This is a genomic window from Burkholderia sp. Bp8992, assembly GCF_003853705.1.
Taxonomy (GTDB): Bacteria; Pseudomonadota; Gammaproteobacteria; order Burkholderiales; family Burkholderiaceae; genus Burkholderia.
In genome coordinates this window covers 1-54,721 of record NZ_QTQI01000025.1, presented here as the reverse complement: position 1 = coordinate 54,721, position 54,721 = coordinate 1, and the positions used below count along the sequence as shown (strand labels likewise).

The window sequence follows — 54,721 nt, the reverse complement described above, 5'->3', positions numbered from 1 at the left end:
GGGATGTAGCGGTCCATCAGCGGCGCCCACAGGAACTTCCACGTATACGGGAACTGGATCAGCGCGAACAGGCCGATTTCCTTCAGGTTCACGCCCTCGGAGCGCAGCCATGCCTGCACGAGGTAGACGAGCGTGAACAGGGGCAGCCCCGACGTGAAGCCGAGGAACACGCAGATCAGCATGTGCGTGTTCAGATAGGCTCGCCAGCCGGGGTGCTCCTCGTGAGCGGTGAGTGCGGGCGCCTCGTGTGGCGTTTTCGACATGGGCTGGAACTGGGTAGCGTTGACTGATTGCGGCGGCAGCGCAGGCGGCGCGGGTAGCACAGGAGCGCGGCCGCACGTGCGTGCGGGCCGTCGGCGTCCGTCAACGGCCCGCCGGCTCAGCTGCGCTTGACGCGATAGACAGCAAGACTACCACGCCAGTTCGCTCCCCATCGAATCGGCTGGCCTTCGTGCAGCACGACGCGGTCGAGGATCGTCACGCCCACTTCGGGCGCCAGCGCCTCGAAATCCTCGATCGTCAGCACCCGCACGTTCGGTGTGTTGTGCCACTGGTACGGCAGCGACTTCGATACCGGCATCCGGCCGTTCAGCACCGACAGCCGGTGCGCCCAGTAGCCGAAGTTCGGGAACGACACGATGCATTCACGCCCGACCCGCGCCGTTTCGCGCAGAATCGCGGCCGTCTGGTGGATCGTCTGCAGCGTTTGCGACAGGATCGCGATGTCGAAGCTGTGGTCCTCGAACAGGCGCAGGCCGTCTTCCAGGTTCTGCTGGATCACGTTGATGCCGTTCTTCGCGCTCGCGAGCACGCCCGCGTCGTTCAGTTCGATCCCGTAGCCGGTGACGTCCAGTTCCTCCATCAGCAGCGCGAGCAGCGAGCCGTCGCCGCAGCCGAGGTCGAGCACGGTCGAGCGTGGTTCGACCCAGCGCGCGATCGTGCGGAAGTCCGCGCGCGCGGACAGGGAATTCAGCGCTTGCTGGTTCATGCGCCCACCTCGTTGGCGATTCGTTCGTAATACGCGCGGATCAGGTTGTGATAGCGCGCGTCGTCGAGCAGGAATGCGTCGTGACCGTGCGGTGCGTCGATTTCCGCGTAGCTGACCGTGCGCTTGTTGTCGAGCAGCGCTTTCACGATTTCGCGCGAGCGTGCGGGCGCGAAGCGCCAGTCGGTCGAGAAGCTCGCGATCAGGTACTTCGCCTGCGTGTGTGCGAGCGCGGCCGTCAGGTTGCCGTCGAACGCCTTCGCCGGGTCGAAGTAGTCGAGTGCGCGCGTGATCAGCAGGTACGTGTTCGCGTCGAAGTAGTCGGCGAACTTGTCGCCCTGGTAGCGCAGGTACGACTCGACCTCGAATTCGACGTCGAAGCTGAAGTTGTATGCGTCGAGCGCGCCGTCGGCGCGGCGCAGCGCGCGGCCGAATTTCTCGGCCATGTCGTCGTCGGACAGGTAGGTGATGTGGCCGATCATCCGCGCGACACGCAGGCCGCGCTTCGGCTTCACGCCGTGCGCGTAGTAGTCGCCGCCGTGGAAGTCGGGATCGGACAGGATCGCCGAGCGCGCGACCTCGTTGAACGCGATGTTCTGCGCGGACAGCTTCGGCGTCGATGCGATGTCGATGCAGTGCGCGACGCGCTCCGGATACATCAGGCTCCACGCGAGCGCCTGCATGCCGCCGAGGCTGCCGCCCATCACCGCGGCGAAGCGCTCGATGCCGAACGCGTCGGCCACGCGCGCCTGCGCATGCACCCAGTCCTCGACGGTCACCACCGGAAAGCTTGCGCCGTACGGCTTGCCGGTCGACGGATCGATGCTCATCGGGCCGGTCGAGCCGAAACACGAGCCGAGGTTGTTCACGCCGATCACGAAGAAGCGGTTGGTGTCGAGCGGCTTGCCCGGGCCGACCATGTTGTCCCACCAGCCGGTGCTGCGCGGATCGTCCGCGTAGACGCCGGCGACGTGGTGCGACGCGTTGAGCGCGTGGCAGACGAGCACCGCGTTCGAGCGCGCGGCGTTGAGTTCGCCGTACGTCTCGACGACGAGCTGATAGTTGCCGAGCACGCTGCCGCTTTGCAAGCGCAGCGGTTCGGCGAAGTGCATGGTCTGTGGAGCGACGATGCCGATCGATTCCATTCGTTCCGCCTTATGACTGGGCAGCTAAATGGTGTCGGCGAAGCGCGGAGTCGGAGATGCGCGGCTGACGACCTCTTTAGCCGCATTTGTAGTGAACCGCCGGGACACGGACAACTTCTACGCCCCGGCCGGTTCGCGCGCCCGCAATCGAGTCAGCAAATCGGCGCGCTTCCGACCTGCCACCCGAGGGGCGGCAAGTCGGCAAAGTATAGCGGAAATTGCGGGACGCGGATTCCGGCGGGCATGGCGTGGCGTGCCGCCAGCGTCGCATCACTGCAGGATCAGCCGCAGGTGCGCATCGGCCTGCTCGCTCGGCGGCTTCTGGAATCCGCCCTTCGCGAAGCGGTGCCAGCGGCCGATCACGTAGCTGACGAGCAGGCTCGCGCGGGCGGCGGGATCGTAGTCGGCCGGCAGCACGAACGGCGTCGCGCCGTCCTGCGGCGCATTCGCCTCGGTGCGCGCGACGCGCAGGCATTGCTTGACGGTCGACTCGATGCGGTCGAGCAACTGGTTCACGCGCTCGGTCAGCCGCTCGTCCTCGCCGACCAGCGCCTCGCCGGTCAGCACGCGCGTCATCCCCGGGTTCTTCGCAGCGAAATTGAGCATCGTCAGCGCGATCGTGCGCGCCTGCAGCACGCCGTTCGGCTCTTTCGCGACGATCTGGTTGACGAGACCGAACAGCGCCTGCTCGATGAACTCGATCAGCCCTTCGTACATCTTCGCCTTGCTGGTGAAGTGCCGGTACAGCGCGGCTTCCGAAACCTCGAGCCGGGCCGCGAGCGCGGCCGTCGTGATTTTCTCGGGCTTCGGTGCCTCGAGCATCGCCGCGAGCGTCTGCAGGATCATGACGCGGCGCTCGCCCGGCTTCGGGCGCGGGCGGGAGGGTGTGGCCTGGCTTTCCGTTACGGCTTGGTCCTGCGGGTAAGTCGGCTGCATTTTTGTCGCCCCGATCGTGTGCCCAGTCGCAGCGATTTTAACGAACGAATGCGCTGGTCGACATAGTGGGGACGTCCGGTAACCGGCAGATGGCCCGGCAGGTGGCCGGTGATCCATACCGTGCCGATGCCCAGACGCTTGTAGCGCTTCAGGTGGCCGCGCGTATCCTCGACGAGGATCGCGTCGGCGAGCCGCGCGTGCGCGGCGCGCAGCGTCCGGCGCAGCATCGTGTGGTCGGGCTTCGCGCGCCACGTGCGCCGGTCGCGCATGTGCTCGATCGCGATCACGCGCTCGAACAGCCGCTCGATGCGCAGCTCGCGCAGCACCGCGCGCGCGTAGTTCTCCGGCGCGTTGGTCAGGATCAGCTTGCGGCCCGGTAGCGCGGCGACGATGCGCGCGAGGCCGCGCTCGGCGCGGATCATCGCAGGCAGGTCGGAAAACGTGTGGACCACGCGCAGGAAGTCGTGCGGGTCGATCGGATGGTGGCGCGCGAGGCCGAGCAGCGCGGCGCCGTAGCGCTCGGTGTAGCCGGTGCGCAGGCGGTCGGCTTCGGCGCGCTCGACCTGCAGCGTGTCGATGATGTACTGCGTCATCGCACGGTTGATCTCGGGAAAGATCGCATGCGACGCGTGGTGCAGCGTGTTGTCGAGATCGAACAGCCAGACGGGCGCGCCGGCGCGCGGCCGGCTGCGGGAAATGCGCCGGCGTCGCAATGACGCCGGCAGATCGGGAGAGGAGGGCGGGCGGCGCGCGCTCAATGCGAGCGGATCATGGTGCCGAACGGCTGCTCGGTCAGGATTTCCAGCAGCACCGAATGCTCGATCCGGCCGTCGACGATGTGCACCGACTTCACGCCGCTCTTTGCCGCGTCGAGCGCCGACGAGATCTTCGGCAGCATGCCGCCGGAGATCGTGCCGTCCTCGAACAGCGCGTCGATCTCGCGCGCGGACAGATCGGTCAGCAGGTTGCCGTCCTTGTCCATCACGCCGGGGATGTTGGTCATCATCAGCAGCTTCTCGGCGTTCAGCACGGTCGCGAGCTTGCCCGCGACGAGGTCTGCGTTGATGTTGTACGAGAGGCCGTCTTCGCCGAAGCCGATCGGCGAGATCACCGGGATGAACGCGTCGTCCTGCAGTGCCTTCACGACCGCCGGGTTGATCGCCTCGACTTCGCCGACCTGGCCGATGTCGATGTACTGGCCCGGGTTGTCGCGATCCGGCATCAGCAGCTTGCGTGCGTGGATCAGGCCGCCGTCCTTGCCCGTCAGGCCCACCGCGTGGCCGCCGAAGTGGTTGATCAGCATCACGATGTCCTGCTGCACTTCGCCGCCCAGCACCCACTCGACGACTTCCATCGTCTCTTCGTCGGTGACGCGCATGCCCTGGATGAAGGTGCCGGCCTTGCCGATCTTCTTCAGCGCGTGATCGATCTGCGGACCGCCGCCGTGGACGATCACCGGGTTGATGCCGACCAGTTTCAGCAGGATCACGTCGCGCGCGAAGCCCTGCTTGAGCCGCTCTTCCGTCATCGCGTTGCCGCCGTATTTGATGACCACGGTCTTGCCGTGGTAACGGCGGATGTACGGCAGCGCCTCGGCGAGGATTTCTGCTTTCAGCGTGGGGGCGATCTGCGAGAGGTCGATGGGCTCGGACATGGCGGCGGCTCTGGCTGGGAACGGTTGAAACACGGCGAATTGTACAGGAGTGGCGCAGCGCAGCATCGGGTTTTTGGACGCGCCGGAATACCGGCGGCGCGAACCCGGCACCGCGCGCGGCGGCCCGCCGGCTATGGCGCGGCGCGATTCCGGCGGCGGCGCGCGGGTGTCGCCGGCGGGTCGGCGCGCGTGCGTTTGCGATGGACCTCGGCCGGGCGGCCGGCGTGCAAAATCCGTTCGCCGCGCTATGCTTGTCGCGTGGGGCGACTTCCCGCCCGTTTCCGCGATTGCGCCATGACCGATCCCGCCGCCGACGCCCGTTCCGCCCCGCGCCGCGCGCGCTGCCCGCACTGCGGGCGCGGCTTCGACTGCGGCGCGCAGACGCAGCCGTTCGACTGCTGGTGCGCGTCGATGCCGGCGCTGCCCGGCGGCGCCCAGCCGGCGGCCGGCGCGCGCTGCCGCTGCCCCGAGTGCCTCGCCGACGAGATCGCGCAGCGCATGGCCGGCGCGACCGGCTGACGGCACCGGCAACGCGCACCGATCCGGCCCCGCTAGAGGCGCCGGCCGCTAAACGGGTAAACTGCTCGGATGCAACGAATCACCACCACCGGGCGCGTCAACCTCAGTCACCTGTTCTGGCTTCGCAATCTCGCGATCATCGGCCAGCTCGTGACGATCGGCGTCGTGCAGACCTATTTCGGCGTGCATCTGCCGCTGCCGGCGATGCTGATGGTCATCGCGCTCGAAATCGTTTTCAACGCGCTGACCTGGGTGCGCGTGCTGCGTGCGCGGCCCGAGACCAATTTCGAGCTGCTCGGCCAGCTGTGGGTCGACCTCGGCGCGCTGTCGGCGCTGCTGTTCCTGTCGGGCGGCACGACCAACCCGTTCGTGTCGCTGTACCTGCCGTCGCTCGCGATCGCGGCGGCCGTGCTGCCGTGGCACCTGATGATCTGGCTCGCGGCGTTCGCGGTCGCGTGCTACGCGGCGCTCGGCTTCGATTCGGTGCCGCTCAACATGGACAATCCGGCGAACCTGTTCGACTACTACCGTACCGGCATGTGGGCGAACTTCATGGTGAGCGTCGGGCTGATCGCATGGTTCGTCGCGCGCATGTCGAATGCGCTGCGCCAGCGCGATGCGGCGCTCGGCGAGGCGCAGCAGCACCTGCTGCGCGACGAGCGGGCCGTTGCGCTCGGCGTGCAGGCCGCCACCGTCGCGCACGAGATGGGCACGCCGCTGTCGACGATCGCGATGCTCGCCGAAGAGCTGCGCGACGCGGCGCGCGCCGATCCGGGGCTCGCGCGCTACGAAGCCGACCTGAAGGTGCTCGAGGAGCAGATGACGCTCTGCACGTCGGCGCTCGCGCGCCTGCGCAGCCGCGCGAGCGCGCCGGCGAGCCGCCAGCCGGTGGACGACTGGCTCGACACGTTCGTCGAGCACTGGCGGCTGCGGCATCCGCATGTGCAGTTCGAGCTGCTCGGCGCGCGTCCCGCGGGCGTCGCGCTCGACGATACGGTCGCGGCCGGCCAGATCCTGACGATCCTGCTCGACAATGCCGCGCGCGCGAGCCCGCAGCGCGTGACGCTGGCCGCGAAGGTCGCGCATGGCGGCGCGGCCGACGAGATCGAATTCGAGGTATGCGACGACGGGCCCGGCATTCCGGCCTCGCTGCGCGAGTCGCTCGGCGCGATGCCGGTCGACAGCACGCAGGGCGGGCACGGGGTCGGCCTGTATCTCGCCTTCAGTGCGGCCGCGCGGCTCGGCGGCGAGATCGAACTGTCCGATGTCGTGCCGCGTGCGGCGGGCGGCAACGGGCGGGCCGGCGGTGCGGCGAATGGCCACGCCGCTGCCGTATCGGGACCGCGCGCGGCCCAGCGCACGGGTGAACGTGCAGCCGACCGGCCGGCCGGCTCGCCGGACAGCCGCCCGGCCGCTGCGACCGCCGCGCGCGGCACGCGGGCCGTGCTGCGCCTGCCGGTCGTGCGCGTCGCGGCGCCGGCCGCCTCAACCAACACGTAGACGGAGAAACCACATGAGCGAGAACAATTTCCTGGTGATCGACGACAACGAGGTGTTCGCGGGCACGCTCGCGCGCGGCCTCGAGCGCCGCGGTTACGCGGTCCAGCAGGCGCACGACAAGGAGGCGGCGCTGCGGCTCGCCGCCGGCGGCAAGTTCCAGTTCATCACCGTCGACCTGCATCTCGGCGAGGATTCGGGCCTGAGCCTGATCGCGCCGCTGTGCGACCTGCAGCCCGACGCGCGGATTCTGGTGCTGACCGGCTACGCGAGCATCGCGACGGCCGTGCAGGCCGTGAAGGAAGGCGCCGACAACTATCTCGCGAAGCCGGCGAACGTCGAGTCGATCCTGGCCGCGCTGCAGACCAACGCGACCGAAGTGCAGGCCGACGAGGCGCTCGAGAATCCGGTCGTGCTGTCGGTCGACCGGCTCGAATGGGAGCACATCCAGCGCGTGCTGGCCGAGAACAACAACAACATCTCGGCGACCGCCCGCGCGCTGAACATGCACCGCCGCACGCTGCAGCGCAAGCTCGCGAAGAAGCCGGTGCGGCAGTAAGCGGCGCACCAGCGAAAACGGGCGGCCCCCGCCGAAGGGGCCGCCCGTTTCGCATCCCGCGCCGCGCGCGTTACAGCACGTAGCGCGACAGGTCTTCGTCCTGCGACACTTCGCCGAGTGCGCGGTCGACATACTTCGCGTCGATCGTCACGCGCTCGCCGGCGTGGTTGCCGGCCGAGAACGACACTTCCTCGAGCAGCTTCTCGATCACCGTGTACAGGCGGCGCGCGCCGATGTTCTCGGTCTTCTCGTTGACCGCGAACGCGATCTCCGCAAGCCGGCGGATGCCGTCTTCGGCGAATTCGAGCTGCACGTCTTCGGTCGCGAGCAGCGCCTGGTACTGCTTGACGAGGCTCGCGTCGGTCGCGACGAGGATCGCTTCGAAATCGTTCACCGACAGCGAGTCGAGCTCGACGCGGATCGGGAAGCGGCCCTGCAGTTCGGGAATCAGGTCGCTCGGCTTCGCGAGGTGGAACGCGCCGCTCGCGATGAACAGGATGTGATCGGTCTTCACCATCCCGTACTTCGTGTTGACCGTCGTGCCTTCGACGAGCGGCAGCAGGTCGCGCTGCACGCCCTGGCGCGACACTTCGCCGCCGCTGCCTTCGTTGTTGCGCGACGTGATCTTGTCGATCTCGTCGAGGAACACGATGCCGTTCTGCTCGACGTTCTGCACGGCCTTCGTCTTCACTTCCTCTTCGTTCAGCATCTTCGCCGCTTCCTCGTCGGTCAGCAGCTTCAGTGCTTCCTTGATCTTCACCTTGCGGCGCTGCTTCTTGCCGCTGCCGAGGTTCGAGAACATCGAGCGGATCTGCTCGGTCATCTCTTCCATCCCCGGCGGCGCCATGATGTCCATGCCGGCCGACGGCTGCTCGAGGTCGAGCTCGACTTCCTTGTCGTCGAGCTGGCCTTCGCGCAGACGCTTGCGGAAGGTCTGGCGCGTCGCGTTGTTGTCGTCGTTCGCGTGCTCGGCATTGCCGCCGAAGCCCACCGCGCGCGGCTGCGGCAGCAGGATGTCGAGGATGCGGTCTTCCGCCTGGTCGGTTGCCTTGCTGCGCACCTTGCGCATCTCGGTTTCGCGGGTCTGCTTGACCGAGATCTCGATCAGGTCGCGCACGATGCTGTCGACGTCGCGGCCGACGTAGCCGACTTCGGTGAACTTGGTCGCCTCGATCTTGATGAACGGCGCATCGGCGAGCTTCGCGAGGCGGCGCGCGATTTCGGTCTTGCCGACGCCCGTCGGCCCGATCATCAGGATGTTCTTCGGCGTGATTTCCTGGCGCAGCGGGTCGGCGACCTGCTGACGGCGCCAGCGGTTGCGCAGCGCGACGGCGACGGCCTTCTTCGCCTTCGCCTGGCCGATGATGTGCTTGTCGAGTTCCGAGACGATCTCGGCAGGGGTCATGGTGCTCATGGGGTGTCCTTACTCGATCGTTTCGATGATGCGGTTGTGGTTCGTGTAGATGCACATGTCACCGGCGATCCCGAGCGACTTCTCGACGATCTCGCGTGGCGACAGCTCGGTGTTCTCGACGAGCGCGCGGGCCGCGGCCTGCGCGTACGCGCCGCCGGAGCCGATCGCGCAGATGCCGCCTTCGGGGTCGAGCACGTCGCCGTTGCCGGTGATCACGAGCGTGGTGGTGGCATCGGCCGTGATCAGCATCGCCTCGAGGCGGCGCAGCATCCGGTCGGTGCGCCAGTCCTTCGCGAGCTCGACGGCCGCACGGGTCAGGTTGCCCTGGTGCTTCTCGAGCTTCGCCTCGAAGCGGTCGAGCAGCGAGAACGCATCGGCGGTGCCGCCCGCGAATCCGACCAGAACCTGGTTGTTGTAGATCCGCCGCACTTTCCGCGCGCCACCCTTCATGACGATGTTGCCGAGGGTTACCTGGCCGTCGCCGCCGAGCGCGACCTTGTCGCCGCGCCGGACCGAAACGATGGTCGTGCCGTGAAATTGCTCCATCTGCGTTCCTTGAGAAAAACGGGGAAGAGTCGGGCGGCGCGAGGCGCCGCCGCGTGAATCCGCAGTGCGCCGGGGAGCGGCCCGGCGCGCGTCCGTTTCATTTTAGGGCGGGCGCGGGGATATCAAGAGGTGGGAGGCAAATCGGAAAACCGGCCAACCGGGAGCCGGTGCCGGAAAAACAAAAAGCGCGCGGCAGGCCGCGCGCTTTCGGGAAGCAGCGTGTCTGAGCGGAACGCCGCTCGATCAGTCGCCGAACAGCTTCTGGCGCAACTCGCGGCGCTCCTGCGCCTCGAGCGACAGCGTGGCGGTCGGACGGGCGAGCAGCCGCGGAATGCCGATCGGCTCGCCGGTTTCCTCGCACCAGCCGTAATCGCCGGAATCGATGCGGGCGAGCGACTGCTGAACCTTCTTGAGGAGCTTGCGTTCGCGATCGCGCGTACGCAGTTCGAGTGCGTGCTCTTCCTCGATCGTCGCGCGATCGGCGGGATCGGGCACGATCACCGTCTCGCGCAGGTTCTCGGTCGTCTGGCCTGCATTCTTGAGGATGTCCGCCTGCAACTGTTCGAGCCGATTTTTGAAGAAGGCGAGCTGATCCTCATTCATGTAATCCTTGTCGCTCATCTTCAGGATTTCGGCTTCGGTCAAGAGTTTCTTCGTCATCTGCTTGCTTCTTCAATGTGCGGCAAATCGAGAGATATTGCCTGCACTTTGGGATTACCCGCAACCGCGTTTGCATTCATTTGCGATTTGCCGCCGCGGGGCCGAAAGCCTCTGGAAAACCGGTTCTCAAATACCAGGATAGGCCTGGCGCGGAGTTGCGCGCGCTGCGAACCGGTGTGCTGCGCGGCACATCGCATCGGCCGCGGCCGGGAGGCGGATTGGCGATCCGGCGCGGTTGCGATGCCCGGAAAACTGGTTCAGCAAGAACCGGGCCTGTTTGTTGCCGTACTCCAGCGGGCACGTATTGTAACTGAATCGCAAGCGGGCGCCGTATCGGGTCGATCCCCGTCGGCTGCGCCAATATCTAGAAAATATAACGCGCAAATCGCGAAAAAGCGATGACGGCGAAACCCTGCCCGAAAACGGCGCCGCGCGGGCGCCTCGGCCGCCGGAAGAGGCGGCCGGGCGACGCGGTGCGCGGCCGGTGCCCGCGCGCGTCAGGCGAGGCAGGCGTCGAGGCCGTCGGTAATCAGGTCCTGCGGCAGGTCGACGCCGATGAACACCATCTTGTTCGTCTTCTTCTCGACCGGCAGCCACTTCGCCGCGAGGTCGCTGCCCATCATCTGGTGCACGCCCTGGAACACGACCTTGCGGTCGACGCCCTTCATGTACAGCACGCCCTTGTAGCGCAGCATCCGTTCGCCATAGATCTGCAGGATGCCGCCGAGGAAGTCTTCCAGCTTGTTCGGATCGAACGGGCGGTCGTTACGGTACACGAACGACTTGATCTTGTCGTCGTGGTGCGCGTGGTGGTGGCCGTGGTCGTGATCGTGCGCGCATTGGCCGTGATCGTGGTCGCAACCGGCGTGATCATGGTCGTGATCGTGATCGTGGTCGTGATGCGCGTGGTCGTCTTCGGCGAGGAAGTCGGGGTCGATCTCGAGCTTCGCGTTCAGGTTGAAGCCGCGCAGGTCGAAGATTTCCTTGATGTCGGCTTCACCGAAGTTCACGACCTTGATCGCGGCCTTCGGGTTCATGTGCATCAGGCGGTGCTTGAGGCCGGCGACGGTCTGGTCGTCGACGAGGTCCGACTTCGTGATGAACAGGCGGTCGGCGAAACCGACCTGGCGCTGCACGACTTCGTGTTCGTCGAGCTGCGCATTCGCGTGCTTCGCGTCGACCAGCGTGATGACCGCGTCGAGCAGGAAGTCGTCGGCGATTTCGCTGTCGATGAAGAAAGTTTGCGCGACGGGGCCCGGGTTCGCGAGGCCGGTCGTCTCGATCACGATGCGGTCGAAATCGAGCTTGCCTTCGCGCTTCTTCGCGGCGAGATCGCCGAGCGCGCGGGCCAGATCGCCGCGGATCGTGCAGCAGATGCAGCCGTTGCTCATCTGGATGATCTGCTCGTTCGAATCCTGCACGAGGATTTCGTTGTCGATGTTCTCTTCGCCGAACTCGTTCTCGATCACGGCGATCTTCATGCCGTGCTGTTCGTTCAGGATGCGCTTGAGCAGCGTCGTCTTGCCGCTGCCGAGAAAGCCGGTAAGGATGGTGACGGGAGTGGCCATGTCGGTCGCCTGTGGTTCGTGAATCGGGGTCAAAACCAGGATGTGCGTCGCGCCCGGGGCTTTGCCAGCCGGGGCGCACAACCATCCATTGAAACATACCTGTCAAGCCCTCGCCCGTCGTCCGAACGACAGGCGAAAGCGCTGATCCGCCGGGCGGCCGGCGGACGGTTACGCGCGTAGATCGGGGCGATCAGACGATTTGCAACAGCAGGCCCTTCAGATATTCGCCTTCCGGGAACGCGGCGAGCAGCGGGTGATCGACGCCCGCGCCGAGCCGCTTCAGGATGCGCGCGTCGACCTTCGCGTCGGCGGCCGCGCCCGCGACGATCTTCTGGAACAGGTCCATGTCGATCGCACCCGAGCACGAGTACGTGAACAGCAGGCCGCCCGGGCGCAGCAGCTTGAAGCCGCTCAGGTTGATGTCCTTGTACGCGCGCGCCGCCCGGTCGACGCTGTCGCGGGTCGGCGCGAACTTCGGCGGATCGAGCACGATCAGGTCGAAACGCTCGCCTTCGTCGACGAGGCGGCGCAGCGTCTTGAACGCATCGGCGTCGAGCCAGGTCGCGCGTTCGGCGTCGAAGCCGTTGGCGACGACGTTCTGCTGCGCGAGCGCGAGCGCATCGCCCGACGAGTCGATCGACACGACGCGTTTCGCGCCGCCCTTGAGCGCCGCGAGCGAGAAGCCGCCCGTGTAGCAGAAGCAGTTCAGCACGTCGCGGTCGGCCGCGTACTGCGCGACCAGCGCGCGGTTGTCGCGCTGGTCGACGTAGAAGCCCGTCTTGTGGCCGTTCGGCACGTCGACGTGATAGCGCACGCCGTTTTCGCTCGAGATCAGCGTCGCGGGCGGCGCGTCGCCGGCCAGCACGCCGGTCGTCTGTTCGAGCCCTTCCTTGTCGCGGATCGACACGTCCGAGCGCTCGTACACGTTCGGGCAGCCCGTCGCGCCGGAGAGCGCCGCGACGATCGCGTCCTTCCACGCTTCGACGCCCGCGGCCATGAACTGGCAGACGAGCTGGCCGCGCGGCGCCGCGCCGGCTTCGGCGGTGTCCGCGACGTAGTAGTCGACGATCAGGCCCGGAAGCCCGTCGGCTTCGCCGAACACGAGCCGCACCGCGCCCGTGCCCGACACCATCGTCGTGCGGTGCGCGACCGCGCGCTGCACGCGGCGCTTGAAGAACGCGTGGTCGATCGGCTCGTGCTCGTCGAAGCTCCACACGCGCACGCGGATCTGCGACTGCGGGCTGTACGCGCCGCGCGCGAGGAAGCGGCCGTCGTGCGCACGCACGAGCACGGTCGCGCCGGGCGCGGGCTTGCCGTCGACGCGGTCGATCGCATTCGCGTAGACCCACGGATGGCGGCGCAGCAGCGATTTTTCCTTGGACGGCTTGAGGGTGACGGTTTGCATGATGAGATCGAAATGAGCCGCGACGGAAGCCGACCGCGATCGGTCGCCGGGCGCGGCGGGTAACACGGGAAGTGCGTCAGTCGCGCTTCTTCGCACGCGGATGCGCGCTGTCGTAAATCTTCGCGAGATGCTGGAAGTCGAGCGACGTATAGACCTGCGTCGCGGCGACGCTCGCGTGGCCGAGCAGTTCCTGCACCGCGCGCAGGTCGCCGCTCGACTGCAGCACGTGCGTCGCGAACGAGTGGCGGAGCACGTGCGGATGGACGTTGGCGGGGATGCCCGCGGTGAGCGCCGCGCGCTTCACGCGCTCGCGCACGACGCCCGGCGACATCCGGTTGCCGCGCACCGATACGAACAGCGGATGCGGGTCGTGCTTCACGAATTCGCCGCGCACCGCGAGCCACGCGTTCAGCGCGTCGATCGCCTTGCGGCCGACCGGCACCTTGCGTTCCTTGTTGCCCTTGCCGCGCACGGTGACTTCGGCTTCGGCGAGATCGAGCCAGCCGGTCGAACGGTAGCCGTCGGCCTGCGTGTACATCACGTCGAGCCCGATCAGCTCGGCGAGGCGCAGCCCCGACGAATAGAACAGCTCGAGGATCGCGTGATCGCGAATGCCTTCGGTCGTGCCGGCGAGCGGCGCGTCCATCAGCGCGGACGCGTCGTCGACCGACAGCGCCTTCGGCAAGGTCTTCGGGCGTTTCGGCGCGCGCACCGCGGCCACCGGGTTCGCGGGCATCTCGATGCGCTGCGCGAGCCAGCGGTAGAACGCGCGCCATGCCGACAGACGGTGCGAGATCGACCGCGCGGACAGCCCGCCCGCATGCGCGCGCGCGACCGCACCGCGCATGTCGGCGGCCGTCAATGCCTCGAGCGGCCGGCCGGACGCGAGCTTCTTCAGCTCGTCGAGTTCGTGCGTGTACGCGCGCAGCGTGTGTTCCGACAGCTGCCTGACGTGTTTCAGGTTCGACAGGTAGGCGGCGATCGGATCGTCGGTCATCGCGTGCGGCGGATCAGTGCGGCAGCAGGCGCGTGAGCGCGGCGCTCGCGAGCGTCGCGATCTGCGCGAGGAAGTCGGTGGCCATTCCGTCGTGGAAGCGGCGCGGATCGGGCGAGCCGAGCACGAGCAGGCCGAACGCGGGCGCATCGGTGCCGCCGAGCGGCGTGCGCAGCGCGAGCAGCGCGACCGACGTGGCCGAGCCGTCGCCGGCCGGTGCGGCTTCGGCGCCTTCCGCCGCATTCGCGGCCGGCGCGGCGAGCGCGGGCGCGAGCCATTGCGCGGCTTCGAAGCCCGTGTTCGCGCCGCAGTACGGCGTCGACAGCCCGTTCGTGAACAGGCGCACTTCCTCGCCGACCTGGCGCGCGAAGTCGGCTTGCGCATAGGTGTCGGCGACATCCCACACGCGCAGCGCCGTCTGCGGCACGTCGAACACGTCGGCGATGCCGTCGGCGATCGTGCGCGGCAGCGCGTACGGATCACGCTCCGCGATCACGCGTGCGGTCCAGCGGCTGAACTTCGCGGACAGGCTGTCGTTCTCGTGGCCGTAGCGCACGAGCTCGGCGAGCCGGCGCTCGAGATGCTTGTTCTTGTCGCGCAGCATCTCCATCTGCCGCTCCTGCAGCGAGATCGCGGCCTTGCCGTGCGGGTTCGCGAGACGGATCGTCGCGAGCAGTTCGGCGTGCTGCGCGAAGAATTCGGGATTGGCGAGCAGGTAGTCGGCGACTTCGCGATCGTTCATGTGGCTGGCGCGTTCAGTTATCAAGGACGTTGCAGGGTCAGGCGTTCAGGTCGATCTCACCTTCGAACACGGTCGCGGCGGGGCCGGCCATCATCAGCGCGGCGGCTTCGTCGCGCGCGCCGTCCCAGCCGATCGTCAGCGTGCCGCCGTGGGTGTGCACGGTCACGGGCGAATCGAGCAGGCCGCGCCGGATGCCGGCCGCGACCGCCGCGCACGCGCCGGTGCCGCACGCGAGCGTCTCGCCCGCGCCGCGTTCGTACACGCGCAGCTTCACTTCGTTGCGCGACACGATCTGCATGAAGCCGGCGTTCACGCGCTGCGGGAAGCGCGCATGGCGCTCGATCAGCGGGCCTTCTTCCAGCACCGGGTACGCCTCGACATCGTCGACGACCTGCACCGCGTGCGGGTTGCCCATCGACACCGTCGAGATCCAGCGCGTCGCGCCGCCGGCGTCGAGCGGCCACAGCGTGTCGCGGCCTTCGTGGCGGCCGTCGAGGCCCGACGCGTCGAACGGCACCTGCGCCGGCGCGAACACAGGCGCGCCCATGTCGACGACGACTTCACCGTTGTCCTGCAGCGTCAGCGTGATCAGGCCCTTCATGACCTGCACGCGCACGCTGCGCTTGTCGGTCAGGCCGCGGTCGCTGACGAACTTCACGAAGCAGCGCGCGCCGTTGCCGCAGTGTTCGACCTCGCCGCCGTCGCAATTGAAGATCCGGTACTTGAAATCCGCACCGTCGACGGTCGGTTTCTCGACGAGCAGCAACTGGTCGGCGCCGATGCCGAAGTGACGGTTGGCGAGTGCGCGCACCTGCGCTTCGGTGAGCGGCGGCAACGCGCGCGAATAGCCGTCGAGCACGACGAAGTCGTTGCCCGCGCCGTGCATCTTGGTGAACGAGAGTTTCACTGGGTCCGGAATTCCATGGCGAACAAGGCGGTCGGCACGGTGCGAACGGCCGGCGGCCATGCCGGGCGGCTTCGTTCGTCGTGCAGATCTCAACCGCAAATGATACATGCAGCCGACTGGGGCGTCCTGCGCGGGCGGGGCGGGGTGTCCGCTGGGCGCGCGAATGAGAGGGGGCAGATGGGCGGGGCGCGGCGTGGCGGCGCCGAGGCAACGGAGAAGCGGAATGCACGCGGCGTGCATTTCGTACCCGTCAAATTGAAGTCTCGATCCGGGAATCCGTATAGTGCGGCTATACGCGGCCGATGCCACCGGTTTCGCGCTCACTGCTACTGAAATGATTCAAGCCATGACCCGCATCTTCAATCCGCCCCACCCGGGCGAAACGCTGCGCGACGACGTGCTGCCGGCGCTCGGCCTGACTGTCACCGAGGCCGCGTCGCAGCTCGGCGTGACACGTGCCGCGCTGTCGCGGATCCTGCACGGCCATGCCGGCATCTCGCCGGAAATGGCGCTGCGCCTCGAAGCGTGGCTCGGCGAGGAAAGCGGGGGAAGGGCCGATCTGTGGCTCGCGCAGCAGTCGGCCCACGATCTGTGGCGGGCGCGCGCAAAGGGCGCACCCAAGGTGGCGAGAGCGCAGGCGCGCACTTGACGGCGCGCCTGCGCATGCCGCGCGGCAGGGTCAGTACAGGCTCGGCTCGCCGGGCGGGCGCGTCTTGAAGCGCTTGTGGACCCAGTAGTACTGCTCGGGCATCAGCGGGATCTGTTCCTCGAGGAACGCGTTCATCCGCCGTGCGTCGAGATCGTCGTCGCCGGTCGGGTAGTTATCCCACGGCTTGAATACCTTCAGACGGTAGCCCTTGTAGTTCGGCAGCACCTCGCCGATGAACGGCACGACCTGCGCGTGGCCCGTCTTTGCGAACCGGCCGACGGCCGTCAGCGTGCAGGCCGGCACGCCGAAGAAGGGCACGAACGTCGAGTTGCGCAGCCCGTAGTCCATGTCGGCGCCGAGCATCACCGGCTTGCGGTCGCGCAGCCAGCGCAGCACGGTTCGCGCGCTGTCGGCCCGGCTCGCGAGTTCCGCGCCGAAGCGGCTTCGGCCGGCCTTGGCCGCGGCTTCGATTTCCGGGCTCTTCATCGGCGTGTAGAGCGAGCCGCACGGACGGTCGAGTGCGAGGTTGATCGCCATCGAACCGGCCTCGATGCCGACGAAATGGAACCCGAGCAAGAGGGTCGGCGGCATGTCCGGATCGGTGAGGTCGATCTCGCTCTCGATCGTAAACAGCTTGCGGTAGGCCGCTTCCGACGCGAACCACTGGTAGCTGCGCTCGACGTAGCTGCGGATCGCATGGCGGAAATGCTTGCCCGCCACTTCCTCGCGCCGCTCGTCGCTCCAGTCGGGGAAGCAGAGTTTCAGATTCGTATGTACGATGCGCTTTCGCCGGCTGGGGATCTGATACAGCAGCCAGCCGAGGCCATCGCCGAACCGTGCGGTCAGACCGTACGGCAGCAGCGCGAGCAGCTTCAGCAAGCCGATGGCGAGGTGCGTGCCGAGGCGGCCTAGCATGCGGAATCTCCGTAGGGCAGGCTGGCCGGCACGTTGCGAACAGGGTGGTAAGACGGCGGAAAATGCAGCACGGGCGGCGCTCTGTGACAATTCAGGAAAGCCGCTATAATACGGTCTTCGCCGAGTTAACTGACAACTTGCGGGGCGAAGCCGGCTGGTGCCACACGCACTGCCCGGTCCTGGTAATCCGCTAAAGCGTCGCCGCTTCAGGCCCAACGAAGCTGGCTACGTGAAACCACCCGTAACCACACAGGAGCCTGAAAAAGTGGCAAACGATTATTTCTTCACGTCCGAATCCGTCTCCGAAGGCCATCCGGACAAAGTCGCGGACCAAATCTCGGACGCGATTCTCGACGCCATCCTCGAGCAGGACAAATATTCCCGCGTTGCGGCTGAAACGCTGTGCAACACGGGTCTCGTCGTTCTGGCCGGTGAAATCACCACGACGGCCAACATCGATTACATCCAGATCGCGCGCGACACCATCAAGCGCATCGGCTACGACAACACCGACTACGGCATCGACTACAAGGGTTGCGCGGTGCTCGTCGCGTACGACAAGCAGTCGCCGGACATCGCACAGGGCGTCGATCGTGCACACGACGACAACCTCGACCAAGGTGCGGGCGACCAGGGCCTGATGTTCGGCTATGCGTGCGACGAAACGCCGGAACTGATGCCGCTGCCGATCTACCTGTCGCACCGCCTCGTCGAACGTCAGGCCAGCCTGCGCCGCGACGGCCGCCTGCAATGGCTGCGCCCGGACGCGAAGTCGCAGGTCACCGTCCGCTACGTCGACGGCAAGCCCGATTCGATCGACACCGTCGTGCTGTCCACGCAGCACGCACCGGACATCGAACTGCCGGCGCTGCGCGAAGCCGTGATCGAGGAAATCATCAAGCCGACGCTGCCGGCCGACCTGATCAAGGGCGACATCAAGTTCCTCGTGAACCCGACCGGCCGGTTCGTGATCGGCGGCCCGCAGGGCGATTGCGGCCTGACCGGCCGCAAGATCATCGTCGACACGTACGGCGGTGCCGCACCGCACGGCGGCGGCGCGTTCTCGGGCAAGGATCCGTCGAAGGTCGACCGTTCGGCTGCGTATGCAGGCCGCTACGTCGCGAAGAACATCGTCGCCGCCGGCCTCGCGTCGCGCGCGCTGATCCAGGTGTCGTACGCGATCGGCGTCGCCGAGCCGACCTCGGTGATGGTCAACACGTTCGGCACGGGCCGCGTGTCGGATGCGGTGATCACGAAGCTCGTGCGCGAGCATTTCGACCTGCGTCCGAAGGGCATCATCAAGATGCTCGACCTGCTGCGTCCGATCTACGAGAAGACCGCTGCCTACGGGCACTTCGGCCGTGAAGAGCCGGAATTCTCGTGGGAAGCGACCGACAAGGCGCTCGCACTGGCCGAAGCGGCTGGCGTCGAGCCGACGGCACGCGTCGCGTAAGCGTCGTTCGCCCGCAAAGAAAAACCCCGGCTTGCCGGGGTTTTTTTATGGGTTCCGATCGCGGCGCAACGGCGGCGATCGTCGCGGGCCGTGCCCGCCGGTGCGGGTTCAGCGTGCGCCGAACCCGAACCAGCCGTTGCTGGCCGCCAGCCGGCGCGGGCGGTTGACGCGGCGCTGCGGGCCGAGCGCACGGCGCAGCGCAAGCGCGCGCAGCGACGACGGCTTCTGCAGCAGCGAGCGCAGGCCGGCACGGCGGGCGAACGCCTGCGTGCTCATCATCGAGAAAAATGCGTGGAACCACGCACGGATGCCGTCCAGCCGGCTGTGTGCGGGCGCGCGCTCGGCCAGCGCCTGCGTGCGGGCGCGGTGATGGCGCAGCGAGCGGGCAGGAGCGGGCGGCACGACGCGCTTCGCAGCGCGGCTGAGACGGGAAGTCAGACGGAATGGCATGTGAACGATGCTTCGCTTGTATGGATGGCGCCCTTGGGAGCGCACTGGTATGAACGGCCTCGGATGGCGCAACGGATCTTACCGAAACTCGCTGCGCGCCGCGCCCGCCAGAATTGACAGGCCGCGACAGGCTACAGGGGATTCATGACGGGCAAAAGTCGCGATAAACCCTTGTGCCACAAGGCGCGTGCCGCATACCGCCTGTCGGTGAGGCAGGTGCCGCGGCGAACAGTTCCCTTGAGCCGGATCAAATCCGCGATTGGCATGCCCCTGCGTACGGCAATGGTGCTGTTCGCGGCATCCGGCGCCGATTTACAATCGTCACATTCACACAATAATCGTCTGGCATCCCATGTCGTCTCCATTGCAGTTGGAATCGATCCGCGCGCAAGTCGCGGAATTGCGCGAGCGCGGCTTCGTCGTCGCGCGTGGCCTCGTCAGCGAAGAGCAGTGCGCGACGCTCAGGCAGATCGCGGAGCGCCAGTTGCGTGAGGCCGCCGAGCCGATCGAATTCGAGGCCGACCTGCGCTACCCGGGCGCGCCGGAATCGAAGCATGCGCCGGGCGGGCACACGGTGCGGCGGCTGCTCGATGCGTACTCGCGCGATCCGGCGTTCGCCGAGCGCGCGGTCGCACCTGAAATCGGCGCGTGGATGCGCGAATATTTCGGTGAAGAGCCCGTGCTGTCGCGCGCGCATCACAACTGCATGATGACGAAACACCCGGCGTACGGCAGCCTGACGGGCTGGCATCGCGATTTCCGCTACTGGTCGTTCGCGCGCCCGGACATGGTGTCGGTGTGGCTCGCGCTGGGGCCGGAAACGAACGAGAACGGCGCGCTGTGGCTGGTGCCGGGTTCGCACACGGCCGAATTCGGGCCGGAAGCGTTCGACGACGCGAAGTTCTTCCGCAGCGACCTGCCGGAGAACCGCAGGATGATCGACGCGGCCACGTGCCCGTCGCTGCAGACCGGCGACGTCGTGTTCTTCCACAGCAATACGCTGCATTCGGCCGGGCAGAACCGTTCCGACCAGGTGAAATTCTCGCTCGTGTACACGTACCACGGCGCGAGCAACCGGCCGGTGCCCGGCACGCGTTCGGCGTCGAAGCCGGAAGTGCAGTTCTAGGTGCGAATCGGGCGGCGCGATGACACCGCGATGCCCAGGCGATGCGGCGCATCGCCGGCGAATGAAGCAACGGGCGGCCTGGCCGCCCGTTTCGTTTGATGCGTCGCGCGTGCGTGACGGGTGACGCGGGCCGTGCGTGCGCCGCGCGACGGCGCGCGTCAGCGCTTGCCGCCCGGCATCGCGAGGCCGATCAGGCCGATGAACGATGCGACGGCGCCGCCGACGATCAGCAGGATCGTCTTCGTCGCGGGCGAACCGGTGAAGAAGCGCGACACGTTGTCGTTGATCGAATGGAACGACTGGCCGCCGAAGTACAGCAGCAGGACGCCGCCGACGAGCAGTGCAACCGAGATGACCCGGGACATACCAACCTCGCTGAAACGGTGATTCGAGACGCCGCAGTGTAGGCGACGACCGCGGTCGCGTCCATCGCCGTGCCGCCGTGCGCGATCCGGCCGCTTTCGCTACCATAGTCGTCGTATGACTCCTTCGCCGCCGTCGCGCCATGTGTGCGGCCGGCGCGCGTCCCTTCCCCCGATGTCCTGACGGAACAGACTCATGGCCTACGAAGCAGCTTCCGAACGTTATGCCGGCATGCAATACCGCACCTGCGGCAAATCCGGGCTCAAACTGCCCGCCCTGTCGCTTGGCCTGTGGCACAACTTCGGCGACACGACGCCGATCTCGACGCAGCGCGAGATCCTGCGCACCGCGTTCGACCTCGGCATCAACCACTTCGATCTCGCGAACAACTACGGGCCGCCGTACGGCAGCGCCGAGACCAACTTCGGGCGGCTGCTGAAGGAGGATTTCCGGCCGTATCGTGACGAACTGCTGATCTCGACGAAGGCCGGCTGGGACATGTGGCCGGGGCCGTACGGCAGCGGCGGCGGGTCGCGCAAGTACGTGCTCGCGAGCCTCGACCAGAGCCTGCAGCGGATGGGGCTCGACTACGTCGACATCTTCTATTCGCACCGCTTCGATGCGCACACGCCGCTCGAGGAAACGGCAGGCGCACTCGCGTCGGCCGTGCAGCAGGGCAAGGCGCTCTACATCGGCATCTCGTCGTATTCGGCCGCGAAGACGCGCGAGATGGCCGAGCTGCTCGCGCAATACAAGGTGCCGCTGCTGATTCACCAGCCGTCGTACAACCTGCTGAACCGCTGGATCGAAGAGGATCTGCTCGGCACGCTCGACGACGTCGGCGCGGGCAGCATCGCGTTCACGCCGCTCGCGCAGGGCCTGCTTACGTCGAAGTACCTGAACGGCGTGCCGGCCGACGCGCGCGTGAACAAGCCGGGCGGCGGCTCGCTGAAGCAGGATCACTTGAGCGCGGACAACCTCGAGCACGTGCGCAAGCTCAACGCGATTGCCGAACGTCGCGGGCAGAGCCTCGCGCAGATGGCGCTGGCGTGGGTGCTGCGTAACGGCCGCGTGACGTCGGCGCTGATCGGCGCGAGCCGCGCGGAGCAGGTGCGCGAGAACGTCGGTGCGTTGAAGAACCTCGAATTCTCGGCGGAGGAACTCGCGGAGATCGACCGTTACGCGACCGAAGGCGGTATCAATCTGTGGGAAAAGCCGTCCACCGATCAGGCGATCTGACCGGGAGTCGATACGGCATGCGAAACAACGCGTGCCGTATCACGGGCTGGCGGGCAGCACACCGCATCGCTGCGGTGCAGCGATGCGCGTGATACGCCGGCTGACGTGTCGCGCTAGATCAGCGCAGGCAGGCCTTCAACGAGCAGCACCGCGACGCCGACGCCGAGGATGACGCCGAGCACGCGTAGCAGGTTGTGACGGAATTCGGTTGCGCACGGTACCGCGCCGAGAAATAGCGCTCCGGCCAGCGCCATCGGGATCAACAGGATGAAGTCGCCGATCGTGAAATAGGTCGTCATGCGTGTCTCCAGGTCTTGACCGAGGTCAGCGCATCAGCGCTTGATTCGGCCCCATGCCGGGTGTTTCTAGTGTTGTCCGACCCGTTGCGAGCGGGGCGGTCAATTCGAGTATAGGCAACCGGCGGCGCTTTTCGCTATCCGAACCATTAAAAATCGGCGGAAAGCCGCGTGAATCACGCGTTTTTCCTGCAAGTCGGACGAATGTCTTGCACGGATCTTTCTCGTTCCTTTCGATTTTCGCGGAATCATCGTATGTGTCCGATGCGGGCCGCCGCATCCGGAGACGCGGCGGCCCATCCGCTTACGCGCGCCCGGGTTGCGCGCGGGTGGCCGACGCGCGGAATACGAGCGCGAGCCCCGCGATGATCGCGCCCATGCCGGCGAGCGCGAGCGGCTCCGGCCGGTTGCCGAGCCACACGGCATCCATCAGCGTGGTGACGACGGGCACGAGATAGAACAGGCTCGTCACGTTGACGAGATCGCCGCGCTGCATCAACCGGTAGAACAGCAGTTGCGCGATCACCGAAATCACGATGCCGAGCCACAGCAGCGGGACGACGAATGCCCAGCTCATCTCGAACGACACCGGCCGGAACGGCACGATCGCGACGCACAGCGCGAGGCCGATCGCATTCTGCAGCGGCAGCACGTCGGCGGGCGCCGCGCGTACGCGCTTTTGCAGCAGCGAGCCGGCGGTCAGCGCGACGAGGGCGGTGAGCGCATACGCGATGCCGGCAGCCGACAGGCCGCCCGTGCCGCCGCTCGCGCCACGGCACACGACGAGTGCGAGCCCGGCCAGCGACAGTGCGAGCCCCGCGACGCGCACGGGCTGCCAGCGCCGCTCGACGATCGCGAGCGTGAGGATCGGCTGCACGCCGAGGATCGTTGCGAGCACACCGGGCGCGATCCCGCGCTCGAGTGCGAGCAGGTAGAAGATCGAATAGCCGCCCATCATCAGCAAGCCGGTCAGCGCGGCCATGCGCCGCTCGCCGCGCGGCGGCAGCCAGCGTTTGCGCATGAAGGCCAGCGCGAGCAGCACGAGCGACGCGAGCGCGAAGCGTGCGGTGAGAAAGGCGAACGCGGACGCGTGACGCAGACCGAGTTCAGAGAAGATCGCGCCGCTGCTCCACAGCAGCACGAAGAGCGACGTCGCGCCATGCGCGGCAAGCGCGCGTTTGAACGAAACCATGTGAGTCCACCTGTCGAACGGATCGGAACGTTCCATTCGCGCGCGCGGCAACATGCGATGCGTGACGACGCACGCACTGAAGCCGACGGGGGCGAATGGAAGACGAAACGGAAGCCGGCTGGTCAGCCGGCGCGCGCTGCCGGAGGGGGCGGCGCGGCGCAGACGAGCGGCGGTGCGACAGGAGGAGGAAGAACCGACGGATGCGCGCACGCCTGCGGCCGCGAGTCGAACTGCGGCCGGGATTTTGCGAGGGCGGACGTGAGCGGATGCATCGTGTCGGAATGCGATTGAACGCGAATGAGAGCCTAAGGTACCGCAAGGCAGCGATCGAGCGCAATCACTGTCGGCGGTGTTGCATCGCGAACGATGCGGTGCGTCGATCCCGTGCGCGCCGCGGTGCCGGGCGGTTTCGGCGGGCAGTCACATTCGACAGGGTATGATGGGGGTGACCGGGCGGGCAAGTGCCTGCCCGGCGCAGTGGTTGATTGGAGACATTCGACGAATTCGCGGCACTTCGCCTGCTTCTTCTTCTTTTCGCGCTTCGATAAACCGTGAACAATGGGATCACGCGCAACGCTCCTCCGAGAGCGGCGCGGATCGTGCATTTGCCGGCTCGCCAGCGGGCCGGGTTTCAAGATTCAAGAGTGGGGAACCATCATGCATATCGGGTCGATTGTCTGCACTACCCATATCGCGGTGCCGAAGGGCGCGCGCGGCATCGTCCAGCGCATCCTGGGCGACATGGCCATGGTGACCTGGTACGCGGGCGTGCCGGGTGATTCGAAAGAACTCAACACCGAGCCGTTCTTTCTCGAGGACCTGATCGACACCGGCGAATCCGTCCTGCCGGCCGGCGCGGCGCTTCACTAAGCGCACGTCGCACCGGACGCTCGTCTTTCGGTCCGGCTGGCGGCACAATGCGGGGCATGACAGACGCCACTTCCGCTCCCGCTTCTCCCGCCAGCCCGCCGTTCGCCGGCCTCACGCCCGAGTGCGTGCTCGACGCGCTCGACAGCGTGCTGATGCCGGCCGGCCTGCGCACCGACGGGCGCCTGCTCGCCCTCAACAGCTACGAAAACCGCGTCTACCAGGTCGGCATCGAAGACGGCCCGCCGGTCGTCGCGAAGTTCTATCGCCCGGCGCGCTGGTCGGACGACGCGATTCTCGAAGAGCACGCGTTCGTCGCCGAACTCGCCGCGCGCGAGATTCCGGCGGTGCCCGCGCGCACCTTCGACGGCCGCTCGCTGCACGCGTTCGACGGCTTCCGCTTCTCGATCTTCGAGCGGCGCGGCGGGCGCGCACCCGATCTCGACCGCAGCGACACGCTCGAATGGCTCGGCCGCTTCATCGGCCGGATTCACGCGGTCGGCGCAACGCAGCCGTATGTCGCGCGTCCCGTGCTCGACATCAAAACGTTCGGCTACGAGCCGCGCGACTACCTGCTCGCGCACGATTTCATTCCGGATGACGTACGACCGGCGTACGAGACGGCCGTCGCGCTCGCGCTGGAAGGCGTCGAGGCCGCGTTCGAGCGCGCGGGCGACATCCGCCTGCTGCGCACGCACGGCGACTGCCATCCGAGCAACGTGCTGTGGACCGATGCGGGCCCGCATTTCGTCGACTTCGACGACAGCCGGATGGCGCCGGCGGTCCAGGATCTGTGGCTGCTGCTGCCGGGCGATCGCGAAGGCGCGTCGCGCGCGCTGGCGGACCTGCTCGCCGGCTACGAGGATTTCTGCGAATTCGAGCCGCGCGAGCTGCATCTCGTCGAAGCGCTGCGCACGCTGCGGCTGATCCACTACGCGGCATGGCTCGCGCGGCGCTGGGACGATCCCGCGTTTCCCGCCGCCTTCCCGTGGTTCAACACGCATCGCTACTGGGAAGCGCGCGTGCTCGAGTTGCGCGAGCAGATCGGCGCGATGCAGGAAGGGCCGCTCTGGCCCGTATGACGGCGCACGCGGCATTCACGCCGCGCGGCAGGCCGGCAAGGGCCGCGGCGCGATGCGCGCGGCCCGTCCGGGCCGACTGCCTCAGAACTTCAGCATCAGCTTGATCAGCGCGGCGAAGCGCTTGCCGTACGGCGGCGCGAGCAGGTTGCGCGCATTCAGGCGCGCCTGCGTGAGCACCGGCTTCATCTTCGAGAACGTCACGAAGCCGTCGTAGCCGTGGTACGCACCCATGCCGCTCGCACCGACCCCGCCGAACGGCAAGCTGCCGCACGCGATGTGCATCAGCGTTTCGTTGATCGACACGCCGCCCGAGATCGTTTCGCGCATCACGCGATCGATCGTGCCGCCATCCTCGTCGAACAGGTAGAGCGCGAGCGGACGCGGGCGCGCATTCACGTAGGCGATCGCCTCGTCGAGCCTCTCGTACGGCACGAGCGGCAGCAGCGGCCCGAAGATTTCCTCCTGCATCAGTTGCGACGCGGCCGGCACCTGCGTGACCGCGCACGGCACGAAGCGGCGCGACGCGGGATCGGATGGCGCGTCGGACAGCGGATGCAGTTGCGCGCCGGCCGCCTGCGCGTCGCTCGCGAGTTGCTGCAGGCGCGCGTAGTGGCGCGGCGACACGATCGTCGTGTAGTCGCCGTTCGTCGACAGGTCCGGATACATCTTCGCGAAGCGTGCCCGCGCGCGCTCGATGAACGCGGCTTCCATCCCGCGCGGGAGCAGCACGTAGTCGGGTGCGATGCAGGTCTGGCCGGCGTTCAGCGTCTTGCCGGCGACGATCGCGTCGACGGCTGCATCGAAGCGCGCATTCGGGCCGATGATCGCCGGCGACTTGCCGCCGAGCTCCAGCGTGACGGGCGTGAGGTTGTCGGCGGCCGCGCGCATCACGTGGCGGCCGACATGCGTCGAGCCGGTGAACAGCAGGTGATCGAACGGCAGCCCGCTGAACGCGGCGCCGACCTCCGCATCGCCGTTCACGACCGCGACGTGGTCGCGCGTGAAGGTCTTGCCGATGAGCTGCTCGAACAGCGCCGACGTGCGCGGCGTCAGTTCGGACATCTTGATGATCGCGCGGTTGCCGGCGGCGAGCGCGCAGATCAGCGGGCCGGCCGCGAGCAGGATCGGGTAGTTCCACGGCACGACGATGCCGACCACGCCGAGCGGCTGCGGAATCACCTTCGCGCGTGCCGGGCGCAGCCACTTGTTCATCGGCTTGCGGATCGGCTTCATCCAGCGCTTGCCGTGCTTCAGTGCGTCGTCGATCTCTTCCTTCGCCATCCAGACTTCCGACAGCAGCACTTCCTGCTTCGCGCGATGGCCGAAATCGGCGCTGATCGCTTCGGCGAGTGCGTCCGCATGGTCGATCAGCATCGTGCGCAGCGCGCGCAGGTGCTGCACGCGTGTCTCCCATGCGGGATACGGGGCGCGCAGGTACGCCGCGCGCTGATCGCGCAGCAGCGCCGTCAGCGCATCGACCGACGGCAGTGCTTGCGGGGCCAGTTCGGGCAGGTCGTTCTTCATGTCGTCTCCTCCAGTTGGGCCTGGCTGATGGGCCGGCCGTCACGCCGCACGCGCACGCTCGGCGAGCGCGGCGACGCGGATCGGGTGATGCATGTCGCGCGACGCGGGGCCGGATGCGACGTGTGCTCGAAAACCGGTTGCTGCATTCGGCCGGCGTCGCATCCGCGCGACGGTATCGGCGTCCGAAAATCGTGCCGCACGGCACGCGCGCACGACTCGATGCGACGGCAAGCAGGTGCGGGATGCCGCGTTGCCGGCGCCTGCCGGCGCACCGACGCGCGGCGGCGCGACGGGTACGCGACGGCGTGTCGCGGTGCATCGTGCTGCCGCGGCGGCAGACCGTCCAAACGGTCGGCGACGATGCGTGCCGTTCGATTTCCATCGACTGCGCGCATGCCGTCGTGCAACGTCGCGCGGGCCGCCGTTTGAAATGAAATGCGGGCTGCGCGCGCGGCATCCGGAGGACCGGGTCGGCACACGTCCTGCAGAACCTGGCGCTGCATCGTTGTCCCTCCCGTTTCGCGGCGAATCGGCTTCTCGTGGCCGGTGGATCGCGCGAAGCGAATCGATACATCTTAAATTTAGTTCACGCGGGCGTTTAGAGGAATCGCTCTTGAATCCGCGCGCCGCGTGCGCGGCGGCCATTCCTACAATGCCCCGAGGGTCTGTTTGCAGATGGAACACGCATGCGTTGCCATGAGAACGGCCGCTCGCGAGGCGCGCGACGCCGCGAATACTGATGTATTCGCAAGGAGCGCAACGCGGCGAGCGGCCGTTCTCATGGCAACCCCAAATTAAAAAAATCATGTCACGGGAATGCCCGAAATCGCCCGTATGGCGGCGTCGCTCGTCGCTTGTTTGGCTCGGCCAAACGGCGCTCCTCGCTCCTTGCCCTACGAGCGATTTCGGGCATTCGCATGCGTGTTCCATCTGCAAACAGACCCTCCAAAGAGGGGACGCGGTCGCGCGGCGATGCCGGGCGCCATCCATGACACGACGGAGACGTGACATGCAATACGACTACATCATCGTCGGCGGCGGTTCGGGCGGGTCGAGCCTGGCAGGCCGTCTCGCCGATGCCTGCCCCGATGCGACGATCGCGCTGATCGAGGCCGGCTCGCATACGGAGCGCAACCTGCTCGTCAACATGCCGGTCGGTATCGCGGCGCTGGTGCCGTACAAGCTCGGCACGAACTACGGCTACGAGACGGTGCCGCAGCCGGGCCTCGGCGGGCGGCGCGGCTACCAGCCGCGCGGGCGCGGGATGGGCGGTTCGAGCGCGATCAACGCGATGATCTACACGCGCGGCCACCCGGGCGACTACGACGAATGGGCGCAGCTCGGTGCGACGGGCTGGGGCTGGCAGGACGTGCTGCCGTATTTCCGTCGCGCGGAAGGCAACGAACGCGGCGCGGATGAATGGCACGGCGCGGACGGCCCGTTGACCGTTTCCGATCTGCGCTTTCGCAATCCGTTCTCCGAACGATTCATCCAGGCCGCGCACGCGGCCGGCTATCCGCTGAACGACGACTTCAACGGCGCGACGCAGGAAGGCGTCGGCTTCTATCAGGTCACGCACCGCGACGGCTCGCGCTGCAGCGTGGCGCGCGCGTACATCTACGGCCGCAACCGGCCGAACCTGCACGTGATCACCGACGCGACGGTGCTGCGCGTCGGCTTCGACGGCAAGCGCGCGGTCGGCGTCGCGGTCTCGCGCAACGGCCGTGTCGAGACGCTCGGCGCGCGCGCGGAAGTGATCCTGTCGGCCGGCGCGTTCAATTCGCCGCAGCTGCTGATGTGCTCGGGGATCGGCCCGGCCGAGCAACTGCGCCGGCACGGGATCGCGGTCGTGCAGGATGCGCCGGACGTCGGCACGAACCTGATCGACCACATCGACTTCATCATCAACACGCGCGTGAATTCGTCGGAACTGGTGGGCGTGTGCCTGCGCGGCATCGCGAAGATGACGCCCGCGCTCGCGCGCTATTTCTCGAGCCGCACGGGGATGATGACGAGCAACGTCGCGGAGGCCGGCGGCTTCATCAAGAGCGATCCGTCGCTCGAGCGTCCCGACCTGCAGCTGCATTTCTGCACGGCGCTCGTCGACGACCACAACCGCAAGATGCATTGGGGCTTCGGCTATTCGCTGCACGTGTGCGCGCTGCGGCCATTCAGCCGCGGCACGGTCGTGCTCGCGACCGGCGACGCCCGCGACGCGCCGCTGATCGATCCGCGCTTCTTCAGCGATTCACGCGATCTCGACCTGCTCGTGCGCGGCACGCAGGCGATGCGCCGGATCCTGTCGCAGGCGCCGCTCGCGTCGCAGGGCGGGCGCGAGCTGTACACGCGGGCGGACCAGAGCGAGGCCGAGCTGCGCGCGACGATCGTCGCGCATGCCGACACGATCTACCACCCGGTCGGCACCTGCCGGATGGGCTCGGATGCGCGCGCGGTCGTCGATCCGCAACTGCGCGTGCGCGGCGTCGAAGGGCTGCGCGTGGTCGATGCGTCGGTGATGCCGACGCTGGTCGGCGGGAACACGAATGCGCCGTCGGTGATGATCGGCGAACGCGCGGCGGACTTCATCGTCGCGGCGCGCAAGGGTGCGGTGCCGCGCGGCGAGGCGGCTGCCGCGGTGCACGGCCGCTGAGCGCGGCGCGCGCACCGAAACGGCATGCTCAGGCAAACGTATCGACGAGGCCGGCGCGGCTCACGCTCGCGGCGGCCGGTGCGGATTGCACAACGTCGGCCGGTGCATCGACGGCTGACGATCCGCCGTTCCCGCGCCGCGGCGACTGGCCGTGGGCGAAGGTCTGTTGCGGGTTCTGCTGCTGGGAAGCGAAGCCGCCGTCGCTGACGGTCGTGCTGCCGAGCCCGAGCCCGCCTGCTTCCATCGCCTCGCGCAGCTTCGGCAGCGCGGCTTCGACGGCCTCGCGCACCTGCGCGTGCTGCGACACGAACAGCGCGTGCGCATGGTTGTCCGCGACGCGCAGCACGACCTGCAGCGGCCCGAGATCGGGCGGGTTGAGCGTCAGCTCGGCGCTCTGCTGGTGCGCATTCGACAGGAACACGACCTTCTGGCTCAGTGCGTCCGTCCAGTCGGCGGTGCCGACATGCGGCGCGAGCACGTGCGCGTTGGCAGCGGCGATCGCACCGGCGGCCGGCGACAGCTGCAGGTTCGCCTGCGCGGCGGCCGCGGCCGTTGCGCCGGCCGCGAGCGTCGCGCTGGCGGCCGGATCGGTCGCTTCGCTGGCTGCCGCGAGTGCATGCTGTGCGCCGGACTGCGCGTTCGCGTCGGCCTGCAGCGCCTGCGGCGTGGCCTGGGTCGGCGCCTGCTGCGGGGCGAGCGCGCCTTTCGCGTCGGCGAGCGTACGGTCGAACGTCGGCACCTTCGGCGTCAGCGGCGCGGCGGCGGCGGTCGAGGCGGTTGCTGTCGGCGACGAGGTCGTCGCCGCGGCGGACGCGCCGGTCGCCGGCATCGCAATCGCGCCCGCGCCGCCCGTCAGCCTGGCGAGCGCGGCCTGCAGCGCGTCGCGGCTCGACGTCGGTTCGAGCGGCTGGGCAGCTGCATCCCCGGCCGCATGATCAGCCAGCGTCGCCGTGGCGTCGGGCTGGCCTGACACGGCCGTTTTTCGCGTCGTGTCGGCGACGGCGACGGCGGCAGCGGCGGTGGCGGTGGCCGCATCGGCCGGCGCCGCGTTGTCCGTGCGCGCCTGCAGCTGTGCCTGCACGGCAGCGGCGGCCGCGAGCGCGGCGGCGTCGGGATTGGCCGTCGCGTTCGCGACGTCGGTGGACTTGTCGTCGTCGTCCGTGCCGGACGGCTTCGTGCTCGTGGCCGGCTTCGACGCAGCCTGCGTCGTCGATGCATCGGGCGTAGCGGGATTCGACGCGTCGCGACGCGTGACGACGCTTTGCTTCAGCGTCTGCGCGAACGGCGCGGCGGTCGCGGCCGCCGACGCATCGTTGCCGGCGGCGGACGAACCCGAGCCGCGGGCGGCCTTGAGTGCGGCGCCGGCGGTGTCGAGCAGCGCGCCAAGCAGGGGCAGGGGAGGCATGACGGTTCTCTCGTTCGAATGCGTTGGTCGGTTACGACGAGCGGGCCGCGTCGGCCCGCATGCGCAGGATCTTCGCGGCGTGTTCGTCGGCGTCGCGCTGTTCGCGCCGGGCCTCGCGCGTCGCTTCCTGCGCGACGCCGCGTGCCTGCAGGATTTCATACGAGCCGACGGTGCGTTTCTTCTGTTGCCAGTTCGGGCGCGCCTCGTCGATCCGGACTTCGGCGGCGGCCAGCACGTTGCGCTGCTGCGAGATCGCCGCGTCGAGCGTGTCGATGAACGCCTGGAAATTGCGCCAGTTGCCGGCCGGCATCCCGTGTTGCGCGGACTGCGCGAAGCGCGCGTGATATTCGTCGCGGTAGCGCAGCAGCGCGTCGAGCTGCTCGGCGGCCGCGGTGCGGTCGCGCTGGGCAGTGCCGAGCTGCTTCGCGGCCGAGTCGAGGTCGTCCTGCGCGCGATCGAGCAGCAGCTGAAGGGGAAAGCCGTGAGCCATTCGGGTCAGCCTCCGTAAGCGTCGAACAGCGCGTCGAGCGCAGCGAGGCTCGACGCGAACGGCGCGCATTCGCGAAAGCCCTGCTGCAGGAATGCCTCGATGCGCGGGTAGAGCGCGATCGCGCGGTCGAGCTGCGCGTCGCGGCCGGGTGCATACGCGCCGACCGCGATCAGGTCGCGATTGCGCTGGTAGCGCGACAGCATCTGCTTGAACTGCCGCACGTGGTCGAGATGGCCTTCGTCGATCAGCGCGGTCATCGCGCGGCTGATCGACGCCTCGATGTCGATCGCGGGATAGTGGCCGGCCTCGGCGAGCGCGCGCGATAGCACGATGTGGCCGTCGAGGATCGCGCGCGCCGAATCGGCGATCGGGTCCTGCTGGTCGTCGCCCTCGGTCAGCACCGTGTAGAACGCGGTGATCGAGCCGCCGCCCTCCGGCCCGTTGCCGGTGCGCTCGACGAGCGCGGGCAGCTTCGCGAACACCGACGGCGGATAGCCCTTGGTCGCGGGCGGCTCGCCGATCGCCAGCGCGATCTCGCGCTGCGCCATCGCGTAGCGCGTCAGCGAATCCATCAGCAGCAGCACATGCTTGCCCTGGTCGCGGAAATACTCGGCGAGCGACGTCGCGTACGCGGCGCCCTGCATGCGCAGCAGCGGCGACACGTCGGCCGGCGCCGCGACGACGACCGAGCGCGCGAGCCCGTCCTCGCCGAGGATCTGTTCGATGAATTCCTTCACTTCGCGGCCGCGTTCGCCGATCAGCCCGATCACGATCACTTCCGCGCTCGTGTAGCGCGCCATCGTGCCGAGCAGCACCGACTTGCCGACGCCGGAGCCGGCGAACAGGCCCATCCGCTGGCCGCGGCCGACGGTGAGCAGCGCGTTGATCGCGCGCACGCCGACGTCGAGCACGTGGTGGATCGGCTCGCGTTCGAGCGGGTTGATCGACGGCGCCGACAGCGGCGCCTCGACTTTCGCCGTGAGCGGGCCGAGGCCGTCGAGCGGGCGGCCCGACGCGTCCACGACGCGCCCGAGCATTTCCCAGCCGACCGGCAGCCGCTTCGCGCCCGCGAGCGGATCGGCGACGGGTGCGCTTTCGCGCGGCCACACGCGCGCGCCGGGCAGCACGCCTGCGACGTCGGTGGTCGGCATCAGGAACAGGCGGTCGCCGGCGAAGCCGACGACTTCGGCTTCTGCATGCGGCAGCGTGCTGCCGGGCGGCAGCTCGATCGTGCATTCGGCGCCGACCGACAGGCGCAGCCCGATCGCCTCGAGCACGAGGCCGGCCGCGCGCGTGAGGCGCCCGCACGGCCGCAGCGGCAGCGCGCGGTGGCTGCGCGCGCCAAGCCCGTTCAGGTGCGTGCGCCAGTGCGCGAGATGCGGATTGTGCGGTGCGCGCGGTGCGGCGCCGGCGGCGGCCGTGTGCGGCGTGGCGTCGTGTGCGGTGTCGTGCGCGGCAGCCGGCCCGAACGACGCGAGCGCGAGCTCGCGTTCGAGCGGCGTCATGCCGTCGTGCGCGAGCGCTTCGGGCGGCCGCGTCACCACGTGCTCACCTTGCCGATCGCGGCGGCGACACGCTGCCAGCGCGTGGGCAGCGTCGCATCGACCTCGCCGGTCGCGGCATGCGCGCGGCAGCCGCCGCGCTCGATCGATGCGTCGGTGCGCACGTTCCAGCCGAGCGTATCGAGATCGTCCTGCAGGTAGGCTTCGACGACGGGCAGGTCGGCCGGATTCACCGCGAGATGCGGTGCGCCGGACAGTGCCGGTTCGGCCGCGAGCACGTCGCGCACGGCCGCGACCAGCGCGGCCGGGTCATGCTTCACGTGCTGGCGCACGACCTGCTGCGCGATGTCGAGCGCGAGCTGCGCGAGGTCGGACGCGAGATCGTGCTCGACGCTCGACACGGCCTCGCGGAACGACGCGGCGAGCGCGGCGAGCTGCGCGGCCTGCTCGCGTGCGTCGGCCTGGCCGGCCTCGAAACCCTGTTCGCGGCCCTGCTCGAAACCGGCCTGGTAGCCGAGCGCCTGACCTTCGACGTGGCCGGCCGCATGGCCTTCGGCGTGCGCGGCGTCGCGCACGCGCTGCAGTTCCTCGGCGAGCGCGGCGGCAGCCGCCGCCGCGTCGTCGGGCGGCGGCGGGGGCGGCGGCGGGTCGAACGACGCCATCTCCCACCGCTGGTACGCGGTGAGGGTGCCCACGCGATCGCTCGCCGAATCAGACATACGCGTCTTCCGCCTTGCCGCCGATCGCGATCGCGCCGCTCTCGGCCAGGTTGCGCACGATCTGCAGGATGCGGCGCTGCTGCGTCTCGACGTCGGACACGCGTACCGGGCCGCGCGCGTCGAGATCCTCGGCGAGCAGTTCGGCCGCACGCTGCGACATGTTCGCGAGGAACTTCTGGCGCAGGGCCGGCGGCGCGCCCTTCAGCGCGATGATCAGCGTTTCCGACTCGACTTCCTTGAGCACCATCTGGATCGCGCGGTCCTCGAGGTCGAGCAGGTTCTCGAACACGAACATCTGGTCGATGATCTTCTGCGCGAGTTCGGCGTCGTACTGGCGCACGCTTTCGAGTACGCCTTCCTCATGCACGCTCGTCATGAAGTTCAGGATCTCGGCCGCGGTGCGGATACCGCCCATCGGGCTGCGCTTCAGGTTGTCGCTGCCGGACAGCAGGCCCGTCAGCACGTCGTCGAGCTCGCGCAGCGCGGCCGGCTGGATGCCGTCGAGCGTCGCGATCCGCAGGATCACGTCGTTACGCAGCCGCTCGGTGAAGCACGACGCGATTTCCGACGCCTGGTCGCGGTCGAGGTGCACGAGGATCGTCGCGATGATCTGCGGATGCTCGTTCTTGATCAGTTCGGCCACGGCGGCGGAGTCCATCCACTTCAGGCCCTCGATGCCGCTCGTGTCGCTGCCTTGCAGGATCCGGTCGATGAGCACGCCGGCCTTGTCCTCGCCGAGCGCCTTGGTCAGCACCGAGCGGATGTAGTCGCTCGAATCGAGCGACAGCGCGGTGTGCTGCTCGGCTTCCTTCGCGAACTCCTGCAGCACGCCCTCGACCTGCTCGCGCGTGACGTTCTTCAGCGCGGCCATCGCGGCGCCGATCTTCTGGACCTCGCGCGGCGCGAGGAACTTGAATACCTGCGCGGCCTCTTCCTCGCCGATCGACATCAGCAGGAGTGCGCTCTTGGTCAAGCCTTCAGCGTTCATCGGACACCCAGTTCTTCACGACGGTGGCGACGATCTTCGGATCCTGGCGGGCGATCGTGCGCGCGTAGTCGAGGTTGCGTTCGTAACGGTTCTTCTCGGTTTCGAAGCCGAGCAGCAGCGAGTCGGGCTCCTCCGCCTTCTCCAGCGCGGGCAGGCCGTCGAGCGCGACCGGATCGTCCGGCGCCGCGAGCGCCGGCGCGGCCGGCTCGGGCGGCGGGAATGCGCGGCGCATCGCCGGGCGCACGAACATGAAGTAGAGCGCCGCCGCGGCCGCCGCGATGCCGAGCCACTTCGCGGCTTCCTTCGCCATCGCGATCATGTCGGGCTGGCGCCACCACGGCAGGTCGGCGTACGGGTCGCTCGCGGTCGAGAACGCGCTGTTCACGACGTTCACCGAGTCGCCGCGCTTCTCGTCGTAGCCCATCGCATCCTTCACAAGCTGCTCGACCTGCGCGAGCTTGGCCGGCGGCAGCGGCTGCATCGTCACGTGGCCCTTCGCGTCGGCGACCGGCTGGTAGTTGACGACGACCGCGACCGACAGCCGCTTCACGTTGCCCATCGGCTGTTCGAGATGACGGATCGTCTTGTCGACTTCGTAGTTGGTCGTCTGGTCCTTGCGGTCGCTGACCGGCGTCGTCTGCGGCCCGTTCTGGCCGTTGCCGGCGACGACCGGCGCGGACGCCGGCTGCGGCGGCGTGTTCGACAGCGCGCCCGGCACGCCCGACGCGCCGCCCTGCGCGAGTTCGGTCGAGCTGCTGGTCTGCTGGCTGCGGATCGCGGACTGCTGCGGATTGCCGTTCGGGCCGTAGCTTTCCGACGTCTGCTCGATCTTCGAGAAATCGAGGTCCGCGCTGACCTGCGAGCGCGCGTTGCCGGCGCCGAAGATCGGCGCGAGGATCGCGTCGATGCGCTTCTGCGTGTTGTGCTCGACCTGCTGCACGTACTTGAGCTGGCTCGCGTCGAGGCCCGTGGCGGACGCGGTCTGGGTCAGCAGGTTGCCGTCCTGGTCGACGATCGTCACGTTCTTCGCGGGCATGTCGGGCACGCCGGACGACACCATCCGCGTGATCGCCTGGACCTGGCCCTCGTCGAGGACGCGGCCCGGGTAGAGGTCGACGAACACCGACGCGCTCGGCGCTTCCTTGTCGCGCACGAACACCGACGGCTTCGGAATCGCGAGATGCACGCGCGCGCCGCGCACGGCATTGATCGATTCGATGGTGCGCTGCAGCTCGCCTTCGAGCGCGCGCTGGTAATTGATCTGCTCGGCGAACTGGCTGATGCCGAATTTCTGGTTGTCCATCAGCTCGAAGCCGACCGAGCCGCCCTTGGGCAGCCCCATCGCGGCGAGCTTCAGGCGCGTTTCGTGCACCTGGCTCGACGGCACGAGGATCGCGCCGCCGGCGTCGGCGAACTTGTAGGGAACGTTTGCCTGCTGGAGCGCGGCAATGATCGCGCCGCCGTCGCGGTCCGACAGGTTGCTGTACAGCACGCGGTAGTCGGGGGCGCGGCTCCACAGCACGAGCGCGGTGATCGCGGCGATCGCGAACGCGACGGCGATCAGGAACGGCAGCTTCGGGTTGCCCTTCATCCGCGAGATGCCGGGAATGCGTTCCGCGAAGCCGCCCAGCCCGAAGTCAGCGCCGGCGACGCCCGCGCCCGGCAACGCGGCGGCCGCGGCGGCACCGGACGCCGGGCTGGCGAGGCCCGCGCGGGCGTCGGGGTTGATCAGCGAGTTGGCCTGCGAATCCATGCGTCGAGTTTCTCCGGAGCGGGACCACTGAGCTCGCTCGGACGAGCGGGCGGACAATGACACGATGCGATTATCGTGATCCGCGCCGCACTCCGATCGACCGAAAAGAGCGGGGTTTCCCCCGTACTTTCTCGGCTTTGACGCGCGGCGCGCTGCTATCCTTTTTCGCGATCCGGCATGGTGCGCGTGGTGCGGCGCCGGCGGATCCGCCCGGTACGTCCGGGTCTCTTCTCTCAGCCTGGGGACAGCATGACTGCGAACGTCAGCGGAATCGGTTCGGTGTTGCAACAGATGCAGTCGATGGCCGCGCAGGCGTCCGGCGGCGTCGCGAGCCCGACGGCAGCGCTTGCCGGCTCGGGCGCGGCGACGGCCAGCACGTTCGCGAGCGCGATGAAGGCGTCGCTCGACAAGATCAGCGGCGACCAGCAGCACGCGCTCGGCGAGGCGAAGGCGTTCGAGGTCGGTGCGCCGAACGTGTCGCTGAACGACGTGATGGTCGACATGCAGAAAGCCAACATCGGCTTCCAGTTCGGGCTCCAGGTCCGCAACAAGCTAGTGAGCGCTTACAACGACATCATGCAGATGTCGGTGTGACAGGCGGGCCGGGCGGGGCCGGTGAACCGGCTTTTCCGCGCCCGGCGGCCGCCGCGTGCGCCTAAAGCTTTTCAAATCCCTTCCGATAACTCCGGAGAAGGCCGCGCCGTGCGATGCACGGTGGCGGCGACCGTATAGCCAAGGCAGAACAAGGAGAAGCGCATGTTTTCCCCAGGACACGCTGGAGCCAGTGCCTATGCGCGTGTCGGCGTCGAGACGGGGGTGATGGGCGCCTCCCCGCACCGGCTGATCGCGATGCTGTACCAGGGCGCGCGGCAGGCGATCGCGCTGGCGCGCATGCATTTGCAGCAGGGCAACGTGGCCGCGCGCGGCGAAGCGATCAGCAAGGCGATCCGGATCGTCGAGAGCGGGCTGCAGGCCTCGCTGAACCGCGACGCAGGCGGCGAGATCGCGGACCGGCTCGACGCGCTGTACGCGTATATCGGCCGGCGCCTGATGGACGCGAACGCGCAGGCGAGCGACGCGATGCTGGTCGAGGTCGACAGGCTGCTCGCGACGCTCGAGGAAGCATGGACGGGCATCGGCCCGGAAGTCGCGCGGATGGCCGCGCAACAGGCAGCGGACGCATCACGATGAATCACAAGGCCGAATACTTCGCACGTTACGAGGCGCTCGCCGCCGTGTCGGGGCGCATGCTGTGCGCCGCCCGCGACGCCGACTGGAGCGCGTTGCCGGGGTTGCAGGCCGAATTCATGCAACTGGTCGACGGGTTGAAGGAAGCCGATCCGGGCGTCGCGCTCGACGAATCGGATCTCGGGCGCAAGCTCGGCCTGATCCGCCGCATCCTGGCCGACGACGCGGCGATCCGCGATCTCGCGAGCCCGGACGTCGCGCGGTTGTCCGCGCTGTTCGAGGCGCGGCGCTCGACCCAGGTATTGACCGATCTCTATCGGGCGCGCGGGTAGGGCCCGTTTTCGGGGCCACGCAAGTGCGTTCCATAGGCAAACACACCCTAGGGTGAGCAGGCTCCGATCATGACCGGTATCGATTCCGTTGCGGCCGCGCTGCTGGCGAGCCGCCTCGACAGCCTGCTGACCGACACCGTCGCGGCGCCCGCCGGCGGCGGCGCGACCGCGCAGGTCGGCACGCCGGGCGCCGGCGCGTCGTCCCCGCCGCCGGCCGGCAGCCCGCCGGCCGCGCCGCCGGCCTCCACGCAGACCGCACTGTCCGAGGTCGGGCGCGTGCTCGACGCGATTTCGCGCGCGGGCGGCGATGCGACGCCTGCGATTGCCGGGCGCACGCCGCTGCTGGCCGATCCCACCGTGCTGCTGACCGATCCGGCCGCGCCGGCGCGCGTTCCCGCTACACCCGCGCCGGCTGCATCCGCGCCGGCTACGTCGTCCCCGCCTGCCTCCGCCGCGGCATCGTCCGCCGCGGCTGTACGCGAAGCGGCCGCGCCGCTGCCGGTCGCGGCGCTGCGTGCGGCGCTCGCGCAGGCCGTGAGCGAGAGCGGCCTCTTCTACGAATCCCATCTGGCGCAGTGGCTGGCCGGCCAGCGTCCGCTCGCGGCGCTGATGCGCGAGCCGCAGGCACGCCTGACGTCCGCCCTCGCGCCGGCCGACCGCGATGCTTCGCCGCCCGGCTCGACCGATGTGCTCGACGAACTGCTGGCGCAGCATTCGCCGCTGCCTGCGCCCGCGCGGGCGGCCGCGCAGCCGGGCACGCCGGCCCAGGGCGGCGCACCGGCTCGCGATCCCGCGCAGGCGATGCCGGCGGCGGCCCGGCAAGGCGGATCGTTGCAGCCCGATCCCGCTGATCCGCTGGGTGCGCATGCCGACATGCGCTGGACGCCCGCACGTGCCGACCTGGCTGCCGCATCGTCCGATCCGCAGGCGCAGACCCTCGCGACCGTCCATCCGGCCGCCGTACCGATCGTCAGGCAGCAGCTCGATGCGCTCGCGACCGACCAGTTTCGCTGGACCGGCGAGGCGTGGCCGGGTGCGCGGCTCGACTGGACGATCGAGCCTGACGAACCGGGCAACCACGGGGCGCGCGGCGGGGGCGACGACGCGGGCGACGGCATCGCCTGGCGCACGCGCCTGACGCTGACGCTGCCGTCGCTCGGCACGGTCGATGCGGAACTGGTGCTGAACGGCGAGCAGCTCGTCGCGCGGCTGCGCGCGAACCAGACGGGCGCCAACCGCCTCGCGCGCAACGAGGCCGCGTTGCGGCAGCGGCTCGAGGGATCGGGGCTCAAGGTCGGCGGGCTGTCGATCCGCGCGGTCGACGACGGGCCGGACGGCTTCGACCTGTTCGCGGCCCAGGCGGCGGCGGCCGCCTATGCGCGCGGCGCGGCCGGTGCCCGGCCGGCGCAGGCGGCCGACGACGAGGCGCCGCGATGAGCATGACGTCCCGCAAGCGCGCGGCGGCGCTCGTCTACGACCCGAAAGGCGGCGACACGGCGCCGCGCGTGGTCGCGAAGGGTTACGGCCTGCTCGCCGAGATGATCGTCGCGCGTGCACGCGATGCGGGGCTGTACGTGCATACGGCGCCGGAGATGGTGTCGCTGCTGATGCAGGTCGATCTCGACGACCGGATTCCGCCGCAGCTCTACCAGGCCGTCGCGGACCTGCTCGCGTGGCTGTACGCGCTCGATCGCACCGATCCCGCGCCGGACGGCGCCGCGCCGCGTTTTCCGCTGCCGCCGTTGCGCTGACGGGCCGGCATCACGCGGTTTCTTACGCAATGCTGTCTCGGCCTTGCAAGGTCGTTCTGATGGTATTTGTCTTCGATCAGTCGGCATTTCATCGCAACGCGAGCGCATCGTGCGCGTTTCTCCGCGCATCCGGCCTGCCGCCGGCGATCCCGGCGGATTGAGCTCGCAATTGATTTATGTAATGATATCCATTCTCATTTTCATGTTGCTCGGCCGGCGCGCATGCATTGCGCGCCGGCCGTTGTTTTGAACGAATGGATACTTCCGCGTGAACGCGCCCGAAACGATCGACCCGCCCAAGGCGGGCATGCCGCGCGCCGGCGTCACCGTGCTGCACCCGGCGGGCCGCCATTTGAGCGACGACGAGCTGGCCGCGCGCCGCCAGCGCTCGCGTCGCGCCACCTTCATCAAGTGGCTGCGCAAGGTGCACGGCTGGGTCGGGCTGTGGGGCGCGGTGCTCGGGCTGCTGTTCGGCGTGACGGGCGTGCTGCTCAATCACCGCGCGCCGCCGCTGAAGATCCCGACCGGCGAGCCGCAGGTCGAGGAGATGCAGGTCGCGCTGCCGGATCCGGTGCCGAAGACGCCGGCCGCGATGACGAAGTGGCTGCAGCAGGAGCTCCATTTCGACGGCAAGCCGGGCCGCATGCGCAAGGAGCCCGCGCAGGCCGTCGCGTGGGGCGACAAGCGCGTGATGCAGCCCGAACACTGGCAGTTCGGCGTGTTCGGTCCGCACCAGAACCTGCAGGCCGAATACTGGGTCGGAAACGGCTACGTGTCCGTGAAGCGCACGGGCAATACGTTCCTGACGACGCTGAACAACCTGCATCGCGGCGTCGGGATGAACCTCGGCTGGGTGCTGCTGATGGATACGATCGCGGGGTCGCTGATCCTGCTGTCGCTGACCGGCGTGCTGCTGTGGACCGAACTGAACAAGCGCCGTACGGTCGGCGTCGTGCTGGTGGTCGGTTCGGTTGCCGCCGCGCTTGCTGCCGGCCTGACCTGACCTGACCTGACCGGCACGCGCGCCGGGCCGCAGCCGGCGCGATCGTCGTTGGCTGCCGCGGCGGATCAGAGCCCGCAGGTCGCGCCGCGGTTCGCCGCGATCTCGCGCGCGGCCTTCGCGCCTTCGACCTGCAGGATCGTCGGCAGCGATACGTGATTCTTCGCGGCGGTGATCTCGGCGAGGATCGAGATCGCGATTTCCGGCGGCGTCCTGCTGCCGATGTAGATGCCGGCCGGCCCGTGCAGCCGGCCCAGTTCCGCTTCGCTCAGGTCGAATTCGCGCAGCCGCTCGCGCCGCGCCGCATTGTTGCGCCGCGAGCCGAGCGCACCCACGTAGAACGCGGGCGTCTTCAGCGCCTCCATCAGCGCGAGATCGTCGAGCTTCGGATCGTGCGTCAGCGCGATCACGGCCGAACGCGCGTCGAGCTTCATGTCGAGCACCGTATCGTCGGGCATCGTGTGCACGACGCGCGTGCCCGGCACGTCCCACGCATCCGTGTATTCCTCGCGCGGATCGCACACCGTCACCTGGTAGTCGAGCCCGACCGCGATCTGGCACAGATAGCGCGACAACTGGCCGGCGCCGATCACGAGCATCCGGTAGCGCGGCCCGTGGATCGTCACGAGCCGCTCGCCGTCGAACGCGAGAGCGTCGGTCGCCTGCGCGGGCGACAGCGACGCGCGGCCGGTCGCGAGCGTCATCGTGCGCGTGACGAGGCGGCCGGCCTCGACTTCCGCGCACAATGCGGAAATCCCGCTGTTGCGCGTGAGCGGTTCGAGCACGAGCTGGATCGTGCCGCCGCAAGGCAGCCCGAAGCGGTGCGCTTCCTCGGCCGTCACGCCGTACTTGAGCGCTTCCGGGCGCGCGTCGGCCGCGATCCCGCTCGCGTGCACGCGGGCGATCAGGTCGTCTTCGATACACCCGCCGGACACGGAGCCGACCACCAGGCCGTCCTCGCGTACCGCGAGCATCGCGCCTTCGGGGCGCGGCGACGAGCCCCACGTCTTCACGACCGTCACGAGCAGCACGCGGCGCCCTTCTTCGAGCCAGCGCGCGCTGGACTTCAATACATCGAGATCGACGCTTTCCATCATCTTCTTCCTGTTGCCGGGCGCGCCCGCCGATGCGGGCCGCGGTTCGATGGCGCGATTATGACCCGGCCGCGGCAAGCGTGCAGGCAACGGGGGGCGCGCAAAACGGGGAAGGGCGCCGTACAGCGGCAAGGAAGGCGGGCAGGACGGCCCGTGACGGGCCGTCGGCAGGTTGCCGGGCGGAGGCATCCGCCCGGCGGGGCGATGCGTCAGAGCGAGCCCAGGTACTGCGTCAGGTTGCGGATGTTGTTGTCATACGCGTTCGGCGAGCCAAGCTCGACGCCGCCGCTGCGCACGTAGTACTCGAACGGCACGGAGCGCGTGCCGAAGAACGGCAGGAAGTTGTCCGGCTGCAGCGTCGTGCCGTTCAGGCCGATCGCCCAGTTCCTCGACTTGTACAGCTCGAGATCGCGGATCGTTGCCTGGACCAGGTTCGTCTCCGACGCGCGAATCGCGGCGATGCGCTGCGTCAGCGTTTCGATGTTCGCCTGGTATGCGCTCGGCTCGCCGACCGAGACGCCACGCGCGCGGACGTAGTAGCTGAACGGCAGGTTGCGCTCGGTGAAGAACGTCAGGAAGCCGTCCGGTGCCAGCGTATCCCCGTTCAGCCCGATCGCCCAGTTCTTGCTTTGATAATCCTTCAGCCCCGCAATCGTCTGGTTGGCCGCGCTGATTTCGACCTTCGCCGTGACGTTGACCAATGTATTGCTCATGAAAGACCTCTCTGGTTCTTGTTGAACTTCGGACAGGTGCAGCGACATGCCTCCGGATGGAGGCAATACGATACCAGCGACCGGATTAACCGGTTTAAATTGTTTTATTTAAAAATGTGCTGAAAATTCTTTTTTGAATGCGCGATGAATTTCCGTTTAATGAAAAATCGATCCGATGAAATCGATTGCAGCGCGCCGCGCTCCCGCTGCGGCGCATACCCCGTCTGGTCCGGGCTGGACGAGGCACACGGCCAGCCGACTTGAATACTAGTTTGGCCGATGCAAGAGTTCAATGCTGGCCGAGATATTATTTTCTGCTATTCATATTCAATTCGATCGTGTTGTATTTTTAATCGATCGACTTTGTGATCGGGGTTGAATATATCGGCATTCGAAAAACGGCAAATTAAAATCGGAATTACCGTGTGGATCGTTGCACGAAAAGCAACGTGGCGCGTGGAGCAGGGGGAAGGGAGGGGGAATGCGGGGCCGGTATCCGGCCCCGCGGGTGCGCACCGTGCCGTGTGCGGCACGGCGGCGCTCAGTGCGCGTCGTGGTGACCGTGCGCGAGCTTCGAGTGATGTCGCGAGTACAGGAAGTAGATCACGAGGCCGATCACGAGCCAGATGCCGAATGCGGCCCATGTGACGGGTTGCAGGTTCAGCATCAGGAACAGGCACGCGGCGACCGCGAGGATCGGCACCACGGGCACGCCCGGGCAGCGGAATGCGCGCGGCAGGTCGGGATGCGTGCGGCGCAGCACGAGCACCGCGATCGACACCATCGAGAACGCCGCGAGCGTGCCGATGTTGATCAGCTCGGCGAGCACGTTGAGCGGCACGAGCGCGGCAATCAGCCCGAAGAACAGGCCGACGAGCCAGGTCGTCAGGAACGGCGTCGCGTAGCGCGGGTGCACGCGCGACAGCATCGCCGGCAGCAGCCCGTCGCGCGACATCGCGAAGATCACGCGCGTCTGGCCGTAGCTCATCACGAGGATCACGGTCAGCATGCCGAGCACCGCGCCGAGATCGATGAAGCCCGCGACCCACTTCTCGCCGGCGATCTGCAGCGCGTACGAGATCGGGTGCGAGATGTTCGCGTACTGGGCCGCCGGCACGATGCCGGTCGCGACCGCGGCGACCGTCACGTACAGCACCGCGCACACCGCGAGCGACGCGATGATGCCGATCGGCAGGTCCCGTTTCGGGTTCTTCACTTCCTCGGCCGCCGACGACACCGCGTCGAAGCCGATGAACGCGAAGAACATCACGGCTGCCGCGCCGAACACGCCGTTCCAGCCGTGCGGCATGAACGGCTTCCAGTTCGCGGGCGTCACGTGGAACAGGCCGACCGCGATCACGAGCAGCACGACCGACACCTTGATGAACACCATGATGTTGTTGATGCGGGTCGACTCGCGGATGCCGATCGACAGCAGCGTCGTGATCACGATCATCACGAGGAACGCGGGCAGGTTGAACCACGTGACGACGCCCGGCACGGCGCCGGGCGCGGCCGTCAGCACGGCCGGCAGCGACAGCCCGAAGCCCTGCAGCAGCGACTGCAGGTAGCCCGACCAGCCGACCGACACGGCCGACGACGCGAGGCCGTACTCGAGCATCAGGTCCCAGCCGATGATCCACGCGACGAGCTCGCCGAGCGTCGCGTACGAATACGTGTAGATCGAGCCGGCGACGGGGATCGTCGACGCGAACTCCGCATACGACAAGGCGGCCAAGCCGCACGCGATCGCGGCGATCACGAACGACAGCATCAGTGCGGGGCCGGCTTGCACGGCGCCGGTGCCGGTCAGCACGAAAATGCCGGTGCCGATGATCGCGCCGATGCCGAGGAAGGTGAGGTCGATCGCGCCGAGCGCTTTCTTGAGCCCGGCGGCGTGTGCGCCGGCGATCATTCGATCGACGTTTTTCTTGCGGAAGAGGGACATTGCGGATGAATCGCCAGCACGCGCAGGCACGGCGCGCCGACTAAGTAAAAACCCATAATTTTAGCCGATTTGGCGTGCAAGCCCTGCTGCGGTGCAGCGGCGTGCCGCGGAATCGGCCGATAAAACAAGCGCTTGCGCGCGAAACGGGCGGGGGTTGAAGGCGACGCGGCGTGCGCCGCGTCATGGAATCGGACGAATCCGAGTATTCGGGCGAAGGCGAGTCGCGCCAGTCAGGCGCCGGCCGTGGGCGCCATGTCGACGAGCCGGTTGCTCATCACGTAGAACGTGAGTTCCGCGTTGTTCGACAGCCGCATCTTCTCGAGCAGCCGCGACCGGTACACGCTCACCGTCTTCACCGACAGCGACAGCGTGTTCGCGATGTCGGTGAGCCGCTTGCCCGACGCGAGCATGCAGAGCGTCTGGTATTCGCGGTCGGACAGCTTCTCGTGCGGCAGCGGCTCGTTCTCGAACGACACGTATTCGGCGAGCGCCTCGGCCATCGCGGGGCTCACGTACTTGCGGCCGGCCGCGACCTGCTGGATCGCGCCGATCATCTGCGCGGCGTTGACCGTCTTCGACAGGTAGCCGGCCGCGCCGGCCTTCAGCGCGCGCACCGCGTACTGGTCCTCGCGGTACATCGAGAACATCAGCACCGGCGTGCGCGACAGCTTGCGCTTGAGGCGCTTGAGCACCTCGATGCCGTTCGTATCGGGCAGCGAGATGTCGAGCAGGATCACGTCGAATTCCTGTTTGTCGACGGCCGCCATCGCGTCGCCGCCGGTTTCGGCTTCGGTGACGTCGCGCGCGATGCCGCGGTCGATCAGCAACTGGCGAATCCCTTGCCGGACGATCGCGTGATCATCCACGAGCAGGATGTTCAGGCTCATGACGACCTCACGAAAGCGACGCGCGGCGGGCCGCGACGGGCACCGCGAGCAGCGAATCCCACGCGAAGCGCGCGACGACGCGCGTGCCGCGGCCGGTTTCCGGCGTGGCCGTCTCGAAGCTGCCGCCGAACGCCTCGCAGCGGGCGCGCATGCCGGCGAGGCCGTAGCCACTGCGGCGGCTGCGCGCGAAACCGGTCCCATCGTCGGTGACCATCAGTGACAGATGCGTGCCGTCCGTGACGATCCGTACGTCGACGGACGTCGCGCGGGCGTGCTTCGCGACGTTCGACAGCGCTTCCTGTGCGACGCGGAATACCGCGAGCGCGCTGGCGCCGGCGATCTGCGTGAGGCGCGCGTCGGCCGCACACACTAAGCTCGTGCGCAGGCCCGTGCGGGCCGCGTGCGTGTCGATCCACGACGACAGCGCGCCGATCATGCCTGCGTCGAGCGCCGGCGTGTCGCGTTCGTCGATCAGCCGGCGATTCGCGTCGGTGGCGGCGTCGAGCGCCTGCTGCGCCAGCGCCAGCGCGCGCAGGCAGCCTTCCGGCGCATCGGCCGGCAGCCACGTTTGAACGTTTGCGAGTGCGAAACGCGCGGCGGTCAATTCGGCGCCGAGCCCGTCGTGCAGCTCGCCGGCCAGGTGGCGGCGGGCCGCTTCGTCGGCGGCGAGCAATTGGGCGGACAGGGCTGCGATCCGTGCGGCGGAGGCGTCGCGTTTCGACGCGGTGTCGGCAACGGGCGGAGTAGCGGCGCAGCTGTGCACTCGCTGCCGCGAAGGGAACGGGGCGTGGGCGCCCGAGGGCGCGTTAAGCGACGTATCCATGACTCTCCCTGCTGTCAGAAAGCGGTTCAGACACCGGCTGGCTGCGTGGATCGGCTGCCGTTTCGATGACGGTCGCCGCCAGAGAATCGCGCCATGCCGAGGTAACAAAAGTTACATCTTGTAACACTTGCATCCGACCCTTCCACTCTCGTTCAAACGGCAACCATGCGCGCCGAATAATATCTCAAAATTTCTGAAAAGATCATGTCGGGCGGACATTTAAGGGTAAATGTGAATAATCGGAATGAACCTGTTGTAGGAAAAACACTGACACCCGAACACCCGGCGGTGACGTATCCAAATGTAACTATTTGAGATGAGATGGTCCCAGTTTGTTACGAATTCGCCAAGTCCGGACGAAAAAAAACCGGAGCTTTCGCTCCGGTTCTTTGATGCGGCACAAATTTCGGGGGCAGATCAGTCCACGAAGGCGCGCTCGATCACGTAGTGGCCCGGCGCGCTGTTCTTGCCTTCGACGAGGCCGGCCTGCTTCAGCAGGTCGGTCGTGTCCTTCAGCATCGCGGTGCTGCCGCACAGCATCACGCGGTCGTTTTCCGGCGAGAACGGCGGGACGTCGAGATCCGTAAATAGCTTGCCCGTCGCGATCAGGTCGGTGATCCGGCCTTCGTTGTCGAACGCTTCGCGCGTGACCGTCGGGTAGTAGACGAGCTTTTCCTTGATGATGTCGCCCAGGTACTCGTGGCCCGGCAGGTCGTGCTTGATGTAGTCCATGTACGCGAGCTCGCCCTTCAGGCGGCACGTGTGCGTCAGGATCACCTTGTCGAAGCGCTCGTAGATCTCCGGATCGCGGATGATCGACATGAACGGCGCGAGGCCCGTGCCCGTCGACAGCATCCACAGCGTCTTGCCCGGCAGCAGGTTGTCGGCGACCAGCGTGCCCGTCGGCTTCTTGCCGATCAGCACCGTGTCGCCCACCTTCAGGTGCTGCAGGCGCGACGTCAGCGGGCCGTTCTGCACCTTGATGCTGAAGAATTCGAGATGCTCTTCGTAGTTCGGGCTGACGATCGAGTAGGCGCGCGCGAGCGGCTTGCCGTCGACCTCGAGGCCGACCATCGTGAATTCGCCGTTGTTGAAGCGCAGGCTCGCCTCACGGGTGCAGGTGAAGCTGAACAGCGTGTCGGTCCAGTGATGGACGGATTGGACGGTGGCGGTGTCGTATTTGCTCATGGCTTTGAAAACGGACGCGCGTAGCGGACGCGTGTAACGGGCCCAAAAACGGGCAAAAAACCGAGTGCGACGGCCCGATCGCGGATCGGCCGGCCGGCGCGTCGGACACGCGCCTTCTCGATGACAGACGTTTGAGGAACTCGTTATTTTACCCTGTGGGCGCGAATCGCGGGCTTGACCCGCGTGGCCGCGCGGATTTGGCGCAACAAATCCTTGCAACGAGCTTTCAGTGATCGGCCGCGCGCCGCCCGGTACCGGGGAACGTCATTGCGGATCGAGGCGCAGGCGCGCGATGTACGGCAGGTGGTCCGACAGCCACGCGGCCTCGCCGGCGGGCGCGCGCCATTCGAGCGGCGTCAGGCCGCGCACGAACATCTTGTCGAGCGCGAGCGCCGGCGAGAACGCGGGGAACGTGCGGCCCGATTCGCCGAGCAGCGTCGCGACCTCGGACATCCCGATCTCGCCGAACAGCGCGACCGAATCGTTGCGCCAGTCGTTGAAGTCGCCGGCGAGCATCAGCGGGCCGTCGCCCGCGTTGCGCACGATCCAGTGCGCGATCCAGTGCATCTGGCGCAGCCGCGCGGCGCGCGTGAGCGCAAGGTGCGCGCACAGCAGCGTGACCGGGCGCGCACCCGCGAGCGTCGCACGCGCGACGAGCAGCCCGCGCCGCTCGAAGCGGTGCGCGGAGATGTCCCAGCGGCCGCCGAGGTCGAGCGGATGCGGCGACAGGATCGCATTGCCGTGCCGCCACGACGGCTTGAACACGTTCGGCCCGAGCGCGATCTGCCAGTCGAGCGCATGCGCGATCTCGGTGGCCTGGCAATGCCACACGTCGTCGACCGCGTCGTCCATCTGCGCGCCGAAGCCGGGCGCGAGCACGGGGCGCGGCATGCGGCGCGCCATCGCTTCCTGCAGGAAATACACGTCGGCGTGCGTCGACTGCATCCAGTTGCGCATCGCGTTCCACGCGGTGAAGCCGAGCGGCGAGCGGCCCTTGTGCAGGTTCCAGCTGACCGCGGTGATTTCGTCGGGCGCGGCGTGCGGTTCGGCGAACGGCAAGGACAGGGCGTCGGCGGACATGACGCTCAGTCCTTCGCGACGTGCGCACGCACGCGGTACACGAGATGCGGATGCTGATCGACGAGCGTCCAGTCGGTCCATGCATCGCCGCCGACCGTCAGGCCGGGGTGGCTCGCGACGATCTGCCGCGGCGACACGGGCACGCACGGATCGCTGCGCGTCGCGCTTTCGTCGTCGAGCGTTTCCTGCACGTCGAGCGCAAGCGATACCGTGTTCGCGCCGGTGTCGACGGCGAGCGGCGCGACGGTGACCGAACGCGTGCGCTCGGTCGGCACGACGCGCGCGGCATTGCCGCAGCCGACGGGCACGGCGGACGGATAGCGATGGGTGTCGGTGCGGGACTGGCCCACGGTGGTGCGCTGCTGGAATGTGTCGATCGTCTGACCGTCGCGCTGCACCTGGATTTCCCACGCGACGGAGGCCGGCGCGGGGCTTTGCGCATGGGCGGCGAGCGCGACGCTCGCTAGCAGGACGGCCAGGCCGTGTTTCAGCATGAAACGTCTCCGGAAACGCGCAATAGCGGGGAACGGACGCACATCTTACGCCCGATCGATTTCGATCGTGATGTGACAGGACCGGCGGCGACAGGTTCGCCGCACGATTCGGTCCTGTTCAAAAGGTAGGGCCGTGCCGTGCATTTTCAAGCGAAGAAGCGCGCGAACTCGGCGACGGGCGCGCGCTCGGTGACGAGGCGGTTCTCGATCGCGTCGGGGTCCGCATGGCCGAGCGACATCCCGCAGACGAGCTGTTCGTTGGGGGGGATGCCGAGGTGGTCGGCGACGATCCGGTGAAACGGCACGAACGCGGCCTGCGGGCAGGTATCGAGCCCGCGTGCGCGCGCGGCCGTCATCACGCCCTGCAGGAACATCCCGCAGTCGAGCCAGGCCCCTAACGTCATCACGCGGTCGAGCGTGAAGAACAGCGCGACCGGCGCATCGAAGAAACGGAAGTTGCGCGCGTGCTGCGCGTGCATGCGCGCCTTCTCGTCGCGGCCGATGTTCAACAGCCCGTACAGGTCCCAGCCGACCTTGCGGCGCCGGTCGATATACGGCGACACCCATTCGCGCGGGTAGTAGTCGTATTCGGCGACGTACTTCTCGTCGCGCGCGGGATCGTCGTACGCCGCGGTGAGCGCGGCGGCGAGCGCATCGCGCGTGGCGCCCGTCGCGACGTACACGCGCCATGGCTGGATGTTGGTGCCCGACGGCGCGCGGCTCGCGGCTTCGAGGATCGCCTCGAGCGTGTCGCGCGGCACGGGTGTCGGCAGGAAGGCGCGGATCGCGCGGCGCGACGTGAGCGCCGTGTCGACGGCGTCGATCGCATCGGCATCGACGCGCGGGGAAGCAGCGGGGACGGACATCGGCATACCTTTCGGGCATCGCGCGACGCGCCGTGCGGGCGCCGTCGGCAACGCCGGCGCGGCGGGTGGGTGAACCAACGATCATACGCCGCGGCGCGCGGCCGTGCAGCGCACGCGAAGTGTTAGCAGCAGACTCGCGCGGCTGCTTGCTTGCGCGGGAATACTGGATCGCTACACTGAAATCGTAAGGGTCTGATGAGTGTGTGACAGCGAGTGCAAGCGAGGTTGGTATGACGACGGCGATGGTGAAACAGGAACTGGCGGTGGCGTCCTTCAGCACGGTGTACGACCTCGAGCAGGTCGAGGCCGCGCTGAGCGACCTGAACGAGAGCGCGAGCGATGCATTGCGCGCCACTTACGAGCGGATGCTCAAGACGGGGAATCTGCGCTTCTGCGTGAAGCCGAACCGGATGCCGTCGTTCGACGAGCTCGGCGAAGCGTTGCCGAATTTCGGCGAACCGCTCGACGACGTGCGCAAGCAGGTCGCGTTGTGCCTGGAGACGGAAGACCGGCTCGAACTGATGCCGATCCTGCTGCTCGGGCCGCCCGGGATCGGCAAGACGCATTTCGCGAAGGCGCTCGCACAACTGCTCGGCACCGCGTACCACTACGTGCCGATGAGTTCGCTGACGGCCGGCTGGATCCTGTCGGGCGCGTCGTCGCAATGGAAGAACGCGAAGCCCGGCAAGGTGTTCGAGGCGCTCGTGAACGGCAGCTACGCGAACCCGGTGATCGCGGTCGACGAGATCGACAAGGCCGGCAGCGATGCGCAATACGATCCGCTCGGCGCGCTGTATGCGTTGCTCGAGCACGACACCGCGCGCGCGTTCGTCGACGAATTCGCGGAAGTGCCGATCAATGCAGGCAACGTGATCTGGATCGCGACGGCGAACGACGCGCAGGCGATTCCGGAGCCGCTGCTCAACCGGATGAACGTGTACGAGATCGCGCCGCCCGATGCGGCCGGCGCGCGCCGGATCGCGCAGACGATCTACGACGAGATCCGCACGTCGCATGCGTGGGGGCGGCGCTTCCCCGACATGCTCGGCGACGACGCGCTCGACGTGCTCGCCGCGACGCCGCCGCGCACGATGCGCCGCGCACTGCTGCATGCATTCGGCGCGGCGCGGCTCGACGGCCGCGATGTGATCGCGCCGCGCGACATCCGCGCGGACGAGGGCGCCGCGAAGCGCCGGCCGATCGGCTTCTGACACGGCGGCGCGCGCACGGCCGCAGCGTGCGCGCGCCGCGCTGCGGATGCGTTCGGCAAGCGGGCGAACCGGGACGTACAATTCTCTTCTCTCCCTTCGACGCGTTAGCGGCGCGAAATGTCATGGAGCAGATGGATTGTGTCGTGATCGGCGCAGGTGTCGTCGGTCTGGCGATTGCGCGGGAACTGGCCGCGCGCGGACGTGAAACGATCGTGCTCGAGGCGGCCGACGCGATCGGCACCGGCACGAGTTCGCGCAACAGCGAAGTGATTCACGCGGGGCTCTACTATCCGCGCGGGTCGCTGAAGGCGACGTCGTGCGTGCATGGCCGCGACATGCTGTATGCATTCTGCGAGACGCATCACGTGCCGCACCGGCGCACGGGCAAGCTGCTCGTCGCGACGAGCGCCGCGCAGGTGAAGCAGTTGAAGGCGATCGCCGCGCGCGCGGCCGAAAACGGCGTGCTCGACCTGCTGCCGCTCACGCGTGCGGAGGCGCAGACGCTCGAGCCCCAGCTCGAATGCGTGGAGGCGTTGTTCTCGCCGTCGACGGGCATCGTCGACAGCCACCAGCTGATGCTCGCGCTGCTCGGCGACGCGGAACGCGACGGCGCGATGTGCGCGCTGCAATCGCCGGTCGAATCGATCGACGTGCTGCGCGGCGGGCGCTTCGTCGTGCGCACGGGCGGCCACACGCCGACCGAGATCGAGGCCGCGTGCGTGATCAACAGCGCGGGCCTCGGTGCGCAGGCGCTCGCACGCCGCACGCGCGGGCTCGATCCGCGCTGGGTGCCGCCGCTCTATCTCGCGCGCGGCAATTACTTCAGCCTGTCGGGCCGCGCGCCGTTCTCGCACCTGATCTACCCGATGCCCGATCGCGCGGGGCTCGGCGTGCACCTGACCTTCGATCTCGGCGGGCAGGCGCGCTTCGGCCCGGACGTCGAATGGTGCGACTCGCTGCGCTACGAAGTCGATCCGGCGCGGGCGACCGCGTTCTACGCGTCGATCCGCGCGTTCTGGCCGGGCCTGCCCGACGACGCGCTGCAGCCGGCGTACGCGGGCATCCGGCCGAAGCTCGCGGGGCCAGGCGAGCCGCCGGCCGATTTCATCGTGCAGGGGGCCGCGCAGCATGGCGTGCGCGGGCTCGTGAACCTGTTCGGCATCGAGTCGCCGGGGCTCACCGCGTCGCTCGCGCTCGCGCAGCGCGTGGGCGAGATGACGTCGCGTGCATGACGCATCCGGCTCGCGCCCGCGCGGGCCGGATGCGTGAAATTCCCGTGTGAAATCCCTTATCTCCGGCATTTCGGCGCGCACATTTATGCGCTTGAGCGTTATTCTGTTGACGGGCTGTCGCCAGAACAGCTTTCAAACCGATAACGTTGGAGCGAGTCCCCCATGAAAACATCCCGTCGGAGTTTCCTGATTACGAGCATTGGTGCCGTGTCCGCGCTGGCGCTGTCGCGCGAAGCGCTGGCCGATGCGCCGATGCTGTCGGAGACGGATCCGACCGCCGTGGCGCTCGGCTACAAGGCCGATGCCACGAAGGTCGACAAGACGAAGTACCCGAAATACGCAGCAGGCCAGGATTGTGCGGCCTGCATGCTGTACCAGGGCAAGAAGGGCTCGGCATCGGGCCCGTGCGGCGCCTTCCCCGGCAAGCAGGTGTCGGCGAAGGGCTGGTGCAGCGCTTTCTCGAAGATGGGTTGAGTCCGTGCGGCATCGTGCGATGCCGCATTGTGGCGAAAACCGCAAAACGCCCGCCGTCGAAAGATGGCGGGCGTTTTTTAATGCTTGAAAACGGTTCCGGCGTGCGAAGTCTCGCTGCCTCGACGCGCGGTAGGGCGACGCCGTTCGGGAGCGCTCTGCTCAGTGCGAAGATTGCTGGCCGGTGCGACCGTCGCTTTCACGTATCCCGCACACCTTATGGAAGCTGCGTCAGGATTCGATCGTAAAGGGACGGCGGGAGCTTGATCGTCTTGAGGATATCGCCTTCTGGGTAGATCAATGCGTCGCGTGTCCAAGTCAGGCTGACCAAGACCCCGGAGGCGTCGTGGTAGGTTCGCTCGGCAATGACTCGCATGTTGTCGCTGCCATACAGCCTCAGAATGATCGTATCTCTGAAGTAGCAATATTTTGCGAGATAGCGGCCGTCCGGTGAGTATTCGGTCACCTGATCCCGCGGGCCGCAGGCTGCCCGCAATCGCGCTTCATGCCAGTAACGCCATGCAACGCCTAGCACGATCAGGGCAGCGAACGTGACGGCGATGCGCCGGATCGATAAGAGGAACATTCGGCCGGCTCGCTGCGTTCGGCCAGCGTCACCCGACCAGATAAAACGTAGCGCACGAATCATTGCGATCGATGCAATCACGACGGAAATGCTCGCCAGTAACAGAGCAAGCGTACCGATACCAATGGATTCTGCGGCAGCACTCACGAAAACTCGATCTCGATGGGGTGAGAGAGGGTTACGCAGCGATAGTCCGAGAAGATGACGAAATCGCCGCCGCGCTGGTGCCGTAGCTGCCACTCACGAAACGACTTGTTTCTGATCGGATAATAGATATTGTCCCGAGACCGCTTGCCTTCGACGACGACGGGATAGTCCAACCAGCGAATGCCGGCAATTCCGGCCGCAGCCGCTGCCGGTACGAGGACAACACGCTTGTGATTCCAGTGCCCAAGATACTGCGACTGTTCGTCGGTCCGGTCGGAAAACGTATAGTTGTCGCGTACGTAAAGGTAAATCGACGTGACCGTGGCGCGACGTGCCCCACGGTCGAATTCTGCGTAGGCGACCGCCGCATAGATGTTGAACGACCCCAGCGCGCCGGTCAGGTCATCCGGTAAGCCGCTGTTGGTCAGCCGTTTCAGAATGAATTCGTCGAGCTTTTGGCCGAACGTACTTTCAACGCCGGCGAACTGAAACTGGAAGCGTTTGTGCAATTCCGCCAGATTTCCGTTGCAAAGCGCAAGCGCGTCGATCGTCGTGTCCGGCGTTCTGACACGGGACAAGCACTTGTGAAGTGATTCGACAGCCCGTGGCGTAGTGAGTCGCTCACGTTGTTGAAGCGCCATATATTGCGCCTCCGCGCGAGCGTATTTGAGAACCCATTCGAGCTTGACGGATTTCATGTCGTACATGTCGGGGGGATAGGGTTGGCCATCCTGGTTGATGCATAGTGCCTCGTCCCTGTCGGTCCGCGAATAGTTCAACGCGCCGGCGAACCACCTCTCCATCAGCCTCGCGGATACCGGCATCAGCAGTCTGCGCATTGCTCCGGGGATTTCCTGGATATCCAGTGGCGCGATCGTTTGTTCTTTTTTTTCGTTCTCTGCCGGTGAAGCGGGCGCAGGGCGTGTCGGCTCTTGCGGCGTGTCGAGCCATTTCTTGAATCGCCCCAGAGCCTCGGCAGCAGCCATGAGGGCGTCGAGGGCGTTGTTCGCGCGATCTTCGCGAGTCAGGCGCTTGACGGGCTGCCGGGCAGGTTTGGAGGGCTTGGGAGCAGAAGGCAAAGGCGGTGGTGCGTTGTTCATCGATAGCTTGGCTTCGTGAACGACTTCGCAGCCGTCGATGCCTTCGCGTCGAGCCCATTTCCATAGCAGCCGGTTCGCCTTGTAATAAGGTATTTTGTCGTTGTCCATGATGGTGCCCGAGCAAGATTGTTGTGACCGGCCAACGTTCCGATGTGTCGGACATCGTGTGATCCGGCGCGTGGAATGGCATCGGCGAAAGTTAATGGAAAGGAATGGCTCGGGAAATCAGACAAGGACGAAAGCGTTATCGTCGCGCGACTGACACGGAAGGCGAACGGAGGGATCCGTTGTACGGCGGGTGTCCTCGAAGGAGCATGCATGCACGATCGTGCGATGCCGCATTGTGGCGAAAACCGCAAAACGCCCGCCGTCGAAAGATGGCGGGCGTTTTTTAATGCTTGAAAACGGTTCCGGCG

Annotated in this window: 58 protein-coding genes (1 of these 58 cut by a window edge); 19 read left to right on the top strand and 39 right to left on the bottom strand. The window is 67.6% G+C overall.

Going from position 1 to position 54,721, the window contains the following annotated elements; genetic code table 11:
- The 6 genes from DIE03_RS29480 to argB form a co-directional block, all read right to left on the bottom strand.
- Positions 1 to 263 carry the start of an AmpG family muropeptide MFS transporter gene (locus tag DIE03_RS29480; RefSeq protein WP_124455763.1) on the bottom strand. Its footprint begins 1,159 nt before the window's first position, so only the first 263 of its 1,422 coding nucleotides appear in the window; its start codon is at positions 261 to 263; its stop codon lies off the left edge, out of view.
- 116 nt (positions 264 to 379) lie between these two features.
- The gene (gene metW / locus DIE03_RS29475; protein ID WP_124455762.1) at positions 380 to 988 is read right to left on the bottom strand and encodes a methionine biosynthesis protein MetW; all 609 of its coding nucleotides are present in this window, start codon (positions 986 to 988) and stop codon (positions 380 to 382) included.
- Complete coding sequence (locus DIE03_RS29470; RefSeq protein WP_089451436.1) at positions 985 to 2,130, bottom strand: homoserine O-acetyltransferase; 1,146 nt, start codon at positions 2,128 to 2,130, stop codon at positions 985 to 987. The genes metW and DIE03_RS29470 overlap by 4 nt, the downstream gene beginning before the upstream one ends.
- 270 nt (positions 2,131 to 2,400) lie before the next feature.
- On the bottom strand, positions 2,401 to 3,066 hold the full coding sequence (slmA, locus tag DIE03_RS29460; protein ID WP_124455761.1) for a nucleoid occlusion factor SlmA: 666 nt from the start codon (positions 3,064 to 3,066) through the stop codon (positions 2,401 to 2,403).
- Entirely contained in the window at positions 3,033 to 3,824 is a 792-nt protein-coding gene (locus DIE03_RS29455; RefSeq protein ID WP_124455760.1) for a pyrimidine 5'-nucleotidase, read from the bottom strand. The genes slmA and DIE03_RS29455 overlap by 34 nt, the downstream gene beginning before the upstream one ends.
- Positions 3,821 to 4,720 (bottom strand): acetylglutamate kinase, encoded by a 900-nt coding sequence (gene argB / locus DIE03_RS29450; RefSeq protein ID WP_006490510.1) that lies wholly within the window; start codon positions 4,718 to 4,720, stop codon positions 3,821 to 3,823. Before argB ends, DIE03_RS29455 begins: the two co-directional genes overlap by 4 nt.
- Before the next feature lie 294 nt (positions 4,721 to 5,014).
- Between argB and DIE03_RS29440 the strand changes: the two genes are divergently transcribed.
- The 3 genes from DIE03_RS29440 to DIE03_RS29430 all read left to right on the top strand — a co-directional run bounded on the left by DIE03_RS29440 (position 5,015) and on the right by DIE03_RS29430 (position 7,295).
- The gene (locus DIE03_RS29440; protein WP_124455759.1) at positions 5,015 to 5,239 is read left to right on the top strand and encodes a cysteine-rich CWC family protein; all 225 of its coding nucleotides are present in this window, start codon (positions 5,015 to 5,017) and stop codon (positions 5,237 to 5,239) included.
- Positions 5,240 to 5,308: 69 nt separating this feature from the next.
- On the top strand, positions 5,309 to 6,739 hold the full coding sequence (locus tag DIE03_RS29435) for an ATP-binding protein (protein WP_124455758.1): 1,431 nt from the start codon (positions 5,309 to 5,311) through the stop codon (positions 6,737 to 6,739).
- Between the two features lie 13 nt (positions 6,740 to 6,752).
- A complete protein-coding gene (locus DIE03_RS29430) occupies positions 6,753 to 7,295 on the top strand; it encodes a response regulator transcription factor (protein WP_021156278.1) in 543 nt (180 codons plus the stop codon).
- Between the two features lie 70 nt (positions 7,296 to 7,365).
- Here DIE03_RS29430 and hslU read toward each other — a convergent pair whose 3' ends face one another.
- The 8 genes from hslU to dapF all read right to left on the bottom strand — a co-directional run bounded on the left by hslU (position 7,366) and on the right by dapF (position 15,531).
- Positions 7,366 to 8,709 carry an ATP-dependent protease ATPase subunit HslU gene (gene hslU / locus DIE03_RS29425; protein ID WP_034190252.1) on the bottom strand — a complete coding sequence of 448 codons (1,344 nt, stop codon included), beginning with the start codon at positions 8,707 to 8,709 and terminating at the stop codon, positions 7,366 to 7,368.
- A 9-nt stretch (positions 8,710 to 8,718) separates the two neighbouring features.
- Positions 8,719 to 9,255, bottom strand: a complete 537-nt coding sequence (hslV, locus tag DIE03_RS29420; RefSeq protein WP_006477497.1) for an ATP-dependent protease subunit HslV — start codon at positions 9,253 to 9,255, stop codon at positions 8,719 to 8,721.
- 243 nt (positions 9,256 to 9,498) lie between these two features.
- Positions 9,499 to 9,915, bottom strand: coding sequence for an RNA polymerase-binding protein DksA (dksA, locus tag DIE03_RS29415; RefSeq protein WP_006477498.1), 417 nt, complete (start codon positions 9,913 to 9,915; stop codon positions 9,499 to 9,501).
- 497 nt (positions 9,916 to 10,412) lie between these two features.
- Entirely contained in the window at positions 10,413 to 11,483 is a 1,071-nt protein-coding gene (locus DIE03_RS29405) for a GTP-binding protein (protein WP_124455757.1), read from the bottom strand.
- Between the two features lie 190 nt (positions 11,484 to 11,673).
- Positions 11,674 to 12,888, bottom strand: coding sequence for a class I SAM-dependent rRNA methyltransferase (locus DIE03_RS29400; RefSeq protein WP_124455756.1), 1,215 nt, complete (start codon positions 12,886 to 12,888; stop codon positions 11,674 to 11,676).
- Positions 12,889 to 12,964: 76 nt separating this feature from the next.
- Positions 12,965 to 13,885 carry a tyrosine recombinase XerC gene (gene xerC, locus DIE03_RS29395; protein ID WP_124455755.1) on the bottom strand — a complete coding sequence of 307 codons (921 nt, stop codon included), beginning with the start codon at positions 13,883 to 13,885 and terminating at the stop codon, positions 12,965 to 12,967.
- Positions 13,886 to 13,898: 13 nt separating this feature from the next.
- On the bottom strand, positions 13,899 to 14,624 hold the full coding sequence (locus DIE03_RS29390) for a DUF484 family protein (RefSeq protein ID WP_124455754.1): 726 nt from the start codon (positions 14,622 to 14,624) through the stop codon (positions 13,899 to 13,901).
- 37 nt (positions 14,625 to 14,661) lie between these two features.
- Positions 14,662 to 15,531, bottom strand: a complete 870-nt coding sequence (dapF, locus tag DIE03_RS29385; RefSeq protein WP_185658248.1) for a diaminopimelate epimerase — start codon at positions 15,529 to 15,531, stop codon at positions 14,662 to 14,664.
- A 346-nt stretch (positions 15,532 to 15,877) separates the two neighbouring features.
- Here dapF and DIE03_RS29380 point away from each other — a divergent pair, with 346 nt between their 5' ends.
- Positions 15,878 to 16,180, top strand: coding sequence for a HigA family addiction module antitoxin (locus DIE03_RS29380; protein ID WP_124455752.1), 303 nt, complete (start codon positions 15,878 to 15,880; stop codon positions 16,178 to 16,180).
- 30 nt (positions 16,181 to 16,210) lie between these two features.
- Here the strand turns inward: DIE03_RS29380 and DIE03_RS29375 are convergent, their stop codons facing one another.
- The gene (locus DIE03_RS29375) at positions 16,211 to 17,095 is read right to left on the bottom strand and encodes a lipid A biosynthesis lauroyl acyltransferase (protein WP_124455751.1); all 885 of its coding nucleotides are present in this window, start codon (positions 17,093 to 17,095) and stop codon (positions 16,211 to 16,213) included.
- A 265-nt stretch (positions 17,096 to 17,360) separates the two neighbouring features.
- Between DIE03_RS29375 and metK the strand changes: the two genes are divergently transcribed.
- Positions 17,361 to 18,548, top strand: a complete 1,188-nt coding sequence (metK, locus tag DIE03_RS29370) for a methionine adenosyltransferase (protein ID WP_039353866.1) — start codon at positions 17,361 to 17,363, stop codon at positions 18,546 to 18,548.
- A 108-nt stretch (positions 18,549 to 18,656) separates the two neighbouring features.
- Here the strand turns inward: metK and DIE03_RS29365 are convergent, their stop codons facing one another.
- Positions 18,657 to 18,998 (bottom strand): hypothetical protein, encoded by a 342-nt coding sequence (locus DIE03_RS29365; RefSeq protein ID WP_124455750.1) that lies wholly within the window; start codon positions 18,996 to 18,998, stop codon positions 18,657 to 18,659.
- Positions 18,999 to 19,350: 352 nt separating this feature from the next.
- Between DIE03_RS29365 and DIE03_RS29360 the strand changes: the two genes are divergently transcribed.
- Positions 19,351 to 20,124, top strand: coding sequence for a phytanoyl-CoA dioxygenase family protein (locus DIE03_RS29360; protein WP_124455749.1), 774 nt, complete (start codon positions 19,351 to 19,353; stop codon positions 20,122 to 20,124).
- 158 nt (positions 20,125 to 20,282) lie between these two features.
- On the opposite strand, the gene DIE03_RS29355 is transcribed toward DIE03_RS29360, so the two are convergent.
- A complete protein-coding gene (locus DIE03_RS29355; protein ID WP_124455748.1) occupies positions 20,283 to 20,489 on the bottom strand; it encodes a DUF3185 family protein in 207 nt (68 codons plus the stop codon).
- Positions 20,490 to 20,682: 193 nt separating this feature from the next.
- Here DIE03_RS29355 and mgrA point away from each other — a divergent pair, with 193 nt between their 5' ends.
- Complete coding sequence (gene mgrA / locus DIE03_RS29350; protein ID WP_124455747.1) at positions 20,683 to 21,726, top strand: L-glyceraldehyde 3-phosphate reductase; 1,044 nt, start codon at positions 20,683 to 20,685, stop codon at positions 21,724 to 21,726.
- 113 nt (positions 21,727 to 21,839) lie between these two features.
- On the opposite strand, the gene DIE03_RS29345 is transcribed toward mgrA, so the two are convergent.
- Positions 21,840 to 22,025 (bottom strand): hypothetical protein, encoded by a 186-nt coding sequence (locus DIE03_RS29345; protein WP_011353526.1) that lies wholly within the window; start codon positions 22,023 to 22,025, stop codon positions 21,840 to 21,842.
- A 301-nt stretch (positions 22,026 to 22,326) separates the two neighbouring features.
- Positions 22,327 to 23,214 (bottom strand): DMT family transporter, encoded by an 888-nt coding sequence (locus DIE03_RS29335; RefSeq protein WP_124455746.1) that lies wholly within the window; start codon positions 23,212 to 23,214, stop codon positions 22,327 to 22,329.
- A gap of 657 nt (positions 23,215 to 23,871) precedes the next feature.
- On the opposite strand from DIE03_RS29335, the gene DIE03_RS29320 reads away from it, so the two are divergent.
- Together DIE03_RS29320 and DIE03_RS29315 are read left to right on the top strand one after the other, a co-directional pair.
- Positions 23,872 to 24,084: a hypothetical protein gene (locus DIE03_RS29320; protein WP_124455744.1), complete on the top strand. Its 213-nt coding sequence runs from the start codon at positions 23,872 to 23,874 to the stop codon at positions 24,082 to 24,084.
- 56 nt (positions 24,085 to 24,140) lie between these two features.
- A complete protein-coding gene (locus DIE03_RS29315; protein ID WP_124455743.1) occupies positions 24,141 to 25,163 on the top strand; it encodes a serine/threonine protein kinase in 1,023 nt (340 codons plus the stop codon).
- Between the two features lie 81 nt (positions 25,164 to 25,244).
- On the opposite strand, the gene DIE03_RS29310 is transcribed toward DIE03_RS29315, so the two are convergent.
- A complete protein-coding gene (locus DIE03_RS29310; RefSeq protein ID WP_124455742.1) occupies positions 25,245 to 26,687 on the bottom strand; it encodes a coniferyl aldehyde dehydrogenase in 1,443 nt (480 codons plus the stop codon).
- Positions 26,684 to 27,190 carry a hypothetical protein gene (locus DIE03_RS38420; RefSeq protein ID WP_185658247.1) on the bottom strand — a complete coding sequence of 169 codons (507 nt, stop codon included), beginning with the start codon at positions 27,188 to 27,190 and terminating at the stop codon, positions 26,684 to 26,686. Before DIE03_RS38420 ends, DIE03_RS29310 begins: the two co-directional genes overlap by 4 nt.
- 506 nt (positions 27,191 to 27,696) lie before the next feature.
- On the opposite strand from DIE03_RS38420, the gene DIE03_RS29290 reads away from it, so the two are divergent.
- Positions 27,697 to 29,337: a GMC family oxidoreductase gene (locus DIE03_RS29290; RefSeq protein WP_124455740.1), complete on the top strand. Its 1,641-nt coding sequence runs from the start codon at positions 27,697 to 27,699 to the stop codon at positions 29,335 to 29,337.
- A 28-nt stretch (positions 29,338 to 29,365) separates the two neighbouring features.
- Here the strand turns inward: DIE03_RS29290 and DIE03_RS29285 are convergent, their stop codons facing one another.
- The 6 genes from DIE03_RS29285 to fliF are packed head-to-tail and all read right to left on the bottom strand — an operon-like array spanning position 29,366 to position 36,194.
- Positions 29,366 to 30,742, bottom strand: a complete 1,377-nt coding sequence (locus DIE03_RS29285; protein ID WP_124455739.1) for a flagellar hook-length control protein FliK — start codon at positions 30,740 to 30,742, stop codon at positions 29,366 to 29,368.
- A gap of 31 nt (positions 30,743 to 30,773) precedes the next feature.
- On the bottom strand, positions 30,774 to 31,232 hold the full coding sequence (gene fliJ, locus DIE03_RS29280) for a flagellar export protein FliJ (protein WP_124455738.1): 459 nt from the start codon (positions 31,230 to 31,232) through the stop codon (positions 30,774 to 30,776).
- A 5-nt stretch (positions 31,233 to 31,237) separates the two neighbouring features.
- A complete protein-coding gene (gene fliI, locus DIE03_RS29275; protein WP_409364439.1) occupies positions 31,238 to 32,737 on the bottom strand; it encodes a flagellar protein export ATPase FliI in 1,500 nt (499 codons plus the stop codon).
- A 32-nt stretch (positions 32,738 to 32,769) separates the two neighbouring features.
- Positions 32,770 to 33,453, bottom strand: a complete 684-nt coding sequence (fliH, locus tag DIE03_RS29270) for a flagellar assembly protein FliH (protein ID WP_124455736.1) — start codon at positions 33,451 to 33,453, stop codon at positions 32,770 to 32,772.
- A complete protein-coding gene (gene fliG / locus DIE03_RS29265; protein WP_124455735.1) occupies positions 33,446 to 34,441 on the bottom strand; it encodes a flagellar motor switch protein FliG in 996 nt (331 codons plus the stop codon). The genes fliH and fliG overlap by 8 nt, the downstream gene beginning before the upstream one ends.
- A complete protein-coding gene (fliF, locus tag DIE03_RS29260; protein ID WP_124455734.1) occupies positions 34,431 to 36,194 on the bottom strand; it encodes a flagellar basal-body MS-ring/collar protein FliF in 1,764 nt (587 codons plus the stop codon). Before fliF ends, fliG begins: the two co-directional genes overlap by 11 nt.
- A 249-nt stretch (positions 36,195 to 36,443) precedes the next feature.
- Here fliF and fliE point away from each other — a divergent pair, with 249 nt between their 5' ends.
- The 6 genes from fliE (at position 36,444) to DIE03_RS29225 (ending at position 40,468) form a co-directional block, all read left to right on the top strand.
- Complete coding sequence (fliE, locus tag DIE03_RS29250; protein WP_034190274.1) at positions 36,444 to 36,788, top strand: flagellar hook-basal body complex protein FliE; 345 nt, start codon at positions 36,444 to 36,446, stop codon at positions 36,786 to 36,788.
- 162 nt (positions 36,789 to 36,950) lie between these two features.
- Positions 36,951 to 37,385 carry a flagellar export chaperone FliS gene (fliS, locus tag DIE03_RS29245; protein WP_124455733.1) on the top strand — a complete coding sequence of 145 codons (435 nt, stop codon included), beginning with the start codon at positions 36,951 to 36,953 and terminating at the stop codon, positions 37,383 to 37,385.
- On the top strand, positions 37,382 to 37,714 hold the full coding sequence (locus tag DIE03_RS29240; protein WP_124455732.1) for a flagellar protein FliT: 333 nt from the start codon (positions 37,382 to 37,384) through the stop codon (positions 37,712 to 37,714). The genes fliS and DIE03_RS29240 overlap by 4 nt, the downstream gene beginning before the upstream one ends.
- Before the next feature lie 69 nt (positions 37,715 to 37,783).
- Positions 37,784 to 39,151 carry a flagellar hook-length control protein FliK gene (locus DIE03_RS29235; protein ID WP_124455731.1) on the top strand — a complete coding sequence of 456 codons (1,368 nt, stop codon included), beginning with the start codon at positions 37,784 to 37,786 and terminating at the stop codon, positions 39,149 to 39,151.
- The gene (locus tag DIE03_RS29230; protein ID WP_124455730.1) at positions 39,148 to 39,465 is read left to right on the top strand and encodes an EscU/YscU/HrcU family type III secretion system export apparatus switch protein; all 318 of its coding nucleotides are present in this window, start codon (positions 39,148 to 39,150) and stop codon (positions 39,463 to 39,465) included. The genes DIE03_RS29235 and DIE03_RS29230 overlap by 4 nt, the downstream gene beginning before the upstream one ends.
- Before the next feature lie 268 nt (positions 39,466 to 39,733).
- Entirely contained in the window at positions 39,734 to 40,468 is a 735-nt protein-coding gene (locus DIE03_RS29225) for a PepSY-associated TM helix domain-containing protein (RefSeq protein WP_124455729.1), read from the top strand.
- Between the two features lie 65 nt (positions 40,469 to 40,533).
- Here DIE03_RS29225 and DIE03_RS29220 read toward each other — a convergent pair whose 3' ends face one another.
- The 9 genes from DIE03_RS29220 to DIE03_RS29180 form a co-directional block, all read right to left on the bottom strand.
- Positions 40,534 to 41,559, bottom strand: coding sequence for an XdhC family protein (locus tag DIE03_RS29220; RefSeq protein WP_124455728.1), 1,026 nt, complete (start codon positions 41,557 to 41,559; stop codon positions 40,534 to 40,536).
- Positions 41,560 to 41,768: 209 nt separating this feature from the next.
- Positions 41,769 to 42,272, bottom strand: a complete 504-nt coding sequence (locus DIE03_RS29215) for a hypothetical protein (RefSeq protein ID WP_124455727.1) — start codon at positions 42,270 to 42,272, stop codon at positions 41,769 to 41,771.
- 541 nt (positions 42,273 to 42,813) lie between these two features.
- Positions 42,814 to 44,220, bottom strand: coding sequence for an amino acid permease (locus tag DIE03_RS29210; protein ID WP_124455726.1), 1,407 nt, complete (start codon positions 44,218 to 44,220; stop codon positions 42,814 to 42,816).
- Between the two features lie 230 nt (positions 44,221 to 44,450).
- Positions 44,451 to 45,107 (bottom strand): response regulator transcription factor RqpR, encoded by a 657-nt coding sequence (gene rqpR / locus DIE03_RS29205; protein ID WP_124455725.1) that lies wholly within the window; start codon positions 45,105 to 45,107, stop codon positions 44,451 to 44,453.
- 7 nt (positions 45,108 to 45,114) lie between these two features.
- Positions 45,115 to 45,930: a quorum system sensor histidine kinase RqpS gene (gene rqpS / locus DIE03_RS29200; protein WP_124455724.1), complete on the bottom strand. Its 816-nt coding sequence runs from the start codon at positions 45,928 to 45,930 to the stop codon at positions 45,115 to 45,117.
- 417 nt (positions 45,931 to 46,347) lie between these two features.
- Complete coding sequence (locus DIE03_RS29195) at positions 46,348 to 47,118, bottom strand: ferredoxin--NADP reductase (RefSeq protein WP_034190283.1); 771 nt, start codon at positions 47,116 to 47,118, stop codon at positions 46,348 to 46,350.
- A gap of 264 nt (positions 47,119 to 47,382) precedes the next feature.
- On the bottom strand, positions 47,383 to 48,198 hold the full coding sequence (locus DIE03_RS29190) for an endonuclease/exonuclease/phosphatase family protein (RefSeq protein ID WP_124455723.1): 816 nt from the start codon (positions 48,196 to 48,198) through the stop codon (positions 47,383 to 47,385).
- Between the two features lie 5 nt (positions 48,199 to 48,203).
- Complete coding sequence (locus DIE03_RS29185) at positions 48,204 to 48,692, bottom strand: hypothetical protein (protein ID WP_124455722.1); 489 nt, start codon at positions 48,690 to 48,692, stop codon at positions 48,204 to 48,206.
- A gap of 146 nt (positions 48,693 to 48,838) precedes the next feature.
- Complete coding sequence (locus tag DIE03_RS29180) at positions 48,839 to 49,558, bottom strand: nitroreductase (RefSeq protein WP_124455721.1); 720 nt, start codon at positions 49,556 to 49,558, stop codon at positions 48,839 to 48,841.
- Between the two features lie 230 nt (positions 49,559 to 49,788).
- On the opposite strand from DIE03_RS29180, the gene DIE03_RS29175 reads away from it, so the two are divergent.
- The 3 genes from DIE03_RS29175 (at position 49,789) to DIE03_RS29165 (ending at position 52,475) form a co-directional block, all read left to right on the top strand.
- Positions 49,789 to 50,769, top strand: coding sequence for an AAA family ATPase (locus DIE03_RS29175; protein WP_124455720.1), 981 nt, complete (start codon positions 49,789 to 49,791; stop codon positions 50,767 to 50,769).
- A 122-nt stretch (positions 50,770 to 50,891) separates the two neighbouring features.
- Entirely contained in the window at positions 50,892 to 52,001 is a 1,110-nt protein-coding gene (locus tag DIE03_RS29170; RefSeq protein WP_124455719.1) for an NAD(P)/FAD-dependent oxidoreductase, read from the top strand.
- A gap of 162 nt (positions 52,002 to 52,163) precedes the next feature.
- Positions 52,164 to 52,475, top strand: a complete 312-nt coding sequence (locus DIE03_RS29165; protein ID WP_021163765.1) for a high-potential iron-sulfur protein — start codon at positions 52,164 to 52,166, stop codon at positions 52,473 to 52,475.
- A gap of 214 nt (positions 52,476 to 52,689) precedes the next feature.
- Here the strand turns inward: DIE03_RS29165 and DIE03_RS29160 are convergent, their stop codons facing one another.
- The 3 genes from DIE03_RS29160 to DIE03_RS38580 all read right to left on the bottom strand — a co-directional run.
- Entirely contained in the window at positions 52,690 to 53,205 is a 516-nt protein-coding gene (locus DIE03_RS29160) for a hypothetical protein (protein WP_124455718.1), read from the bottom strand.
- Positions 53,202 to 54,413 carry a DUF6402 family protein gene (locus DIE03_RS29155; RefSeq protein ID WP_124455717.1) on the bottom strand — a complete coding sequence of 404 codons (1,212 nt, stop codon included), beginning with the start codon at positions 54,411 to 54,413 and terminating at the stop codon, positions 53,202 to 53,204. Before DIE03_RS29155 ends, DIE03_RS29160 begins: the two co-directional genes overlap by 4 nt.
- A gap of 117 nt (positions 54,414 to 54,530) precedes the next feature.
- Positions 54,531 to 54,721, bottom strand: a 191-nt coding sequence (locus DIE03_RS38580; RefSeq protein ID WP_221623701.1) for a hypothetical protein, incomplete at its 5' end; no start/stop codon positions are given.

Bases quoted from the DNA above. Each gene is read 5' to 3' on its own strand.
- fliG (WP_124455735.1), bottom strand. From the start codon at position 34,441: ATGAACGCTGAAGGCTTGACCAAGAGCGCACTCCTGCTGATGTCGATC.
- DIE03_RS29195 (WP_034190283.1), bottom strand. From the start codon at position 47,118: ATGAGCAAATACGACACCGCCACCGTCCAATCCGTCCATCACTGGACC.
- fliJ (WP_124455738.1), bottom strand. From the start codon at position 31,232: ATGGCTCACGGCTTTCCCCTTCAGCTGCTGCTCGATCGCGCGCAGGAC.
- fliS (WP_124455733.1), top strand. From the start codon at position 36,951: ATGTTTTCCCCAGGACACGCTGGAGCCAGTGCCTATGCGCGTGTCGGC.
- fliE (WP_034190274.1), top strand. From the start codon at position 36,444: ATGACTGCGAACGTCAGCGGAATCGGTTCGGTGTTGCAACAGATGCAG.
- slmA (WP_124455761.1), bottom strand. From the start codon at position 3,066: ATGCAGCCGACTTACCCGCAGGACCAAGCCGTAACGGAAAGCCAGGCC.
- DIE03_RS29220 (WP_124455728.1), bottom strand. From the start codon at position 41,559: ATGGAAAGCGTCGATCTCGATGTATTGAAGTCCAGCGCGCGCTGGCTC.
- rqpS (WP_124455724.1), bottom strand. From the start codon at position 45,930: ATGGATACGTCGCTTAACGCGCCCTCGGGCGCCCACGCCCCGTTCCCT.
- DIE03_RS29285 (WP_124455739.1), bottom strand. From the start codon at position 30,742: ATGCCTCCCCTGCCCCTGCTTGGCGCGCTGCTCGACACCGCCGGCGCC.
- DIE03_RS29185 (WP_124455722.1), bottom strand. From the start codon at position 48,692: ATGCTGAAACACGGCCTGGCCGTCCTGCTAGCGAGCGTCGCGCTCGCC.
- DIE03_RS29315 (WP_124455743.1), top strand. From the start codon at position 24,141: ATGACAGACGCCACTTCCGCTCCCGCTTCTCCCGCCAGCCCGCCGTTC.
- DIE03_RS29175 (WP_124455720.1), top strand. From the start codon at position 49,789: ATGACGACGGCGATGGTGAAACAGGAACTGGCGGTGGCGTCCTTCAGC.
- DIE03_RS29400 (WP_124455756.1), bottom strand. From the start codon at position 12,888: ATGCAAACCGTCACCCTCAAGCCGTCCAAGGAAAAATCGCTGCTGCGC.
- hslV (WP_006477497.1), bottom strand. From the start codon at position 9,255: ATGGAGCAATTTCACGGCACGACCATCGTTTCGGTCCGGCGCGGCGAC.
- metW (WP_124455762.1), bottom strand. From the start codon at position 988: ATGAACCAGCAAGCGCTGAATTCCCTGTCCGCGCGCGCGGACTTCCGC.
- DIE03_RS29440 (WP_124455759.1), top strand. From the start codon at position 5,015: ATGACCGATCCCGCCGCCGACGCCCGTTCCGCCCCGCGCCGCGCGCGC.
- fliH (WP_124455736.1), bottom strand. From the start codon at position 33,453: ATGTCTGATTCGGCGAGCGATCGCGTGGGCACCCTCACCGCGTACCAG.
- DIE03_RS29430 (WP_021156278.1), top strand. From the start codon at position 6,753: ATGAGCGAGAACAATTTCCTGGTGATCGACGACAACGAGGTGTTCGCG.
- DIE03_RS29215 (WP_124455727.1), bottom strand. From the start codon at position 42,272: ATGAGCAATACATTGGTCAACGTCACGGCGAAGGTCGAAATCAGCGCG.
- DIE03_RS29435 (WP_124455758.1), top strand. From the start codon at position 5,309: ATGCAACGAATCACCACCACCGGGCGCGTCAACCTCAGTCACCTGTTC.
- DIE03_RS29380 (WP_124455752.1), top strand. From the start codon at position 15,878: ATGACCCGCATCTTCAATCCGCCCCACCCGGGCGAAACGCTGCGCGAC.
- DIE03_RS29230 (WP_124455730.1), top strand. From the start codon at position 39,148: ATGAGCATGACGTCCCGCAAGCGCGCGGCGGCGCTCGTCTACGACCCG.
- hslU (WP_034190252.1), bottom strand. From the start codon at position 8,709: ATGAGCACCATGACCCCTGCCGAGATCGTCTCGGAACTCGACAAGCAC.
- DIE03_RS29345 (WP_011353526.1), bottom strand. From the start codon at position 22,025: ATGACGACCTATTTCACGATCGGCGACTTCATCCTGTTGATCCCGATG.
- DIE03_RS29355 (WP_124455748.1), bottom strand. From the start codon at position 20,489: ATGTCCCGGGTCATCTCGGTTGCACTGCTCGTCGGCGGCGTCCTGCTG.
- xerC (WP_124455755.1), bottom strand. From the start codon at position 13,885: ATGACCGACGATCCGATCGCCGCCTACCTGTCGAACCTGAAACACGTC.
- DIE03_RS29290 (WP_124455740.1), top strand. From the start codon at position 27,697: ATGCAATACGACTACATCATCGTCGGCGGCGGTTCGGGCGGGTCGAGC.
- DIE03_RS29190 (WP_124455723.1), bottom strand. From the start codon at position 48,198: ATGTCCGCCGACGCCCTGTCCTTGCCGTTCGCCGAACCGCACGCCGCG.
- DIE03_RS29375 (WP_124455751.1), bottom strand. From the start codon at position 17,095: ATGCTAGGCCGCCTCGGCACGCACCTCGCCATCGGCTTGCTGAAGCTG.
- fliI (WP_409364439.1), bottom strand. From the start codon at position 32,737: ATGACGCCGCTCGAACGCGAGCTCGCGCTCGCGTCGTTCGGGCCGGCT.
- argB (WP_006490510.1), bottom strand. From the start codon at position 4,720: ATGTCCGAGCCCATCGACCTCTCGCAGATCGCCCCCACGCTGAAAGCA.
- DIE03_RS29235 (WP_124455731.1), top strand. From the start codon at position 37,784: ATGACCGGTATCGATTCCGTTGCGGCCGCGCTGCTGGCGAGCCGCCTC.
- DIE03_RS29390 (WP_124455754.1), bottom strand. From the start codon at position 14,624: ATGAACGATCGCGAAGTCGCCGACTACCTGCTCGCCAATCCCGAATTC.
- DIE03_RS29310 (WP_124455742.1), bottom strand. From the start codon at position 26,687: ATGAAGAACGACCTGCCCGAACTGGCCCCGCAAGCACTGCCGTCGGTC.
- DIE03_RS29335 (WP_124455746.1), bottom strand. From the start codon at position 23,214: ATGGTTTCGTTCAAACGCGCGCTTGCCGCGCATGGCGCGACGTCGCTC.
- DIE03_RS29365 (WP_124455750.1), bottom strand. From the start codon at position 18,998: ATGCCATTCCGTCTGACTTCCCGTCTCAGCCGCGCTGCGAAGCGCGTC.
- DIE03_RS29210 (WP_124455726.1), bottom strand. From the start codon at position 44,220: ATGTCCCTCTTCCGCAAGAAAAACGTCGATCGAATGATCGCCGGCGCA.
- DIE03_RS29320 (WP_124455744.1), top strand. From the start codon at position 23,872: ATGCATATCGGGTCGATTGTCTGCACTACCCATATCGCGGTGCCGAAG.
- dksA (WP_006477498.1), bottom strand. From the start codon at position 9,915: ATGACGAAGAAACTCTTGACCGAAGCCGAAATCCTGAAGATGAGCGAC.
- DIE03_RS29405 (WP_124455757.1), bottom strand. From the start codon at position 11,483: ATGGCCACTCCCGTCACCATCCTTACCGGCTTTCTCGGCAGCGGCAAG.
- DIE03_RS29180 (WP_124455721.1), bottom strand. From the start codon at position 49,558: ATGTCCGTCCCCGCTGCTTCCCCGCGCGTCGATGCCGATGCGATCGAC.
- DIE03_RS38420 (WP_185658247.1), bottom strand. From the start codon at position 27,190: ATGCAGCGCCAGGTTCTGCAGGACGTGTGCCGACCCGGTCCTCCGGAT.
- DIE03_RS29470 (WP_089451436.1), bottom strand. From the start codon at position 2,130: ATGGAATCGATCGGCATCGTCGCTCCACAGACCATGCACTTCGCCGAA.
- mgrA (WP_124455747.1), top strand. From the start codon at position 20,683: ATGGCCTACGAAGCAGCTTCCGAACGTTATGCCGGCATGCAATACCGC.
- rqpR (WP_124455725.1), bottom strand. From the start codon at position 45,107: ATGAGCCTGAACATCCTGCTCGTGGATGATCACGCGATCGTCCGGCAA.
- DIE03_RS29170 (WP_124455719.1), top strand. From the start codon at position 50,892: ATGGAGCAGATGGATTGTGTCGTGATCGGCGCAGGTGTCGTCGGTCTG.
- DIE03_RS29155 (WP_124455717.1), bottom strand. From the start codon at position 54,413: ATGGACAACGACAAAATACCTTATTACAAGGCGAACCGGCTGCTATGG.
- DIE03_RS29360 (WP_124455749.1), top strand. From the start codon at position 19,351: ATGTCGTCTCCATTGCAGTTGGAATCGATCCGCGCGCAAGTCGCGGAA.
- DIE03_RS29165 (WP_021163765.1), top strand. From the start codon at position 52,164: ATGAAAACATCCCGTCGGAGTTTCCTGATTACGAGCATTGGTGCCGTG.
- fliF (WP_124455734.1), bottom strand. From the start codon at position 36,194: ATGGATTCGCAGGCCAACTCGCTGATCAACCCCGACGCCCGCGCGGGC.
- DIE03_RS29240 (WP_124455732.1), top strand. From the start codon at position 37,382: ATGAATCACAAGGCCGAATACTTCGCACGTTACGAGGCGCTCGCCGCC.